Origin of the sequence: Okeania hirsuta (assembly GCF_003838195.1) — a bacterium.
Classification (GTDB): Bacteria; Cyanobacteriota; Cyanobacteriia; order Cyanobacteriales; family Microcoleaceae; genus Okeania; species Okeania hirsuta.
Genome location: NZ_RCBY01000003.1, coordinates 1 through 57,227, shown reverse-complemented (window position 1 = coordinate 57,227; position 57,227 = coordinate 1). Strand labels below are relative to the sequence as shown.

Annotated in this window: 61 protein-coding genes and 7 pseudogenes (1 of these 68 running past the window's edge); 35 read left to right on the top strand and 33 right to left on the bottom strand. The window is 37.7% G+C overall.

Features of this window, described 5'->3' with window-relative positions; translation table 11 throughout:
• The 4 genes from gcvT to rimK all read left to right on the top strand — a co-directional run.
• Positions 1-1,096, top strand: the 3' portion of a protein-coding gene (gcvT, locus tag D5R40_RS01145) for a glycine cleavage system aminomethyltransferase GcvT (protein ID WP_192901068.1). Its footprint begins 50 nt before the window's first position; 1,096 of the gene's 1,146 nt are visible here — the last part of the coding sequence; its start codon lies beyond the left edge, outside the window; the stop codon is at positions 1,094-1,096.
• 307 nt (positions 1,097-1,403) lie between these two features.
• Positions 1,404-1,880: an ATP-dependent zinc protease family protein gene (locus tag D5R40_RS01140; RefSeq protein WP_124143869.1), complete on the top strand. Its 477-nt coding sequence runs from the start codon at positions 1,404-1,406 to the stop codon at positions 1,878-1,880.
• Positions 1,867-2,124, top strand: a complete 258-nt coding sequence (locus D5R40_RS43445; RefSeq protein ID WP_445974443.1) for a hypothetical protein — start codon at positions 1,867-1,869, stop codon at positions 2,122-2,124. The genes D5R40_RS01140 and D5R40_RS43445 overlap by 14 nt, the downstream gene beginning before the upstream one ends.
• Positions 2,103-2,846, top strand: coding sequence for a 30S ribosomal protein S6--L-glutamate ligase (rimK, locus tag D5R40_RS01135; protein WP_445974442.1), 744 nt, complete (start codon positions 2,103-2,105; stop codon positions 2,844-2,846). The genes D5R40_RS43445 and rimK overlap by 22 nt, the downstream gene beginning before the upstream one ends.
• A gap of 520 nt (positions 2,847-3,366) precedes the next feature.
• Here rimK and D5R40_RS01130 read toward each other — a convergent pair.
• The 11 genes from D5R40_RS01130 to D5R40_RS01085 all read right to left on the bottom strand — a co-directional run bounded on the left by D5R40_RS01130 (position 3,367) and on the right by D5R40_RS01085 (position 12,304).
• Positions 3,367-4,233 carry a NifU family protein gene (locus tag D5R40_RS01130; RefSeq protein ID WP_124143867.1) on the bottom strand — a complete coding sequence of 289 codons (867 nt, stop codon included), beginning with the start codon at positions 4,231-4,233 and terminating at the stop codon, positions 3,367-3,369.
• A 16-nt stretch (positions 4,234-4,249) separates the two neighbouring features.
• The gene (locus D5R40_RS01125; RefSeq protein WP_124143866.1) at positions 4,250-4,474 is read right to left on the bottom strand and encodes a hypothetical protein; all 225 of its coding nucleotides are present in this window, start codon (positions 4,472-4,474) and stop codon (positions 4,250-4,252) included.
• Between the two features lie 650 nt (positions 4,475-5,124).
• A complete protein-coding gene (locus D5R40_RS42330; RefSeq protein WP_124143865.1) occupies positions 5,125-5,235 on the bottom strand; it encodes a zinc ribbon domain-containing protein in 111 nt (36 codons plus the stop codon).
• On the bottom strand, positions 5,228-5,518 hold the full coding sequence (locus D5R40_RS01115) for an asr0689 family protein (RefSeq protein WP_124143864.1): 291 nt from the start codon (positions 5,516-5,518) through the stop codon (positions 5,228-5,230). Before D5R40_RS01115 ends, D5R40_RS42330 begins: the two co-directional genes overlap by 8 nt.
• 13 nt (positions 5,519-5,531) lie before the next feature.
• Complete coding sequence (locus tag D5R40_RS01110) at positions 5,532-6,524, bottom strand: tetratricopeptide repeat protein (RefSeq protein ID WP_124154131.1); 993 nt, start codon at positions 6,522-6,524, stop codon at positions 5,532-5,534.
• Between the two features lie 135 nt (positions 6,525-6,659).
• Positions 6,660-6,788, bottom strand: coding sequence for a hypothetical protein (locus tag D5R40_RS40635; RefSeq protein ID WP_282433593.1), 129 nt, complete (start codon positions 6,786-6,788; stop codon positions 6,660-6,662).
• A gap of 890 nt (positions 6,789-7,678) precedes the next feature.
• Positions 7,679-9,325 (bottom strand): hydroxylamine reductase, encoded by a 1,647-nt coding sequence (hcp, locus tag D5R40_RS01105; protein ID WP_124143896.1) that lies wholly within the window; start codon positions 9,323-9,325, stop codon positions 7,679-7,681.
• 516 nt (positions 9,326-9,841) lie between these two features.
• On the bottom strand, positions 9,842-10,168 hold the full coding sequence (locus tag D5R40_RS01100) for a hypothetical protein (RefSeq protein WP_124143862.1): 327 nt from the start codon (positions 10,166-10,168) through the stop codon (positions 9,842-9,844).
• Positions 10,169-10,458: 290 nt separating this feature from the next.
• Positions 10,459-10,722 (bottom strand): hypothetical protein, encoded by a 264-nt coding sequence (locus D5R40_RS01095; protein WP_124143861.1) that lies wholly within the window; start codon positions 10,720-10,722, stop codon positions 10,459-10,461.
• A 273-nt stretch (positions 10,723-10,995) separates the two neighbouring features.
• Positions 10,996-11,457, bottom strand: a complete 462-nt coding sequence (locus tag D5R40_RS01090) for a hydrogenase maturation protease (protein ID WP_124143860.1) — start codon at positions 11,455-11,457, stop codon at positions 10,996-10,998.
• A gap of 580 nt (positions 11,458-12,037) precedes the next feature.
• Complete coding sequence (locus D5R40_RS01085; RefSeq protein WP_282433594.1) at positions 12,038-12,304, bottom strand: helix-turn-helix domain-containing protein; 267 nt, start codon at positions 12,302-12,304, stop codon at positions 12,038-12,040.
• Here D5R40_RS01085 and D5R40_RS01080 point away from each other — a divergent pair.
• Together D5R40_RS01080 and D5R40_RS01075 are read left to right on the top strand one after the other, a co-directional pair.
• Positions 12,270-13,382 carry a hypothetical protein gene (locus tag D5R40_RS01080; protein WP_124154130.1) on the top strand — a complete coding sequence of 371 codons (1,113 nt, stop codon included), beginning with the start codon at positions 12,270-12,272 and terminating at the stop codon, positions 13,380-13,382. The genes D5R40_RS01085 and D5R40_RS01080 overlap by 35 nt on opposite strands.
• A gap of 148 nt (positions 13,383-13,530) precedes the next feature.
• Complete coding sequence (locus D5R40_RS01075) at positions 13,531-13,770, top strand: hypothetical protein (RefSeq protein WP_124143858.1); 240 nt, start codon at positions 13,531-13,533, stop codon at positions 13,768-13,770.
• Here D5R40_RS01075 and D5R40_RS01070 read toward each other — a convergent pair.
• Both D5R40_RS01070 and D5R40_RS01065 read right to left on the bottom strand, forming a co-directional pair.
• On the bottom strand, positions 13,735-13,842 hold the full coding sequence (locus D5R40_RS01070; RefSeq protein ID WP_240038826.1) for a hypothetical protein: 108 nt from the start codon (positions 13,840-13,842) through the stop codon (positions 13,735-13,737). The genes D5R40_RS01075 and D5R40_RS01070 overlap by 36 nt on opposite strands.
• Before the next feature lie 13 nt (positions 13,843-13,855).
• Positions 13,856-14,169: pseudogene (locus tag D5R40_RS01065) on the bottom strand (AAA family ATPase); the annotation flags it as partial.
• A 311-nt stretch (positions 14,170-14,480) separates the two neighbouring features.
• Between D5R40_RS01065 and D5R40_RS01060 the strand changes: the two are divergent.
• The 6 genes and pseudogenes from D5R40_RS01060 to D5R40_RS01035 all read left to right on the top strand — a co-directional run.
• On the top strand, positions 14,481-14,756 hold the full coding sequence (locus tag D5R40_RS01060; RefSeq protein WP_124143857.1) for a hypothetical protein: 276 nt from the start codon (positions 14,481-14,483) through the stop codon (positions 14,754-14,756).
• 107 nt (positions 14,757-14,863) lie between these two features.
• Positions 14,864-15,082 (top strand): hypothetical protein, encoded by a 219-nt coding sequence (locus tag D5R40_RS01055; protein ID WP_124143856.1) that lies wholly within the window; start codon positions 14,864-14,866, stop codon positions 15,080-15,082.
• 308 nt (positions 15,083-15,390) lie between these two features.
• Complete coding sequence (locus tag D5R40_RS01050) at positions 15,391-15,612, top strand: hypothetical protein (protein WP_240038825.1); 222 nt, start codon at positions 15,391-15,393, stop codon at positions 15,610-15,612.
• Positions 15,609-16,502: an SUMF1/EgtB/PvdO family nonheme iron enzyme gene (locus D5R40_RS01045; protein ID WP_124143855.1), complete on the top strand. Its 894-nt coding sequence runs from the start codon at positions 15,609-15,611 to the stop codon at positions 16,500-16,502. The genes D5R40_RS01050 and D5R40_RS01045 overlap by 4 nt, the downstream gene beginning before the upstream one ends.
• Positions 16,503-17,135: 633 nt before the next feature.
• Complete coding sequence (locus tag D5R40_RS01040) at positions 17,136-19,478, top strand: TIGR03032 family protein (protein WP_124143854.1); 2,343 nt, start codon at positions 17,136-17,138, stop codon at positions 19,476-19,478.
• Between the two features lie 168 nt (positions 19,479-19,646).
• Positions 19,647-19,841: pseudogene (locus D5R40_RS01035) on the top strand (IS1634 family transposase); the annotation flags it as partial.
• A gap of 16 nt (positions 19,842-19,857) precedes the next feature.
• On the opposite strand, the pseudogene D5R40_RS01030 reads toward D5R40_RS01035, so the two are convergent.
• The 3 genes and pseudogenes from D5R40_RS01030 to D5R40_RS01020 all read right to left on the bottom strand — a co-directional run bounded on the left by D5R40_RS01030 (position 19,858) and on the right by D5R40_RS01020 (position 22,823).
• Positions 19,858-21,196, bottom strand: a pseudogene (locus D5R40_RS01030) (IS701 family transposase).
• A 380-nt stretch (positions 21,197-21,576) separates the two neighbouring features.
• The gene (locus D5R40_RS01025; protein WP_161564386.1) at positions 21,577-22,308 is read right to left on the bottom strand and encodes a tetratricopeptide repeat protein; all 732 of its coding nucleotides are present in this window, start codon (positions 22,306-22,308) and stop codon (positions 21,577-21,579) included.
• A 41-nt stretch (positions 22,309-22,349) separates the two neighbouring features.
• Entirely contained in the window at positions 22,350-22,823 is a 474-nt protein-coding gene (locus D5R40_RS01020; protein ID WP_124143852.1) for a hypothetical protein, read from the bottom strand.
• 1,121 nt (positions 22,824-23,944) lie between these two features.
• Between D5R40_RS01020 and D5R40_RS01015 the strand changes: the two genes are divergently transcribed.
• From D5R40_RS01015 to D5R40_RS01010, 3 genes are all read left to right on the top strand, one after another.
• The gene (locus tag D5R40_RS01015) at positions 23,945-24,112 is read left to right on the top strand and encodes a hypothetical protein (RefSeq protein ID WP_205127273.1); all 168 of its coding nucleotides are present in this window, start codon (positions 23,945-23,947) and stop codon (positions 24,110-24,112) included.
• Between the two features lie 82 nt (positions 24,113-24,194).
• The gene (locus D5R40_RS34315) at positions 24,195-24,365 is read left to right on the top strand and encodes a hypothetical protein (protein WP_161564385.1); all 171 of its coding nucleotides are present in this window, start codon (positions 24,195-24,197) and stop codon (positions 24,363-24,365) included.
• 437 nt (positions 24,366-24,802) lie between these two features.
• Complete coding sequence (locus D5R40_RS01010; RefSeq protein ID WP_124143851.1) at positions 24,803-24,997, top strand: hypothetical protein; 195 nt, start codon at positions 24,803-24,805, stop codon at positions 24,995-24,997.
• A 456-nt stretch (positions 24,998-25,453) separates the two neighbouring features.
• Here D5R40_RS01010 and D5R40_RS34310 read toward each other — a convergent pair whose 3' ends face one another.
• Positions 25,454-25,627, bottom strand: coding sequence for a hypothetical protein (locus tag D5R40_RS34310; protein ID WP_161564384.1), 174 nt, complete (start codon positions 25,625-25,627; stop codon positions 25,454-25,456).
• A 110-nt stretch (positions 25,628-25,737) separates the two neighbouring features.
• Between D5R40_RS34310 and D5R40_RS01005 the strand changes: the two genes are divergently transcribed.
• On the top strand, positions 25,738-27,138 hold the full coding sequence (locus D5R40_RS01005) for a serine/threonine-protein kinase (RefSeq protein WP_240041522.1): 1,401 nt from the start codon (positions 25,738-25,740) through the stop codon (positions 27,136-27,138).
• Positions 27,139-27,325: 187 nt separating this feature from the next.
• The gene (locus D5R40_RS01000) at positions 27,326-28,000 is read left to right on the top strand and encodes a methyltransferase family protein (protein ID WP_124154129.1); all 675 of its coding nucleotides are present in this window, start codon (positions 27,326-27,328) and stop codon (positions 27,998-28,000) included.
• Positions 28,001-28,037: 37 nt separating this feature from the next.
• Here the strand turns inward: D5R40_RS01000 and D5R40_RS00995 are convergent.
• A pseudogene (locus D5R40_RS00995) lies at positions 28,038-28,394 on the bottom strand (hypothetical protein); the annotation flags it as partial.
• A gap of 71 nt (positions 28,395-28,465) precedes the next feature.
• On the opposite strand from D5R40_RS00995, the gene D5R40_RS36905 reads away from it, so the two are divergent.
• Entirely contained in the window at positions 28,466-28,609 is a 144-nt protein-coding gene (locus D5R40_RS36905) for a hypothetical protein (RefSeq protein ID WP_192901066.1), read from the top strand.
• A gap of 70 nt (positions 28,610-28,679) precedes the next feature.
• On the opposite strand, the gene D5R40_RS00990 is transcribed toward D5R40_RS36905, so the two are convergent.
• From D5R40_RS00990 to D5R40_RS43440, 3 genes are all read right to left on the bottom strand, one after another.
• Positions 28,680-29,591, bottom strand: a complete 912-nt coding sequence (locus D5R40_RS00990; RefSeq protein ID WP_124143849.1) for a spondin domain-containing protein — start codon at positions 29,589-29,591, stop codon at positions 28,680-28,682.
• A gap of 396 nt (positions 29,592-29,987) precedes the next feature.
• Positions 29,988-30,161 (bottom strand): hypothetical protein, encoded by a 174-nt coding sequence (locus tag D5R40_RS34305; protein WP_161564383.1) that lies wholly within the window; start codon positions 30,159-30,161, stop codon positions 29,988-29,990.
• A 510-nt stretch (positions 30,162-30,671) separates the two neighbouring features.
• Entirely contained in the window at positions 30,672-31,151 is a 480-nt protein-coding gene (locus D5R40_RS43440; RefSeq protein ID WP_445974408.1) for a transposase, read from the bottom strand.
• Positions 31,152-31,524: 373 nt separating this feature from the next.
• On the opposite strand from D5R40_RS43440, the gene D5R40_RS40630 reads away from it, so the two are divergent.
• Complete coding sequence (locus D5R40_RS40630; RefSeq protein ID WP_282433592.1) at positions 31,525-31,653, top strand: hypothetical protein; 129 nt, start codon at positions 31,525-31,527, stop codon at positions 31,651-31,653.
• A gap of 76 nt (positions 31,654-31,729) precedes the next feature.
• Here D5R40_RS40630 and ureC read toward each other — a convergent pair whose 3' ends face one another.
• The 3 genes from ureC to D5R40_RS37275 form a co-directional block, all read right to left on the bottom strand.
• Complete coding sequence (gene ureC / locus D5R40_RS00980) at positions 31,730-33,439, bottom strand: urease subunit alpha (protein WP_124143848.1); 1,710 nt, start codon at positions 33,437-33,439, stop codon at positions 31,730-31,732.
• A gap of 305 nt (positions 33,440-33,744) precedes the next feature.
• A complete protein-coding gene (locus D5R40_RS37280) occupies positions 33,745-34,035 on the bottom strand; it encodes a hypothetical protein (RefSeq protein WP_205127272.1) in 291 nt (96 codons plus the stop codon).
• A 35-nt stretch (positions 34,036-34,070) separates the two neighbouring features.
• Positions 34,071-34,397, bottom strand: coding sequence for a lysozyme (locus D5R40_RS37275; RefSeq protein WP_205127271.1), 327 nt, complete (start codon positions 34,395-34,397; stop codon positions 34,071-34,073).
• 716 nt (positions 34,398-35,113) lie between these two features.
• Between D5R40_RS37275 and D5R40_RS00970 the strand changes: the two genes are divergently transcribed.
• The 3 genes from D5R40_RS00970 to D5R40_RS00960 all read left to right on the top strand — a co-directional run bounded on the left by D5R40_RS00970 (position 35,114) and on the right by D5R40_RS00960 (position 37,290).
• Complete coding sequence (locus D5R40_RS00970; protein WP_124143847.1) at positions 35,114-35,836, top strand: pyridoxine 5'-phosphate synthase; 723 nt, start codon at positions 35,114-35,116, stop codon at positions 35,834-35,836.
• A gap of 195 nt (positions 35,837-36,031) precedes the next feature.
• The gene (locus tag D5R40_RS00965; protein ID WP_124143846.1) at positions 36,032-36,373 is read left to right on the top strand and encodes an MgPME-cyclase complex family protein; all 342 of its coding nucleotides are present in this window, start codon (positions 36,032-36,034) and stop codon (positions 36,371-36,373) included.
• 293 nt (positions 36,374-36,666) lie between these two features.
• Positions 36,667-37,290 carry a hypothetical protein gene (locus tag D5R40_RS00960; RefSeq protein ID WP_192901065.1) on the top strand — a complete coding sequence of 208 codons (624 nt, stop codon included), beginning with the start codon at positions 36,667-36,669 and terminating at the stop codon, positions 37,288-37,290.
• Here the strand turns inward: D5R40_RS00960 and D5R40_RS00955 are convergent.
• The 3 genes from D5R40_RS00955 to folD form a co-directional block, all read right to left on the bottom strand.
• Positions 37,280-37,735: a divergent PAP2 family protein gene (locus D5R40_RS00955; protein ID WP_124143844.1), complete on the bottom strand. Its 456-nt coding sequence runs from the start codon at positions 37,733-37,735 to the stop codon at positions 37,280-37,282. The genes D5R40_RS00960 and D5R40_RS00955 overlap by 11 nt on opposite strands.
• Positions 37,736-37,744: 9 nt before the next feature.
• Entirely contained in the window at positions 37,745-38,695 is a 951-nt protein-coding gene (crtE, locus tag D5R40_RS00950) for a geranylgeranyl diphosphate synthase CrtE (protein ID WP_192901064.1), read from the bottom strand.
• A gap of 766 nt (positions 38,696-39,461) precedes the next feature.
• On the bottom strand, positions 39,462-40,325 hold the full coding sequence (folD, locus tag D5R40_RS00945; protein WP_124143843.1) for a bifunctional methylenetetrahydrofolate dehydrogenase/methenyltetrahydrofolate cyclohydrolase FolD: 864 nt from the start codon (positions 40,323-40,325) through the stop codon (positions 39,462-39,464).
• 1,150 nt (positions 40,326-41,475) lie between these two features.
• Between folD and D5R40_RS00940 the strand changes: the two genes are divergently transcribed.
• The 5 genes and pseudogenes from D5R40_RS00940 to D5R40_RS00925 all read left to right on the top strand — a co-directional run bounded on the left by D5R40_RS00940 (position 41,476) and on the right by D5R40_RS00925 (position 43,499).
• The gene (locus D5R40_RS00940) at positions 41,476-41,961 is read left to right on the top strand and encodes a DNA-binding protein (protein ID WP_124143842.1); all 486 of its coding nucleotides are present in this window, start codon (positions 41,476-41,478) and stop codon (positions 41,959-41,961) included.
• Positions 41,948-42,388: an NUDIX hydrolase gene (locus tag D5R40_RS00935; RefSeq protein ID WP_124143841.1), complete on the top strand. Its 441-nt coding sequence runs from the start codon at positions 41,948-41,950 to the stop codon at positions 42,386-42,388. Before D5R40_RS00940 ends, D5R40_RS00935 begins: the two co-directional genes overlap by 14 nt.
• Positions 42,389-42,628: 240 nt before the next feature.
• Positions 42,629-42,781: a hypothetical protein gene (locus tag D5R40_RS37270; RefSeq protein ID WP_205127270.1), complete on the top strand. Its 153-nt coding sequence runs from the start codon at positions 42,629-42,631 to the stop codon at positions 42,779-42,781.
• A 152-nt stretch (positions 42,782-42,933) separates the two neighbouring features.
• Positions 42,934-43,113 (top strand): annotated as a pseudogene (locus D5R40_RS42325) (DUF4351 domain-containing protein); the annotation flags it as partial.
• A gap of 98 nt (positions 43,114-43,211) precedes the next feature.
• Positions 43,212-43,499, top strand: coding sequence for a DUF4351 domain-containing protein (locus D5R40_RS00925; RefSeq protein ID WP_124143840.1), 288 nt, complete (start codon positions 43,212-43,214; stop codon positions 43,497-43,499).
• Between the two features lie 67 nt (positions 43,500-43,566).
• Here the strand turns inward: D5R40_RS00925 and D5R40_RS00920 are convergent, their stop codons facing one another.
• On the bottom strand, positions 43,567-47,079 hold the full coding sequence (locus tag D5R40_RS00920) for a WD40 domain-containing protein (RefSeq protein ID WP_124154128.1): 3,513 nt from the start codon (positions 47,077-47,079) through the stop codon (positions 43,567-43,569).
• A gap of 119 nt (positions 47,080-47,198) precedes the next feature.
• On the bottom strand, positions 47,199-48,794 hold the full coding sequence (locus D5R40_RS00915; RefSeq protein ID WP_240038822.1) for an AAA-like domain-containing protein: 1,596 nt from the start codon (positions 48,792-48,794) through the stop codon (positions 47,199-47,201).
• 224 nt (positions 48,795-49,018) lie between these two features.
• On the opposite strand from D5R40_RS00915, the gene D5R40_RS00910 reads away from it, so the two are divergent.
• The 3 genes and pseudogenes from D5R40_RS00910 to D5R40_RS38930 all read left to right on the top strand — a co-directional run bounded on the left by D5R40_RS00910 (position 49,019) and on the right by D5R40_RS38930 (position 50,715).
• Entirely contained in the window at positions 49,019-49,318 is a 300-nt protein-coding gene (locus D5R40_RS00910) for a TRADD-N-associated membrane domain-containing protein (RefSeq protein WP_240038821.1), read from the top strand.
• Positions 49,319-49,630: 312 nt separating this feature from the next.
• Positions 49,631-49,858 (top strand): transposase family protein, encoded by a 228-nt coding sequence (locus tag D5R40_RS00905; protein WP_124143838.1) that lies wholly within the window; start codon positions 49,631-49,633, stop codon positions 49,856-49,858.
• Positions 49,855-50,715: pseudogene (locus D5R40_RS38930) on the top strand (ISAs1 family transposase). The gene D5R40_RS00905 and the pseudogene D5R40_RS38930 overlap by 4 nt, the downstream one beginning before the upstream one ends.
• 59 nt (positions 50,716-50,774) lie before the next feature.
• On the opposite strand, the gene D5R40_RS00890 reads toward D5R40_RS38930, so the two are convergent.
• The 3 genes and pseudogenes from D5R40_RS00890 to D5R40_RS42315 form a co-directional block, all read right to left on the bottom strand.
• The gene (locus D5R40_RS00890) at positions 50,775-50,993 is read right to left on the bottom strand and encodes a hypothetical protein (protein WP_153183448.1); all 219 of its coding nucleotides are present in this window, start codon (positions 50,991-50,993) and stop codon (positions 50,775-50,777) included.
• A 55-nt stretch (positions 50,994-51,048) separates the two neighbouring features.
• Positions 51,049-51,295, bottom strand: a pseudogene (gene tnpA / locus D5R40_RS42320) (IS200/IS605 family transposase); the annotation flags it as partial.
• An 18-nt stretch (positions 51,296-51,313) separates the two neighbouring features.
• Positions 51,314-51,448: a hypothetical protein gene (locus tag D5R40_RS42315; RefSeq protein WP_375339358.1), complete on the bottom strand. Its 135-nt coding sequence runs from the start codon at positions 51,446-51,448 to the stop codon at positions 51,314-51,316.
• A gap of 66 nt (positions 51,449-51,514) precedes the next feature.
• On the opposite strand from D5R40_RS42315, the gene D5R40_RS00880 reads away from it, so the two are divergent.
• The 5 genes from D5R40_RS00880 (at position 51,515) to D5R40_RS00860 (ending at position 56,100) form a co-directional block, all read left to right on the top strand.
• Positions 51,515-51,772 carry a hypothetical protein gene (locus D5R40_RS00880; RefSeq protein ID WP_124143834.1) on the top strand — a complete coding sequence of 86 codons (258 nt, stop codon included), beginning with the start codon at positions 51,515-51,517 and terminating at the stop codon, positions 51,770-51,772.
• A gap of 499 nt (positions 51,773-52,271) precedes the next feature.
• Positions 52,272-52,424, top strand: a complete 153-nt coding sequence (locus D5R40_RS37260) for a hypothetical protein (RefSeq protein WP_205127269.1) — start codon at positions 52,272-52,274, stop codon at positions 52,422-52,424.
• A 1,092-nt stretch (positions 52,425-53,516) separates the two neighbouring features.
• Positions 53,517-54,239, top strand: a complete 723-nt coding sequence (locus D5R40_RS00870; RefSeq protein ID WP_124143833.1) for an aldehyde oxygenase (deformylating) — start codon at positions 53,517-53,519, stop codon at positions 54,237-54,239.
• Between the two features lie 171 nt (positions 54,240-54,410).
• Complete coding sequence (locus D5R40_RS00865; protein ID WP_124143832.1) at positions 54,411-55,430, top strand: long-chain acyl-[acyl-carrier-protein] reductase; 1,020 nt, start codon at positions 54,411-54,413, stop codon at positions 55,428-55,430.
• Between the two features lie 373 nt (positions 55,431-55,803).
• Positions 55,804-56,100, top strand: a complete 297-nt coding sequence (locus tag D5R40_RS00860) for a hypothetical protein (RefSeq protein WP_124143831.1) — start codon at positions 55,804-55,806, stop codon at positions 56,098-56,100.
• 367 nt (positions 56,101-56,467) lie between these two features.
• Here the strand turns inward: D5R40_RS00860 and D5R40_RS00855 are convergent, their stop codons facing one another.
• Entirely contained in the window at positions 56,468-57,166 is a 699-nt protein-coding gene (locus D5R40_RS00855; RefSeq protein WP_124143830.1) for a sensor histidine kinase, read from the bottom strand.
• Positions 57,167-57,227 lie beyond the last annotated feature (61 nt).

Below are 57,227 nucleotides of genomic sequence, written 5' to 3'. Positions count from 1 at the left end.
ATATGACCTATGCAGCGAACTCAAGGCCAGAATGGTAGAATTTTCTGGGTGGGAAATGCCAGTACAATACACTAGCATCAGCACTGAACATGAGGCAGTACGCACAAAAGCAGGAATGTTCGATATTTCCCACATGGGCAAGTTTATCGCTCAAGGTCACGATCTAATTAAGAAAATCCAATATTTAGTACCTTCCGACTTAAGCAGTTTAGAACCTGGTAGAGCGCAATATACTGTCTTATTAAACTCTGAGGGAGGCATTATTGATGACTTTATTTTCTATCGTCAAAGTGATGACCCCCTTACCAACGAAGCACGGGGTTTTATGATTGTGAATGCTGCCACTAAAGCTAATGATAAAGCATGGATATTAAGTCATTTAGAAGCTAGTGGTGTTAAATTTCAAGATGTCTCTGAGGAAAAAGTGTTATTAGCTGTACAAGGTCCGGAAGCAGAATCTTATGTGCAACAATTTGTCAAGGAAAATTTGGCAGCAATTGGATTTTTCGGACATTCAGATATTACTGTATTGGAGCAACCTGGTTTTATTGCTAGAACTGGTTACACTGGGGAAGATGGGTTTGAAATTATGGTAGATTCCTCCGTGGGTGTGGAGTTATGGCGCAGTTTGTTGAGTGCTGGCGTTACTCCCTGCGGTTTGGGAGCAAGAGATACTCTACGTTTAGAAGCAGCAATGGCACTTTACGGTCAAGATATTGATACTGAGACTACTCCTCTGGAAGCGGGTTTAAGTTGGTTAGTTCATCTGGATAAAAAGGGTGAATTTATTGGTCGTCAAGTATTGGAAACACAAAAAGCAGAAGGAGTCTCAAAACGTTTGGTGGGTTTGGAAATGCTCGATCGCTCTATTGCTCGTCATGGTTATCCTGTTTTGAGTGATGGCAAAGTGGTAGGGGAAGTTACCAGCGGTACTAAGTCTCCAAGTTTAGGAAAGGCGATCGCTCTAGCTTATTTACCTAAAAAATTAGCTAAGGTAGGTCAAAAATTGGAGGTAGAAGTTAGGGGTAAAAATTATGCAGCTATTGTTGTTAAGCGACCCTTTTATAAAAGTCAAAAGTCAAAAGTTAAAAGTTAAAAGTAGTGGGAGCATCTTGCTCCCTAAATTTTTGGGTACTGTAGTGTAGATAGTGTGTAGGGTGCGTTAGGCGCAACCGTGTAAATGTGGTTGTACCTCAAAACTTAAAATTGCGCCGTAACGCACCATTTTAAAAGTCAAAAATCAAAAGTTAAAAGCTGGAAATGGGGGAAAATTTACAACCTTCTTACTTACAGTAGATTCGGTGATTAATGTGGTACAACTAACAAGGTAAATATTTTTTGCTTATTCCCTATCTTGCTCCCCATCTTCCCTACTCCCTACTCCCTACTCCCTAAAACTAAAAATGAAACATCAAGAATTACCAATTATTGGCTGGCGGGAATGGATAGCATTACCCGAAATTGGCATTACTAAAATCAAGGCAAAAATCGATACTGGCGCTCGTACCTCTAGTTTACACGCTTTTGATATTGAGACTTTTGAAATTGATGGTAAACCAAGAGTAAAATTTAAAATTAATCCCCAACAACGAGATACGAATCAAACAGTAATTGCTGAAGCAGAATTAATAGATGAACGTAATGTTCGTAGTTCTAGCGGGCAAGCAGAATTACGCCCTGTGATTCTGACAGAAGTAAATTTAATGCAAAAAAAATGGCAAGTTGAGTTAACATTAACTAATCGGGAATTAATGGGATTTAGAATGTTATTGGGACGACAAGCTGTGCGGGGAATTTTCTTAATTAACCCAGGCAAATCTTATTTAGATAAAAAGGCAAAAATTAGTCAAAAAAAGGACAAAAAAAATGTTGGAAAATAATAAAATGAAAATCGCTATTTTATCAACTGAACCAAGTCTTTATTCAACTAGAAAATTGGTAGAAGCAGGGGAAAAACAAGGTCACGAAGTGCAAGTTATTGATTACTTGCGCTGTTATATGAATATTACTTCGATGAAGCCTCAAGTTATTTATAAAGGTGAACCTTTGGAAGGACTTGATGCTATAATTCCTCGCATCAAGTTATTTATAAAGGTGAACCTTTGGAAGGACTTGATGCTATAATTCCTCGCATTGGTGCTTCTAAAACATTTTATGGTACCGCTGTAGTTAGACAGTTTGAAATGATGGGAGTTTTTACCCCAAATCCTTCTCAAGCCATTTCTCGGTCTCGCGATAAATTACATTGTTTGCAATTATTAGCTAGAGATGGAATTGGATTGCCTGTAACTGGGTTTGCTAATTCTACTAAAGATATTGATGGTTTAATTAATACCGTGGGAGGTGCTCCTTTGGTCATTAAATTATTAGAAGGAACTCAAGGAATCGGAGTAGTTTTAACCGAAACTTATCAAGCGGCTAAGTCAGTTATTGAAGCTTTTCGTGGCTTGGATGCTAATATTTTAGTTCAAGAATTTATTAAAGAAGCAGGTGGTGCAGACTTGCGATGTTTTGTAGTAGGAGATAAAGTAATAGCATCTATGAAAAGACAGGGAGCTGAGGGTGAGTTTCGCTCCAACTTGCACCGGGGTGGTAAAGCAGAAAAAATTAAATTAACTCCTGAAGAACGTTCAACTGCTACCCGTTCAGCTAAAGCAATGGGGTTGAGAGTTGCTGGGGTAGATTTATTACGCTCTAATCATGGCCCTGTGGTGATGGAGGTGAATTCTTCTCCCGGTTTAGAAGGAATAGAAGCAGCTACAGGAGTAGATGTTTCTGGCAAGATAATTGAGTTTTTAGAGAAGAATGCAGAAAAAGGTCAAGTGCGCGATCGCATTGAAGATTGACAAGTTGTAGTTATATTATGTCCGGATAATTAGCGACCGTAAAGTTATTAGGTGGTAGGTTTCAACAATTAATAATTAATAATTAATAATTAATAATTAGGGTTTGCTGAAAAAGTCTTTTGGCAGGGGTAGGAGTCAGAGTAGATATTCACCCTTAGGTTTACACAAACGATACCAACGGACTCGATCTCCCCATCTCCCCATCTCCTCACACTCCCCATCTCTCCATCTCCCCACCCACTACCCGCTTTTAAAATTAGATAACCAACTTTTAACTACTCTAGAAAATACTTTAGCTAGTCCAGAGCAGATCGCAAGTCGGTTAACTAATATCAGTGATTCTTCTCTCATCTAATTGCTAGATCAAGTGGTTTTCTAGGAGACATAATCTATAAAAATAGGGCACATAAATATTATTGTGCCCCAGCATTTCCTAAAATAATTGTAGGGACGCTCCTTGGAATGTCCTTACATTCTTTTTCACAGATATCTAATTTCAAAACTTGAAACTTTTCTCTACCTAAAACTTAATCAAAATTCGACCGCTTCTTATAGTTACCGGATACTGTTGCAAGGTCATTTCTGGAGCAGTCAAACATTGTCCGGTTGCTAAGTTATATTTAAAGTTATGAAATGGGCAAGTGAGAATACCTTCTATTACTTCTCCTTCATCTAAAGGTTTGGCTAAATGACTACAACTATTACGATAGGCAATAACATCATTACCCACACGAGTCAAAATTAATTTCAACCCATCCATATCAACAGCTAAAATACCACCTTTCGGTATCTGGTCAATATTTGCTAAAGCAACCCAACCTGTTTCCTCTTGTGCAGCAAAGGGACTGGCAATAGTATTGCTTGTTTTTCCACTAACTGGAGTATTGACCGAAACCACATTTTTGATTTCCGGACAGTGGGTTTTAATTGCCTGCTCGACTCCATCTTTCATGGTTAAGGTTGAAGCAGGACAATTACTACAGTTTCCCACTAATTTTACTTCCACGGTATCCGGTAGTTTTATGGCAAGTAATTCCACATTGCCATTATGACTTTGCAAACCTGGACGCACTCTATCTAATGCCTGTTGAACCCTGATTTCTAGAGAAGGCGTAGGTGGTTTAATCAATTCGTGGTAGCGCAGTAGACTATAAACTACTTCATCTTGCACTGCCTGACGCAATGCTGGCATAGATTCCTGTTTAACACTACGAATTAATCGGGTTAAAGCTTCTTTGTGTAATGCTTCTATGGCATTTTTCAACCCTTCAACCACTACTTTTTGATTTTCATCCCAATGAGCGATCACCTGCTCAAAATGATTAATATCAGATACTAGAGATTCTAGACTCACAGACTCTTGCAAGGGAAGTTTGGCTTGAGTCATTTTTATTATTTTCTTCCTATTGCAACTTCAAATCTTTCAGCAAAAATGGCATAGAGATTCCAGTTGCCAAACTAGAAATAATAATTGGAAACAATAGTGTTGTTCCCATTTGTGCCATTACTATTAGTAATAGAGCACCAAAAGAAGTACCTATGGCTACTTGTTTGAAAAAATAAAATGGATTTCGTAGTAGTTTTCCTTTGAATAATAATTTGGTACTAAACCAACCGACTTCTAGCATAATTGTTTATCCTTTTTTCAACTGTTAGTTATTGTAGGGTTGCACGAATATATTCATTTATGTTCATTGCATGGTTTGAAGTTTGTAACAAATACTCAAACATTTAGGTAGTGATGCATTGTAATGGTGGTCTATTTTAATTATTTTGGTCAAGGACAAAAGCAGTGGAAGCATCTTGCTTCCTTGCTCGTATCTTGCTCCCATGAAGCACCATTGTTCATCCCCATCTACCATTACACAAGTAGGACTACCTGATTGTCAAACCTGTCGTTGCCAACCACTAAAATCTTTTCAAAGATTTACAAATATGATGCAGCAGATTTGATATACGAATCCATCAGCGAGGGAGACGCTCAACATCTGTGCATCTTACCTAAATCAATGTCTTGCTGCTTCATAAAACCGATATAAAACGTCTCTCTTGGTGCGCGTTCCCTCTCTTGGTCAGCATTCCCTCTCTTGGTCGGCATTCCCTTGCGTCTGATGCCGACGCGGGTTCCGACCGCAAGCGAGCTGGCATCGTCGCGGGGTCTGACCACTTGCGTCTTGCGCCGACGCGGGGTCGCACCGCATAATTAGTGACATTTTAATGTTTACTTCCTGCTTTCCTACGGAATGCTATGCAAACAACTGAGACCGTTGGCGGTTACTCATACACAGGCATTGACGGTCAAGCGGACCGCATTTTTTAAATTAATACTCGCATTCAGATCGCGGTCTATAGATATCCCACACTCAGGGCAGTCAAAGCTCCTAAACAAATTTTAAAATTGCCAAGCCAACAATAACTGCCGGAATCACACCAGCAGGGCCAAACAATCCACCAATCATGGCAGCTAGACTATAACCTAAATCTTTTCCTGCCAACCATATTCCACCAATAGCACCAGCAATAATCGAAATTCCGCTAGCAACTCCTAGCCAGAATATGGCTGTTAGTATTGTAATCTCTCCAGTAACTAAGTTACTGATAAAAATTTGAAAGCTGGGTATAGCTTCCAAGTTTGTAATCAGAGTATTGACAACGGTAATTAGACCGCTCATTTTGTTTATTCTCCTATCTAGTAGTAACTGCTGAGTCAAAATCAAAAAGTGATAGTTCGCTTTCTACTGCTGCTAATGCTTCGGAAACTATTGTTGCTCTTTCTACTTGGCTATACTGACAAAAAATTGCTTGAGCTTCTTCATAGAGCATTTTTGCCTGGAGTAGATTTTGCTGATTTCCTGTTTCTGGATGTTTTGGATTATCTGGTAAGTTGTATAGCAGGTTGGCTTTATTAGAGATAGTGGCTGCATACTCTAATGGTGTATCTTTTGCTGTACGGACTTTCAAGGCTTCATTGTATGCAGTCAATGCCCGCAAATTATTGTCTATCGGATGCAGACTGGGGAGGTATTGTAAGGCATTGGCCAGATTGTTCTGCAACATCGCGTATTCGTTGGGATGTTCGATGAGGTTAACTACCTTTAATGCTTCCTCAAATGATTGTACTGCCATTGCTTGTCGCATACCCTCTCTTTCTGGAGATAGGGTCATCGAGAGATAAGCGATCGCGATGTTATTCTGCAATATGGCATATTCTTGTGGGTGTTTATCTGCGGTAAATATTAGTAACCCCCGCTGATATGCTTCTATTACCTGTTTCATTGTTGCCAAGTTAAAACTAACTAATGCTTGTAATACCAAGCCTAAATTCATTTCTGCTTCTGCAACTTCTTCAGGTATTCCTTCTTCCCTTAATATTTCTAGGGCAGTTTCATAAGCTTCTCTTGCCTCTAGCAATAGATCGGGTCCTTCTCCTGGCATAGCTCTTAAGGCTGTTGCCATTCCTACCAATGCTCTTGCTTGCAGCAGAGGATAATCGTTGCTGGATAATTCTATCGCTTGTTGATATAGGCCAATAGCATTATCCAGTTGTTTAGGGTCTTTTGGTTTTTGTTGCAACCCATTTGCCATTTCTATCAGCATCTGAATTTTTTCTGAAACATTTGCTGATTCAGATTCAATGGCATTCAGTGCTGCTCTAACGGAGGTATCACTGAATGCCATTGAATCTGAATTTTTTCTGAAACATTTGCTGATTCAGATTCAATGGCATTCAGTGCTGCTCTAACGGAGGTATCACTGAATGCCATTGAATCTGAATTTTTTCTGAAACATTTGCTGATTCAGATTCAATGGCATTCAGTGCTGCTCTAACGGAGGTATCACTGAATGCCATTGAATCTGAATTTTTTCTGAAACATTTGCTGATTCAGATTCAATGGCATTCAGTGCTGCTCTAACGGAGGTATCACTAATAGTTTGAAGCACAATTTTTAATAAATTAGTATTTTTAACAAAAATATGTTGTTTTTTTTATGATTATCCAAGTTTAACTTTCAAGTTATTTTTATTTTATCAATATTCTTAATTCCCCTCTTATTGTTTATACTCTTTTTATATTTTTGCCGAATTTGAGTAATATTATCGATCGCATACTACGCTAAATCCGGCGTTCGACATAACCAATATTGATGAAGGTAAAGAAGAAGGCAGAGGGATTAGAGAGGAAGCAGAGCAGACTAATTTTTTGATGAAAACGATACTTTAAATACCATTTACTACTAAAAAAAACTGTTATCTTGGTTACTTATAGCAATGTGCGCTGGCATATTTACAAATGACAAGAGGTGTCCAATAGCTAAAAGCCTTATATTATCAGTTTTTTATTCCCCCTTCCGGAGCTGTTGCCTTCCGGAGCTGTTGCCTGCGCACAGCGCTATATTTAGATGAAAATAAAATTGGTATTAATAACCGTAGGTTGGGTAGAACGAAGTGTTAGCGGAGCTTATCCGTTAGGATAAACCCAACCTACATTTTTAGGTGTCTCGGTCCACTACCAATAGCTAACTCCTGACTCCTGATCTCTGACTCCTGATCTTAATACAGATATTCTATTAGACATCTCCAGAAAAGAGGCAACAGGCAACAGCCCCGGAAAGCAACAGGGAACCCACCCCGATCCCCTCCTGGGAGGGGAATAATTGATAATTTATGGATAAGAATTGATTTTATTTCTGATTTTTACCAGATGTCTATTTGAATACAAATTTAAAAATTCATGCTATTCAAATCCTTTCTTTACTTCTAACTACTAAATCCTGAATTCTGACTCCTGAGTTCTGACTCCTGACTCCTTAGCTATACGATAAACATCCCAGTCAACCTAAACAAGCAGCTAAATCTTCATCCGGAGTAGCGATCGCCTGTAAATTATACTTTTGGCTTAACAACTGGAACACATTGGGCGAAATAAACGCTGGTAAAGTTGGCCCCAACCGAATATCCTGAATTCCCAAATATAACAAAGTCAACAATACAGCTACCGCCTTCTGCTCATACCAAGACAAAATCATCGACAACGGCAACTCGTTCACACCCATATTAAACGCTTTTGCCAAACCTACAGCAATTTGAATAGCTGAATAAGCATCATTACATTGACCAACATCCATCAACCGAGGAATTTCCCCAATCATACCCATTTCTCGATCGAAAAAGCGGAACTTACCACAAGCAAGGGTCAAAACCACACAATCTTCTGGAACCTTTTCCACAAACTCCGTATAATAATTGCGGTCAGGTTTTGCTCCATCGCAACCACCTACTAAAAAGAAATGACGAATTTTTCCTTGCTTGACCGCCTCTACTACAGTATCAGCAACATTCAACACTGTATTCCGAGCAAAACCAACCATTACCTGTTTTGGTTCTCCATCTTCAGTAAACCCAGGCATCGACAACGCCTTTTGAATTACAGAAGTAAAATCAGGCATACCATCTGTTGTCGCATCTAAATGAGTCATTCCGGGATATCCCACCGGACCAATACTAAACAACTTATCCTCATAATTTTCATGGGGAGGCATCAAACAATTAGTTGTCACAATAACTGGGCCAGGGAATTTAGCAAAATCCTTAGTTTGATTCTGCCAAGCGGTGCCATAATGACCGTAGAAGTGAGAATATTGTTGCTTCAAAAGCGGATAACCGTGGGCAGGTAAAAGTTCTCCATGAGTGTAGACGGTAATGCCAGTATTCGCAGTTTGTTTTAAGATTTCTGCGAGTTGTCTAATATCATGACCGGAAACTAAAATTGCTTTTCCTGTCCGGGGGTTCAACGGTACGGTAGTGGGAACAGGATGACCATAGGTTTTGGTATGACCTGCATCTAAAAGTTCCATTGTTTTGAGATTAATTTCTCCCACTTTCAATGCTAGGTTTACCCAGTCATTAAGGGTAAGGTCTTGGTTATCCAAGGCAACTAATGCTTCGGCGATGAAGTCATAATTTTTTTCATCTTCTTCTCCCAACTCCTGAGCGTGGAAATTGTAAGAGGCAACTCCTTTGATGCCATAAATAACGGTGAGTTTGAGAGAGAAGATATCAACATTACTGCCAGACTGAGTAATAAATTTCAGGGAAGCATTTTCGCCTTGGAGAGATAAGCTTTCTGTATAGTCTGGTTGGTAGTTAGCTAAAGCAGACCATTGAATAGATGTATTAGTTTCTTGAATTTTGGTTTTCAGGTTTTCCCGGTGAGCGATCGCCTGCTTGATATATTCAGCAAAACTTTTTTTGTTAAAGTTAACATTTGTCATTGTGGCAAATATTGACTCACAGATGAAAACGTCTATTTCTCTAGTGGGAATATTTAATTCTTTTGCTCGGAGTCTGACTTCTGCCAACCCACGCAAGCAGTAAACCAATAAATCTTGTATGGCGTTGATTTCTGGACTTTTGCCACAAGCTCCCCATTGATGACATCCTTGGCCACTGGCAGTTTGTTCGCATTGTTCGCAAAACATAGACATAATTTTTTTCTCCTATTTGGTGTTCTTTACTGTAGTTTCGTTTCGGTGCGTTACGCTACCGCTAACACACCCTACTGGACTACTGGACTGACACACTTTAAATGTTGCATTAGATGGGAGATGGGGGGATGGGGGATGAGGGGATCAAGACACCTAGAAACAAAAATCTATTGCACAGTTTTAGCTGTGTCAGTCTACTACTGACTAGCTGTATTGACTAGCTATAAACTATTATATTTCTTCAAAGGACTTAATTTCATTAAAACTTAATATTTCTATATACAACAAAATCAAGTTCGATGGATGTATTTTAATAGTAAAAAAATCAGAATAAATAACCGATTTCAACTATTAATATTCCCCAAGATATCGAACTTGATTTAGTATTTTACAGCAGTTTCCGAAGCTATGATGTACAGTTTTTTTATTCTTTTCTGTTCCCTGTTCCCTGTTCCCTGTTCCCTTAAACCTAAAATTTTGTACCTCATAACAACGGGAAACGCTGTATATTCAAACTTTTGCTGTTGCAGACATTTGTGAATTACGCTCAAAGCTAATCATATTAGCAATAGATTCTGGTAATTCCTGCAAATCATCTGTATCTTGAGAACCACTTAAAGGAGAGACAAAAGTATAACAAGGGTCACATTCACCCGTATCATAAACCTGAAGAATCCAATAATCAGGATATCCTTCTATTGCTACTTCCACAATATACCAATTAGGCTCTTGTTTCGTATTTCTAATAGTAAACCATTCTTGTTCTGTCTGGGGAATTTCCCAATCATTCCCCAAAAAATCAATGGCTAATTTTTCTGCTTCTGTCTGAGAAAACATAACATTAACTATCTACATGATCTTTATCAAAATAATATGGGTCGCGCAACCCCGCTTTTTAAGGCGAAATATTTTTGGAGCGAAGCTCAAATTCCCTACTTCCCCTCCTGGATCCCCTCCTGGGAGGGGCGGGGGTGGGTTGGGTTAGGGGGTGGGTTAACTTTTGACTTCATTAACCCTTATGGGTTTAATACCCCACCGTCACCAGGGGTGCAAATGCGGTTGGTGGGGTGAGAATACCCATCAACTCCATTCTCCTGACTCTTGACTCCTGAGGACTGACTCCTTCTTCAATGGGCAGGTGTTGTAGCAGCTTCAGGGTCAGGATATAATCCTAATTGTTTAGCTAATTCACGAGCAAGATGGAATAAAAATTTAGCACCATCTTGATTACCATGATGAATTTGTGCTTGACCAACTTGCATTAAAACTGACACAAAACCAGCATCAACTAATTCAATATTTTCATCTAAAACATCAGGTTCTTTTCCATTAGGACATTTCACTAATTTATCAATTAATTCATAATATTGTTCTGTTCTTTGTTCGTTCATGATAATTTCCTTGTGTTAAAGTAGTGGTCAGCAATTAGCCATCAGCTATCAGCTTTTTCTTTGGCTTTACTTGACTTTCAGAAAAACTGATAGATGGCTAAATTTAAGGAAGAAGAAATAAGCTAAAAAGACAAATTTTCCACTCCTAATTCTCAATTTCCAGTAATTGATAACTAAGTAAATAAGAACAATATTTGTATATTTACTACTCAGTTATATTTCCTGTTCTCTGTTCCCTCATGCCAAAATTTTAAATTAATTTTGCACGGGTACTTAATCAATTAAAGTTGATATAAGTTCTTGAAAAACCTTCTCAGCAGAATGCTGAACTACAGAAGAAAGTTCTAGACCAAAATCCAAATTTTCAGCTTCTATTAAATAGACAATTACATCTTGAGGAAAATCCTCTCGAAATATTTTTCGACCCACCGCCAAAGCATTATCCCAACGAAAATCATGCAAACTATAACTAGGTTCTGGCAGTGCTTCCAACTCCGAACTAGGAACTTTAAATATTGCACCTGGTTCAGAACCTGTAGCACTAGCATCCAGAATAATTAATTGCTGAGTTCCCCGTGCCTGAAACATCACTTCCATTCCCGCAGTACCGCAGTCATAAACCCGGACATTCGGATGAGGATGTTCAGTCAAATATTGCTGCAAGCGTTGAGCAATAATTACTCCTACCCCATCATCACTACGGTTAAGATTACCGCAACCAATAATTGTCAACATTATTTATTTGTTAGTAAGCATTTCCTCCGGAATGCTGCGCAAACAGCCGTCAGCACTTCCCTACGGGATGCTACGCAAACAGCCATCAGCTATTGCTTTGAGTTTGAGATCAAAGCTTGACTAATTGTCAGAATTTATACTTACTATAAAAACTGGCTGAAACAGTCTATATTCATTAAAGCCTCCTCATGAGAGCTGATAGCTGACCGCTGAGCGCTGACTGCTATTTCAAGTGGGGTATTAGATGTGCTGAAAAGTAGATTTTATCTAGATTTATTAACTTTACGTCCTCAACACTAACCCATTTTTTAAACTGTTTTTGTAATCTGGTAACATATATTTGAAGTCAGAATTGGTAGGGGCGTTAGCGGCAGCTCTGCGTCAGTAAATGGCCATTCGCCCGTACAGAAGTCAGAAGTTAATTTATTGCTGTGACTGAAGCAGGAAAATTTGAGAATATTCACGATCGCTCTGTCTACTGAATATATTGGGAAGCAAGCTATAGCATTAAATTGTTAAAAATATAATAATTATAAGAAAAACTTTAGATTTCGAATATATTTATCGCTCAATACTCAAGCTAACTTTTGCAGTGTTTTGCTAAAGTCTCTGAAGGCAACTCCCCAAACATGGCTTTGTAATCTCTAGTAAAATGACTCGGACAGTAGAACCCAAATTCATTAGCAAGGAAGACGATGGAACAATTTTCTGGTTCGCTTGCTTTCAGGCGTTGTCGCACTGCATTAAGTCGTCGTATCTTGAGATAGCGCATCGGACTCACGCCAAATAAGTCTTTAAAACCAGGGGAAAAGTTGCAACAGATCCCCGAAAATTCTCCAGACTTCAAAGAGGCACTTGTTAAAGTCTTACCCAAGTTGGTTGAAAAATTGCCCAAGATTCCCGAGGATCTTCCTGAATTTGAAGAATTATTTAGCGATGCTTTCCCCGAGGCAGCAGAACAATTGAAGCTCGAACCCAATACTTTATACCTTGGGGAGAAAGAGTTCCCCAATATTGGGTATATCGTAGTAATGCGACTCTATGTCCCCGATAAGGGAACAAACCTGCTGGGGGATACGGAATTACCCGAGGCGAAAATTATCAGGGAAAATGGTAGGGTCATTGAGGGCGATGCACTCTGCAGAAACAAATACTCCAAGTTCAAAGGCAGTATGGGTAGTGTTTATCCAAGTCCAGCATTCGATCCAGTTGCTTATAAAGCAGAGCGCGATCGCACGGAGTGGTACAACCAAGACAGACCTGATACTTGGCCTGCCCAAGATCCTCCCTACATCATCCGCGAGTGGACTGCAAAGTATAATTTCTGTGCTAACTTTGAGCAAGGCCCCGATAACGCAGATCAGTGCCCTCAACCTACAGATCCGAATGTTGGTTCCGGCGGATTTATCAATTCGACAACGGTTTATCTGACGACGTGGATGGATCGCAATTTTGGGGAAATCTTGGTCTTGCGAGGCAAAAAACCTAAGACTCCCAAGACCTATTTTGGTAATAAAATCTTCAATCGCACGAGGGATGCTGAAATGCGCTATTTTTCTTGGTCTACAGACGAGCCTCTGTCTCGATCACGAGTTATTGATAGCGTCTTTGACGAAGAGATTCCAGTGGATGAAAACGGTTATTACACCGTAGTTGTCAGTCGGCCATCCTATCGTCCGAAGAATGCAAATTATGAATGTGGTTATGCCTGGTTAGAGTTTCCAGCCGCCGGTGATGGGTTTGGGGATATGTACCTAGGCGAGCTCCGGAACCGTTGGCAAATGCAGATGAATGAGTTTGAATACGCACCCCAAAATACCAAAATCCCTGGTGACGAACCGGAGGTTATGGGTGAGTATTTCCCCCAGGGTACATATTATAAGACTCCTGAACAGTTTGACAATGATTTTCCGTGTAAGTCATAACCAGTTCCATTACCTGTTAACTAGCGCGATCCTCTATCGCAATTGCTTGAACTAGCTTTGAGGGTGGGTATTGCCCACTCTCTTTACCAAGACAACATACTTTACAAAAACCGATCTTCAAACAATTTAGTTTTAGGACTTAAAAAGTATGACACAAACAACACAAAAGCTACAAAGTGCAGAAGTTGATTTTGCAACGGTTGCAAATGTCGTTGATTTAGATGTTCTAGTTAAAAATACTCATGAGGGAAAAGGGGTATTTGCAGCTCGAAATTTTCAGAAAGCAGAAGTTGTTGTGATTGGCAAACCTGTTAAGTTTGTTCCTGAAAGAACATGGTTGCAGGACTGCCACTTATTTTTTCCTTTGATCGATCGGTTTAGAAGTTAAAACTAAGTGTAAACGAGCATGAATCAAACTTAACTCCGCCAAACCTAAATCTAGACTGCCATCCAAAACCACCCCAGTATTAATGATAATGATGTTTCAGTTCATCCTCAACTTTTAATACGGTATGGATATAATTATCCACAACTTTTTTCCTAGTATATCCAGATTGATTACCTATTAAATCTGAGGTTTTAAATTCGTCATCCCCAAACATTAAAACAATGGGTTGACGACGTAGATGAGCAAGGTGTAATGCAAGGGTTGTTTTGCCTACTCCTGCGGGACCCCGTAAATGAACTGAATAGCCAGATTTTAAATAACGCAAAGCACGTTGAGCTACACGTTCAACACCGGGGGTGCTGACAAATTGTTGGGTGAGACATTAAGTACAGTAGTCATTTTCAGTTATCAGTTATAACAGGGAATAGAGAATAGGGAATAGGGAATAGTTATGAGATATAGGTTGGGTTGAGCGTTAGCGTTTCGCTGCGCGACATGAAAAGCGCAGCTTATCCGGAGGATAAACCCAACAAAATGTTAGTGGTGTTGGGTTTCATTCTTCAACCCAACCTACGTCTTCTAACAAAACCCCTATAATACCAACAATCAAGGATGAAAAACAACAAGTAATTATCAATTATCCATTATCAATTATCAATTATTTAGACGTAGTCTATAAAAATACTAAAGGATTAATCTATATTCAAGATTTGTACTCTAAAGGCAAAGCAAGTAATCTCTATACCCTAGATATAGAATCAGGAAAAACAGTCTTAATTGGTTCTATAGGTATGCATATAGTTGATATTGCTTTTTGTGTAAATATACTCTATGGTATTCGGTGGCGTGACCAAAAAACAACAGATTTAGTCAGAATAAATCCCACTACTGCCAAAACTACAATTATTGGTAAATTAGGTAATAGTAAAGTAGCTAGTTTAGCTTTTTCTAAACATAGAAAAACTCTCTATGCAATGGGCTATTAAATATTATTAATAGTAAATGTAAAGACTGGTGCAAGAAGAGTTATTAGGTCTGATAAATCTTATTCTCCTTATCTTGGTTACGTTGGTGGGACAAAGATGGTAATTTGTTGTTAACAGGAGCAGAAAGGGCAGAACTAGAAAAAGCTCGTGCTGAACAAGCTGAACAACAGGCTCAACAGGAACGTCAACGAGCTGAACAAGCTGAACAAGCACGAATAAATGCTGTTTCTCAACTATTAGCAACAGGAATGGATGTGGCACAAGTTGCACAAATTCTTAATTTCGCTGTTGAGGAAGTGAGAGAAATTTCTGACAGTTATAGCTGAAGTCAGAAACCAGAAGTCAGAAGTTAAGTTCTTTAGTTTAATAATCAGAACTTGGGCGATCGCTCTATTTTGAGGGTGAGTTGCCACCAAGTTAAATTTTCCTGTACCTAGAAATTATCCTGAAAATTAGAGTAATATAGAATCCTGCTGAAAAGTTGTCATTGTGATGATAGGAAGCAATCTCGCACAACCCCTGAGATTGCTTCCTTCCACGGAGTAACCGTCGCAATGACTTGGAATAACAAATCATCCGGATTTAATATGATGTCCTGGAATGGAATAGCAGTTAAATTTACCAAGAATTATATATGGCCACCAGATTAATTGAATTAGAAGATGGTATTTTAGTTGAGGCAGAAGTCCCAGACAATGAAGCCAAACCTATTTCTACTAATCTTATTAAAGAAGTTAAGTCTAGTTTTGCTAAAGTTAAACCTATATTAATTAGTATTAGTCGTCCTATTGCTGAAGCTTGGCAAGAAATTAATAAAGATATGGAAATTGAACAAGCTGAAAAAGTCAGAGAATGAGTAATTTAGAAGAATTTATTGTTTTAATTACCAGTGCTAGTGACAACTCTTTCAAAGCAGATGTTATTGGCACTGGATTTGCTTTTTATCGAGAGGATAATTATACTTATTTGCTAACCTGCGCTCATGTTATTGAGGATGTGGGTGGTGAGGAAAATGTTTTGGTTAATAATATTCCAGCAAAAGTTTTAGCAATAGGAGATATTACGGGTTTTGATTTAGCAGTGTTGGGAGTTGAAAAGCTGAATGTGCCACTTTTCCATTTAATAAGTTTATCTGAAGCAAAAAATCGAAACTTTCGGACAGCAGGTCATTATCTCTATGGTGAAGAGAAAAAAATCTTGCTGGAAACTGTTGATGGAACTTTTGGGAAAAAGCGTTTCGTTCGTCAAAATGATGAAAGAGTGGCAGTTTGGAATTTGTTAGTTGATGAAGGCGATCGCCTCCGTAGAGGTTATAGTGGCGCACCTGTTGTTGACTGGGGAACTGGTCATGTGTTGGGTATAGCTACCAATATGAAGAAAGATGGAGCGGAGGGGTTAGCTATTTCTATAGAAGCTTTGAAGAAAATTTGGCCTCAAATGCCTCCTGCTATTTCTTATTTTTACCAAGAAAAATTTGATGTGATAACGGTAAATAACAAAGGTGAAGAAATTGAGCGTCGTTCCAATGAAGCAGTATTTTTTACTGAAGATTTGGGTAATGGTATGGTGTTGGAAATGGTGGCTATTCCTGGTGGTACTTTTCTTATGGGTTCGCCGAAAAATGAAGTCGGAATATATGGCGAAAGTCCTCAACATAAAGTTACTCTGCAACCTTTTTATATAAGTAAATACCCTGTTACTCAAAACCAATATCAAGCCATTATGTTTGAAAATCCCTCTCACTAAATAGAAAACTGTTCCGGAACATATTTTGAAGTTGAGACAGCTATAGCTAATCTGCGATAGTAACCTGTTGCGATAAATAACCAAAAATAGAAAACTGTTCCGGAACATATTTTGAAGTTGAGACAGCTATAGCTAATCTGCGATAGTAACCTGTTGCGATAAATAACCAAAAATAGAAAACTGTTCCGGAACATATTTTGAAGTTGAGACAGCTATAGCTAATCTGCGATAGTAACCTGTTGCGATAAATAACCAAAAATAGAAAACTGTTCCGGAACACATTTTGAAATTGAACCAACTATAGTGGATGAGCTATAGTACCCTGTTCCAACAGAGATATTGCTTTGAATTTCAGCACAAATAAAGGAAGAAGTAATAAACAAATCGAGAAAAAAAGGAAAAACAATCGAAATTGGTATTATTAGGATTGGAGAAGTTATTTTTAGATATAATTTGCAGCCTTTTTTTGTAGCATTATTTTTTCACGCTTGGTATTAAGTGTTCTAGAAATTAAAAATCACCAAATTTTATATAGGAATTCGTCTGGAGTTTGGTAATAGTCCGGATTCAGAGTTATTTTTATTGTTTAATATAGTTATACCTATTTTGACCCTAACTTTAGATCACCTGACAATGAATAATCAAACTAATGCTCCTGTTAATACCGACAATTATTTATTAAGAAGCGTACACACAAATAACTTCCCCAAAATTTTAGACCAGTTAGGCATTTCTTTAGTTGTCTCCACTTATCAAGCAGGTAAATTAATCGTATTGCGTGCCGATAATGGGGTAATTAATACTCATTTTCGCACCTTTAATAAACCCATGGGATTAGCAGCAACTCACGAAAAAATTGCCTTGGGAACTGCTTATCAAATTTGGGATTTTCGCAACGTTCCAGCAGTAGGAGAAAAATTAGAACCTGCTGGTAAACATGATGCTTGTTATTTACCTAGAAATATTCATGTGACTGGGGATATTGATGTTCACGAAATGGCTTGGGTAAAGGATGAATTATGGTTTATTAATACTCGTTTTTCTTGTCTCTGTACTCTTGGTCATCCTAATAGTTTTGTACCTAGATGGAGACCTCCTTTTATTAGTGGATATGACTTAACAGACCGCTGTCATTTGAATGGATTATGTTTAAAAAATGACCTACCAAAATATGCTACAGCTTTAGGAGAAACTGATATTGCTGCTGGTTGGAGAAATAATAAAGCTAATGGTGGGATATTAATGGATATAGAAACAAATGAAATATTGATGCGGGGTTTATCTATGCCTCATTCTCCTAGATGGTATCAGGAACAATTATGGTTATTAGAATCAGGAAATGGGAGTTTGGCAAAAGTTAATTTAAACGAGAGAAAATTAGAAACTATTGCTAAGTTGCCTGGGTTTACTCGTGGTATAGATTTTTGGGGAAATTTAGCATTTATTGGTTTATCACAAGTTAGAGAAACTGCTGTTTTTACTGGGATGCCAATTACTCAACTTCAGGAAAGAATATGTGGGGTATGGGTAGTAAATATTTTAACTGGAGAAACTATTGCTTTTTTAAGATTTGAAGAAGGAGTTCAAGAAATATTTTCTGTGGCAGTTTTGCCGAATATTCGCTTTCCTGAAATTATTGAATGGGATGAAAATTTACTTGCTAGTTCTTATGTTTTACCGGATGAAGCTTTAGCAGAAACAGTACAACCAGCTTCAGAAATAGCCAAATCGGAAACTCATTTAATCAAAGGAAATCAGTTCTATCAAGAAGGTAAATTAGTAGAAGCGATCGCTGAGTATCAAGAATGTTTGAAGTTACAACCGGATTTGACGAGAGCTAAATATAATTTGGGGGTAGCTTTAGGAGATAATCAACAGTATGAAGCAGCAATTAATGTTTTACAACAGGTAATTAGGACAGAGCCAGATAATGCGGATGCTCATAACAGTCTTGCTTATGCTTATAGTCAAAAAGGTGAATTAGCAGCAGCAATTAAACATTATGAAGAGGCAATTAATCTTAATGGTAGTTTTGCCAAAGCTCATTTTAATTTAGGCATGACATTGTTGAAAAATGGAGATTTTAAACGGGGATTTGCTGAATGTGAATGGCGTTGGAAAACTTCAGAATTTACTCCCTTTCAATGTCCTCATCCCCGATGGAAAGGGGAAGATATTATGGATAAAACTTTGCTAATTCATACCGAACAAGGAGTAGGAGATGCTATTCAATTTATTCGCTATATTCCTCTAGTGGCAAAACGCTGTCAACAGATTATTTTAGTATGTACGCCAGAGTTAATTCCTATTTTTAAAAGTGTTCCAGGAATTGATAAATTAATGCCACCAGGAGAACTAAAATTATCAGAATTTGATGTTTATGTACCCTTGATGAGTTTACCTTATATTTTTGACACAACTTTAGAAACAATTCCTGTTGAAATTCCTTATTTAAGATACCCCAATACTAACTCTATTAACCTTCCCGACGCGCTATATAAAGTAGGTATTGTTTGGGCAGGGAGTCCTACTCATAAAAATGACCATAATCGTTCCTGTAAATTAACTGACTTTTTACCAATTTTGCAAGTACCTGGAGTAAAATTTCATAGTCTGCAAAAAGGAGAAAGAACTCAAGAATTAACTAAAATATCTGCCAATATTCAGATAGAAGATATGAGTTCTCAGTTAAATAATTATGCTGATACAGCAGCAGTAATAGATCGACTAGATTTGGTAATTACTGTTGATACTTCTGTGGCACATTTAGCAGGAGCATTAGGTAAACCTGTATGGACTTTATTATGTTTTAATGCTGATTGGCGTTGGTTACAGGAAGGAGAAAATACTCCTTGGTATCCAACAATGAAATTATTCCGTCAGTCTCAGTCAAGGGAGTGGCAAGAAGTAGTTGAACAGGTACAAGTAGAGTTATGGGAAATTATGGGAAAAAAAATGATTATAAGTGTGAAGTAGAACCTTAAATTAAGAGATGGGGAGATGGGGAGATGGGGAGATGGGGAGATGGGAGCATTTTTCTACCTGCTTGGTGCGCTACTAGGTGCGCCGTGCGACATCGCGGGACTGCATCCCCTTTTTCCCCTATTCTCGTTCTTGAATTTCCGAAACTTGTGAGGACTGAGGACCCCTGGATATTCAAGAGATAAACGACCCGATTTAAAGCAATTTATCATGGATTTAATTTGCGCAAACGATGGAGATGTACCATTGTGGATGAGAATTGGGTCGGGAAATGAATCTGACCAAAAACAGTTTGTACTAGCCATGAAAGAGTTTAAAAATCAGTTAAATTTTGACAGTTTAATGGTGGCAGATAGCGGGACTTTAGCAAATTTCAAACCCAAACAAACCCCAACCTCTCTTTATGAGCGGTAAATACGTCGATGTTTTCATCTAACCACTTGATAAAACGGTAAGATATCGCTGTATGAAATGCTTCTAAAGTATCAGTAAAGGTCTCTAAAGTTTTGTTAGCCCAACGCCTTCTTATGCCTCCTGTTAACTGATGCCAGATAATAAATGTATAAGCACAAAATACTAAAGTAAAATGCCTTTTCAAGCTTCTTTGATCTCTGACTTGATATTCTCTTAGCCCTAGCCATCCTTTGGCTTCTAATCACGAAAACTTCCACCCAATTTCTCTGAGAGTAAGTAGAAAATATCCAATCTGAAGTTACACATTTGTGTTCTATATTAGTAATATAATAGTTAATATTAGTGGCATCAGAAAAACTTTTGACATTCATAACGATAGCTATAGTTTTTTGACCTGACATCCGAGACAGTTCTACTTTTAATGTGGCCACCAAAACTTCTGTAGTATGATTTGTACTTAGTTGAACTAAGTGAAAAGCTTTTTGAGGTATACTTTATGCTAGCTTGTCTAATCTAATTTCTTCTTTAATGTTATCCTGTTTTTTGATGATTACTTTTCTATTTTTAGCTAATCCTCCTATATAAGTTAAATTTCTTTTCTCTAGTTGATTTAAGAATGATGTATTGTTATAATAGCCTCCATCAATTAACACAATTTCTGGTTGGTTTCCTCTAGACAAAAATTGATCTACTAGAGACATTGCTAAGTCTGGTTTCTTGACAAATTCTGGGTCTTTTTTCCCTTTGGAAAAGAATCAGCTTTCTGATACAAAGCTATGTCTAAAGGTAGACTTTTAACTCCATCATAAAGATGAGTTGTCACCACGACTATACTATTATCTGTTTTTCCTATTTCTCCTATATATTGTCGCCCTACTCCTGCAGTTAAATTACCACTTCTTGCTCCGTCTTTACGCCGAGGTTTCCTCGGCGCAGGCGGTGCGCTTTTTCTGTGGCCTGAATCGTCTATAATTAAAGCAAATGAACGAGAAGGTTTTGTTTGGCGACATTCCCACATCACTTGAAGACGACGCTCCCATACCAGCATCTACTGACCAGTTGGCTCGAACTAGGAAATGTCGTAATTTGTGGTATGACAGACCTATCGTGTTGTTTGATATCTGAGACAAGTTTTTTCTCTGGCTTTCTCCTAATAATCCTCCTATATAGTTTCTAAACCCTGTTTTTTGAGCTTTTGTCTTAAATACATTGTTAAAGTGATTTGCTTACGCAACGCTACCGCGAACGCACCATCCATGGAAACAAGAGGGCATGGCCACTGAAGTTGTTTCTTTCATTGGACTTTCCCCAGGGAGTAATTAACGTAAAAGACTTGTCAGGTATATATTATCACCTTTTTTTTACCTTTTTTTCACTAAAGTCCCGGCTTCTTACCCTATACTATAAGTCTAAATACTTACTCAAGTTTCCCTCTCTTTATGTACTACATTTTGTCGTGGGGAATGTGGGTTTTAGATTTAATCAGCAAGCCCTAAATATAAATACTGAGAAGTCTGACATTTTTGACTCTGTCAGAACTTCAAAATAAGATGCGTTTACCCTGGTCTAAACTCCAGCTTAGAACTGCCAAGGGTTCCAGGGGTCAAATTCGGTATAGACGATCATCCCCCAAGCGATAGCACTTGTAATGGGTGAAAAAACTAATAGCCAGCGCACATCAAACAGATTCAGAAAATCGAATATCATTATCCTCTCCTTGTTCTTGAGTAATTTTTTGTAACTGGTGTAAAACAACTGCTCGATTCCGTTGGGCACCTGCATAATTATGACTAATTGCCAACGCGCGATCAAACGAACTTAACGATTCCTGATAACGTTTCAGGTTAAATAAAACGTCTCCTTTGTTATTCCAAGCTAAAGCAGCTCCTCGTATTCCCCAACGACCATCCCCCTTAAGGGCTAATTCACAAGAGACAAGAGCTTGATTATATTCCCCTAAACGACTTAATACACCACACCGATTAGCTAATCCAAGGGAATATTCTGGATTAATTAACAGTGAATGATCGTAAGCCATAAGAGCTGCCTTATCACGTCCTCGAACAAACAATTTTTGCCCTAAATTATTCCAAGCCACAAAATCAAATGAATGGGCAATCACTGCACAATAATTGTCTTCAATTTCTGTCAGATCGGATGATTCCAAACAATCGCTTCTTAGAGTATTAACAAAATCAAACCGATCTTCTATAAATGACTCTTTTAATTGAGACAAATTTTCTTCAGATAGGCGAGAAATAACTACCTCTGAATTTAAGTCATTTGAGAAGAAGTGATGAAAGACTTGAGCATTAATAACTTGAGCATTGATGGCTTGAACGTGTGAAGTGAAAAATAACCATAAACTTACTGTGAGTGGCACTATCCATGTTCCTGCAATAGTTCTCATCAGAAACCCCATAATTATTACATAAAAAATACAAACAGGTTCTAAGGTTTCAACACAAACTTTATCGGTCGAACCCTTTTATAGAGTACATAACCCATCTCATCTTTATCATATACATTCAGCTTACCAAATAGAGAATCTACTGTGCTAGAAAAAACTCTGGAATCAACTGACGAAATCTTAGATGAAACACTACTCAACTTTTCAATGCACGAACTAAAATCAACAAATTCTGGCTGACCTCCAGACAGCGCTAGCGTTGGTTCACCTCCCCCAGTCAAAGGTATATCTTGAAATTCACTGATATCGTAAACTTTCTTATCGCACAGTGTTTCCTCAGTATGTTCAGCTCCAGAATAGGGAGAAACATACTTAAATGTGAACTTAGCTCCTTCAATCCTACTCAAGGGAATAGGCTCTCCTAACCCTTGCTGATCCGACATCTCACGCAATGCTTCCTGTAAAGCTGTATCACTGAATATAAGTTGACCTGTTAGGAGGCCGTCTCGCTTCATATTCCCTTCTGTTTTAAATGACAGGGTTTTTGCAGATGCAGATGTAATATCCAGTGTCAGACACAATACTAAAGAAATGGCAATCGCAAGCAATCTCCTAAAGCATCGACTAAACATACTTTAAAAGTCTCCACAACTCATTATTTCAATTTCCTCAAGTGTTTCCTCGACAAAACTAGGTTTGACGAATTCAACGATCGTTCCCCTGCTGACAAAGATAGATTCTAAAGGTTAGGCTGAACCCATCAAACCAAATATTTACCGAAACTTCGGATATTAAGTTATCTTTCAGGAGGCACAAGTTACCAATCCCCGCGACGACGCCAGCTCGCTTGCGGAATGCTGACCAAGAGAGGGAATGCGCACCAAGAGAGGCAACAGGCAACAGGGGGAATAAATTGCCGTTTGCGCAGCATTCCGAAGGAATAATATAAAACTTTTAGCTATTTAACCCCTCCTGCAATTTGTAAATATACCAGCGCTCATTGCTATAAATTTGAATAAAAAGGGAGCAGGGAGTAGAAACATAGAGGAATGTCTGCTTCCTGATTACTATAATTTTAGAACAGTAATGTCAGCAGATTATTTTGGTATGTACGAATGCTGATTGGCGTTGGTTACAAGAAGTAGAAAATATCTCTTGGTATCCCACAATGAAATTATTCCGTCAATCTCAGTCAAGGGAGTAGCAAGAAGTAGTTGAAAAGGTACAAGCAGAGTTATGGAAAATTATGGAAAAAAAAATGATTATAAGTGTGAAGTAGAACTTTAAATTAAGTATTAATTTTAAGTTTTATAGCAATTCCTATACTGGTGAGGTACAAAATTTTAGGTTTGAGGGAACAGGGAATAAAAAGATAAAAAGATAACCGTATCTCACTAATTTGAGAAACGCTATATATTATGTCCGCTTAACTAATGAGAATAAAGTTCTAAAGTTCTGAGGTATTATACCAAAGTGTAGATATCCCTACCTTTTGAACGGCTATACCGACCTTGGCAATAACCAAAAACTTTAATTAATATTTTGTTATCAAGATTTACAGCTTATAGCTGAGTAAAACTGTGTACCAAAATATTACTTCTAAAAATTTTCATCTCAGGACTTAGGAGATTTTTATATGCGGATTTCTCAAGTTACTCCTTTATGGGAAAAAATTTTTCCCGTTGGCTATAGTGGCATTGAATTAATAGTAGCTTCCTTGACAGATGAATTAGTTTGCTGTGGGCATGAAGTTACTCTATTTTCCCCTGTTCAAAAATTAATAAAAAAGAAGGGGATTTACTAAAAATAAAATTTTTTCTTCTTTCATTTTTTAAGCTCTATCTTTAAATTAAACTTCATATTTGATATCTAAAGGAGTCTTTATTATGTCAGCAGAACATGATTGGAAGATACTTTATCAAAAAACACAAGAGCAGATTAAACAGCAAGAATTATTACTCTATGCACTGTATCAACAACGTACTTTTATCCGGTCACAAATTTTAGAACAAGCACTAAACAAAAGTAATGAAACAAATAATTCTTTTAAGTGTTAAGTAAAAGCTTAAGTCAAGTATTAAGTATTAGGTAGTGAGCAGGGATATTTCATAGAACATCCCTACATTATACTAACGTAAGCATTCAGCTATTAGCTGTCAGCTAGCCTCCTCCGGAGGAACTGCGGACTTCAGCAACAAGACTCTCTCATATAGGACAGTGTTTAAATTAATATAGACTTTAAGGATAAGGAAGGCAACTTTTGTAGTAAGACAATGAATAAAGCTTTGATCCTAAACTAAAAGCAATAGCTAATAGCTGATGGCTGACCGCTGAATGCTTACATACTAACTTTTACAGAGAGAAAGTTTAGGGTAGATGAGAAAAGGTTGAATCTTGCATCCTCATAAAGTATCTTTGATAACCGAATCTGGTATGACCACTCAGCTTCTCTACTGAGTCTAAATTCCTCAATACAAAGAGATAAATATTAAGTATGAAGAAAATTAAAGCCAAGAAAAATCAAAAAATTAATCAAGTAGAGAATGGTTTAGTGGCATTACAAGAATATGAACTAGAAAGTGTGGTCGGAGGATTTCTTCCTCCAGATTTAGAAGATTTAATGAATAAAAGTAAGGAGAATCCAACTTCCCCTAGTATTGAAAGTAATAGGTGGCGGAATTTAGCTTAATATTTACCGAATAATTAAAGTTTAATATAAAATCCGGATAATTAAATTTACTTCCCAAAAACAGAAATAATGCTATTAACTGAACTGTATTATTTACCGAATAATTAATAATTAATAATTAAATAATTATGGTTTAAAGCCTCCCCTTTTAAGGGGAAAAAAGCGGTTGAGGGATGGCGAGGTCCCCTCACCATATCCAATCACGGTCGTTAGCGTAGCTTCCCGTAGGGTGGGATGGCGATCTTCGGAGCGGATCTGTCAAGAGCGGGTCTCGGAGCCATATCCAATCGAATCAAGAGAAGAAAAAATTTTCCCTACTGCGTCAATCATCTTCTTTTCAAGGAGAGGTAATTATTAATTATTAACTGTTAATTATTAATTTTTGAATGTTGCCCACCACGAAGCATAAGTAATTTTTTGTCGTAGCAAAAACCATTGTAAAGCAGTTAAAATTACTCAAGTTATCAAAATTTTCAAGAAATAACCTAATGGTAATGGGTATGGAGGCCAGTCATTTTCTTGTAAAGGCACTTCAAAAATAATCACAAATGCAGCAAAAGTAACGACCCCCAAAATAGATAAACCTATAGGCAAAGCTATAATATTGGTAATTACCCATTGCCATACCAAGGGATATCAATATCTCATAAACCATGCTTGTATTCAGATGTTGGCCAAGCATAAAGTTAATATTGGGATTATTAGTTACCCTTCTTCCTTATTCCTTCGAGTTAATAAATATGACTACTTGTACAAACTGTGGACATAACAATACTATTGCCTCTCGCTTTTGCTCTAACTGTGGTGCTTTTCTAGAGGAAATAAAACCCTTTCAAACAGCATCTACGGAATTAAAACCAGGAAGTAAATTAAGAAACCGCTACATAATTATTCGTCAAATAGGTCAAGGTGGATTTGGCAAAACTTACTTAGCAGAAGACACAGGTAGATTTAAGCAAGCAGTAGTTTTAAAACAATTAACACCAGGAAACCAAGGCACTGAATTTATACAAAAAGCGGAGGAACTTTTTCACCGAGAAGCAATGATATTACATCAAATTAATCATCCTCAAATCCCCCGTTTTTGGGAATTTATTCGGGAAAATAAATGTTTGTTTTTGGTGCAAGATTTTATTGAAGGGCAAACTTATGAATCTCTGCTTAGTCAACGTCGGCGACAAGGTAAATTTTTTAGCGAAGTTGAAATAATTGACTTTATTCGTCAAATATTACCAGTTTTAAATTATCTACATAGTCGAGGAATTATTCATCGAGATATTGCTCCTGATAATATTATTTGTCGGGCAGAAGATGGGTTACCAATTTTAATTGATTTGGGTGGAGTAAAACAAATTGCTGCCGAAGTTTCTCACAAAGCTGATAGTTCCGAAAATGTTGTTTATTCTGGCACTAAATTAGGTAAATTTGGTTATGCTCCTGACGAACAAATGCGGTTAGGAATAGTTGCTCCACATAGTGATTTGTATGCTTTAGGAGTGACTTGTTTAGTATTAATGACTGGTAAACTTCCCTCAGAGTTAATTAATACAAAAACAATGCAGTGGCAATGGAGTAAAGAACTAAAATTAAGTCCGAAGTTTGATGGTATTTTAAATAGAATGTTAGCTTTTATTCCTGGCGATCGCTTCCAATCAGCGGAGGAAATATTAGTACAGCTACAACCTCCAGAACCGGAAATTATTGCACTAACTCAAATCAGTAAAACTGAGTCAAAGAATCAAAAAATAGAGACAAAAACAGCCATAGCTTCTATTCCAAAACTCGGAAATATTATTCATAGTTCAAATGACGTACCAGCAGAAATTATTGGTTGGAATTGGGGGGCATTTTTCTTGCCTGGTTTGTGGTGTTTAACTAATCATGTTTGGATAGGATTAATTGCCTGGATTGATTTAAGTTTTGTTACCTTAGGTATGGGATGGTTGCTGACAGGAATAATTTTAGGTCTTAAAGGAAATGAGTGGGCTTGGAAAAGCCGCAAATGGAAAAATGTTGCTGAATTTAGAAAGCATCAGAGAATATGGTCGATTATCTCTTTATTATTAATTTCAAGTGCCGTAATTATTGGGATTTTAGTAATTTTATTTCTGTTTGTTATTGCTGCTTTTATTGCTGGTTAGAAAGGTTGGTTTTCTCTAATAGAATTTGACTTTTAAATTAATCCTATGTATTATATAGTAGGGAATAAGGAATAGTGGGAAAAACATTTCCACTGATTCGGATAGTCATCACTCTATGTCGGTGCTCTACCTCTCTATTCCTATATAAGCTATAAGCAGTTTTTTAAAAAGACAAATAGCACTAATTATGAAAGTAAAACATCCAATTAATCTATCTAAAGCGACAACTTTTATATTTATATTGACGCTGATGATAGCCTATCAAAATTTTTCTTTAGTTGCGTGGGTATATCTATCCCTACATGGTACTTATGGAATTTTATGGTTACTGAAAGACCGTATTTATCCAGATAAGCAATGGGAACAAGAAGTTCCTTTTCTACAAGGTATTATAATTTTTGGAATAGTCTGCTTATATTGGATAGCTCCCTACATTTTAATTAGTAGTGGAAGTGAACCTCCAATATCATTAGTAGCTGCTGCAATTTCTCTAAATATTTTTGGCATTTTCTTCCACTACACTAGCGATGCTCAAAAATATTATACCCTCAAATATAAACCAGGATTAATCACAGAAGGATTCTTTGCTCGCTGTCGAAATACTAACTATTTAGGAGAAATATTTATCTATCTTTCTTTTGCAATGTTAGTGCAACATTGGTTGCCTTATTTAATTCTAGGAGCATTTTTTGCTGGAATATTTATCCCTAATATGCTGAAAAAAGATAAGTCTCTATCTCGCTATCCAGAATTTGCAGAATATCAAGCTAATTCTGGATTAATTATCCCTCAACTATTTAGCAAAAATTCTCTGACTTCGGAAGCCAAAAAATTTGCAGAAAAAAATGGCTTTGTTGCATGAAAGTAGCGTTCGTAGAAACTCCCTTAGTGGAAGTTAACTAGCTCTCAACTTTGTAGCTTTTGGGTTTGCCAGTTTGAATCATACGCTTGGGCATGGCACATTGTATGAATAACTCTACTGCCTGACTATCAAATTTTCGTCGTCGCAATTGTCCTCCAAATATCACTTTGAGCCTAAACATAGTAGTTTTCCTACGGAATGCTTCCCTACGGGATGCTACGCAAACGCAAACAGATAGGGAACGTCGATGGTAGCCACTTTCACGCTTCCATTTCTTGCGGCCACAGATGCGAATGCACCTCAAGTTTTCATCTCTGGGATGGGGAGTCCCTTTACAGTTGCCATGTTGCCAAATCACCGCATTTTTTCGCGGTGGAATTGTCGTTTTTGCCGACTATGGTGAGGAGACGCAATATCAGTTATGGAACTCAGACGATTGAAGGGACGAGAGCTTGGGATACTTTTATGTCCCTTGTTACTACGACTCGTAAACTGGGATTGAGCTTTTTTGAATATGTACGCGATCGCATTTTGAGGAGAGGGAATATTCCCTCTCTGGCAACTATTATTTATGATCGCTCTTCTGTTAATTCTCTTGGTTGGTCTTAGCAGCTATCATAATTGCCTACCCCATCATATTGAGTGGATACCATAAAGATATGTTATGTGTCGAGAAAAATTAGTTAAAGTGATGATTGCGACGACGTAAACCACCAAAGACGAATAATCCGACCATGGCCATTAAGCCCACAGTGGTAGATGATTCGGGAACGGATTGAGACTCCACACTAATGGTGATACTAGCAATCCCATTGGGATAAAGAGTTGTATCATTGAAATCGAGGTCAGCAAAAGCCGTATCAAAATTAGTTGGTCTATTGAGGAAATTAGCATAAGGATCGGCAACATTGGCATTAACTCCATTTTCATCAGCCCCCTGATTTTGTCCGCCTTGTCCGGCAGGTAATTCTGGAAACAAACCGTTACCGGCAGAAGTAGAAAAATTATTGACTTCTGTTCCAGCATCATTAACGGTTCCGGGGAGTCCAATGTTAAAGGAAATTTGGCTTTGATTTCCTGTAAATAAATCCATTAAATCCCAAGCAAAGGGATTACCATTGGCAACATAATAATCATTAGAAGGAAGAACCATCGATACATAAGAGAACCATCGATTAGATTCATCGGGGGTTACGTCAAATGTACTCATAGCCATAGTTTCTGCGGTGATAGGACCACCACCAATGGCACCATCAACACGGGTTCCCACTTGAGTTGAGTCGAACACTCCACTCATACCACCTTGAACATAGGTTTTATTGGCGAGAAAGTCTATGGAGATGGGCATAGTATTGCCATCCTCAGCAATTCTCTCTAACCCTTTCTCGGAGGGAAGTCCCCCGTTATAACTATCAAAGCTACCGTCATGAAATCCCACCCAAACAGGGGTCAAGGCCACACCACCATCGAGACCGAGATTTTCTACTTCTACTTTTAAGGTTAATGCTTGCGCAACAGATGCTGTAGTGATAACAGAACTAACGCTTACAAGTGTTAATAATGCTTTACTATTTTTGAATAAGTTGGTCATGGCAGAATTAATTCACAATCTAATCAATTATCTCGTCATCAGTCTAATGAGACTATCTGAGAATTCTCTGAGAGATTTATAAAGTTTTTCTCAGTTCTCCGCTGCTTATAATACAATTAAACTTTTAAGAAGGTCACCCCTGTTAATAAATTCTTAATATGTTTCATATGTTTCATTAGCAAAAGCAACCCCACATTTAAAATCTTTACTGAATCTTCATAAAACTCTAGTTTTTTATATTTTCTCTGTGATTACAACGAGTTTTACTCATCTTTAAAAAATTAATATGTATAGATTATATAAAGTATTATTTTTTTTATCCTCTCATTATAATTCCAAAAAATAGATAGGTTAGTGGTAAGCATTCAGGTGTAGGGGTTGACAAAATTATCCCAATTACTCAGAGATAGGAATGAGAGATAATTCGTGAGAACGCGATCGCATTGCCAAAGAAAGTGATCGCCTCAATAAATCAAGAACAGAGCGACCCTGAGCGCGACAAGACTGTATGACGCTCAACAATGTTGCCGAACGACGAAACCCAGGCCAAAAGCGAGAACCACCAGCCACTTTACGCTTAGTGACGGCTTTGTTGCATGAATGTTGCGATCGCAGATAACTCCCTGGGGAGATGCAGTTCTAGATGTGTACTTGATAACTTTCGGGTTTACCATTCTGTATCATGCGGTTGCTGGCTAGCGCATTGAATGAATAACTCCACTGCTTGATTATCAAATGATCGTCTTCGTAACTTCCCACAAAATAAAACTTTGAGCCTAAACATAGTGGTTTTCCTACGGAATGCTTTCCTACGGGATGCTACGCAAACGCAAACAGATAGAGAGCGTCTATGGTATCCACTTTCATGCTTCCATTTCTGGCGTCCTATTTTACGAATTCGTCTGAGGTTCTCATCTCTGGGAGCAGGTAGGGCTTTACAGTTGCCATGCTGCCTAATCACAGCATTTTTACGCGGTGGAATGGTCGTTTTTATCCCTCGTTGGTGAGCTGTCTCATAGCACTTGTATTTGTCATCAGCCCCATCACCTGAAACTTGGGCTATTTCACCTTCTACTCCATCTAATAGGTCAGAAAATACTTGGTCTCACTCACATCATTGGTTGTGACAACTGCTGTGACAATCTCTCCGGTCGCCTCATTCACACCTAGATGTACTGGTATTGCAATATTTAGTTTTCTGACCCTACGGCATACAGTGTTATGGTCTGGTACTGGTAAATCTAGTCCCATCAAGTCAAATATAGATTCCACAAATCCCTCTGTCTGTCGTCCTGCTAATCCAAATAAGCTGCTGAGAGCCACCATTAATTCAATAGCCACATCACTATAGGTTTTCGATGCTCCCCTACGTCCGGTCTTCTTGTGGTTGACCCACTGCTCTATTACCTCGTCAGTGAGCCAAAATGTCAGACTCCCTCTTTGCTTTAAGGAAGCATCATACTCAGACCAGTTACTGACTCGGTACTTAGACTTGGACCTAGACTTAGACTTAGATTGGGACTTACTCATGTCTACGTTGATATAGGTTTGTTGTGCCACGCACTGTTATTTTTACCCTCTAAGCTCTCTTTGTGCAACAAAGCCCCTTCTACTGGGGGTTTCTTATTCTTTCTTCCCTTCTGACTCGGTCTGACTGACTTCCCCTCCTGGGAGGGGCGTGCGGGTGGGTTGACTCCTAAGTAATTAGGATTAATATCATACACGCACTTCAGCAACGCCTAAATATCTAGTATCTGAACTCAAATAAAATATACTACAATTAAAATGATAGTCGTTTAAGTTTTTATGAATAGGAATAGAATCAGCAAAGCTGGGCGATCGCTATAATCTTGTAAGCGATCGCGATCATTTAGCATACGCTATATATAGTGTCTTTGCGTAATATTATGTCCGGTTGAATACTTATAAATAAATGACGGAGTCCTCAGGAGTCAGGAGTCAGGTAGGGGAGCTGTCGGATTGGCGACGTACAGGAGTTAGGAGGGAACAAAGAAGAAGGAAGAGGAAGAGGAAGAAAAAGAGAAAGTTTTTTTATCACTAATTATCCGGACATGATATAAGTCCTGATAATAAGTATTCAACCGGATTTGATATAACAGCCTTTTTGAGCGAACCTCCTAAAACAGAAAATATCGCTGTGCCATGGGTAAAACTGTTGCAGGTTCACAAGTCAACAACTCCCCATCAGCTCTAACTTCATAAGTTTCCGGGTCAACTTCTATTTCTGGCAAAGCATCATTTAATTTCATCTCTTGTTTGCTAATTTGCCGAGTATTTACCACTGCAACTGCTGACTTTTTCAACTGTAGTTGAGCCACAATATCAGTTTCCAGAGCAGCTTGAGAAACAAAAGTCAAAGAAGTAGCAGCGATCGCTCCCCCAAAACTACCAAACATTGGCTGCATAACCACAGGTTGTGGAGTAGGAATACTTGCATTCGCATCTCCCATCTGAGCATAAGCAATAGCTCCTCCCTTAATCACAATTTCCGGTTTCACCCCAAACATAGCAGGTCGCCACAAACATAAATCTGCCAACTTTCCCACTTCCACCGAACCCACATACTCAGCAATACCATGAGCGATCGCCGGATTAATCGTGTATTTTGCCACATAACGTTTAGCACGCAAATTATCATTTTCCCCAGACTCTCCATTCAAAGGTCCGCGCTGAATTTTCATTTTGTGAGCTGTTTGCCAAGTTCTAATAATAACCTCTCCCACACGTCCCATGGCCTGAGAATCAGAAGCAATCATACTAAACGCTCCCAGATCGTGCAGTATATCCTCAGCAGCAATAGTTTCTCGACGAATGCGAGACTCTGCAAAAGCCACATCCTCTGGAATATTTCGGTCTAGATGATGACACACCATCAACATATCCAAATGTTCTTCCAAAGTATTGAGAGTATAAGGACGAGTGGGGTTAGTAGAAGAAGGTAAAACATTTGCTTGACCGCAGACTTTGATAATATCTGGAGCGTGACCGCCTCCCGCACCTTCAGTGTGATAAGTATGAATTGTCCGGTTTTTAAAAGCCTTTATGGTGGTTTCTACAAACCCTGCTTCATTGAGAGTATCGGTGTGGATAGCAACTTGCACATCGTACTCGTCCGCAACATTTAAGCAGGTGTCGATCGCCGCCGGGGTAGTTCCCCAATCTTCATGTAATTTTAATCCCATCGCCCCTGCTAATACTTGTTCGACTAGAGCTTGGGGTTGACTGCTGTTACCTTTGCCCATGAAACCTAAATTTACCGGGAAAGCTTCAGCAGCTTGCAACATTCGGTGAATATTCCAAGGACCGGGAGTACAGGTAGTCGCATTAGTACCTGTGGCAGGACCTGTTCCTCCACCTAATATAGTTGTGATACCAGAAGCGATCGCTGTTTCGATTTGTTGAGGACAAATAAAATGAATGTGAGCATCAATGCCACCTGCTGTTAAAATCATGCCTTCACCCGCTACAGCTTCAGTTCCCGGACCGATGATAATATCTACATTATCTTGGATGTAGGGGTTGCCTGCTTTACCAATTTTGCAGATTTTACCATCTTTGATGCCGATGTCTGCTTTGACAATACCCCACCAGTCGAGAATGAGAGCGTTGGTAATAACTAGATCCACTGCGCCGTCAGCATTGGCAATGGGAGATTGCCCCATACCGTCACGGATGACTTTGCCTCCACCAAATTTTACTTCATCGCCGTAGGTGGTATAGTCTTGCTCGACTTCTATGAATAATTCTGTGTCAGCTAAACGGACGCGATCGCCTATTGTTGGCCCATAAGTTTCAGCATAGGCACGACGGTTGATTCTATAAGCCATATTTATTCTTTACTAAATTGAACAACCTACACTCATAGATTAGTTGTTCTCCGTAGAAATAACTACGCTAACAGTGTAGGTAGATGATGCCTGTTGAAAATACAGAAAATTGAGAAAAGGAAAATTAACTAGCTATTAGCTATTAGCATTTCCGTTTTTAGCAGCTCTGGGTTTAAATCCCCGGTTTCTATAAACCGGAAGGTTGAGGAAGGGTTGAAATCTCCTTCTAAACATTTACTGCTGAGTGCTGAGTGCTGATTGCTGATTGCTTATTTAATCTAAGGTTTAGGGCAAGTCCCTAATTTTCAGTCAACATAAAGACCGCGAGGGTCTGTGTCCCTGAGCCAAGTAATGAAACTTTTATAGTCATCTATATTGTAGGTCGCGATACAACCCACAGTGCCAGGCGAGCCATAATTGCGATTCCAGTCAATATGAATTTCGATTGCACTTCTTTCTGTAGTACCAGGTTCTAAATAATCTAACGGAACAGTTACTGGACCTATACCACTCTGAAAAATATTACCATAATAATTATCTCTCCCATCAGCCCAGATAATATCGTTAACGTACCATTTACTGCTCCATTTACCCAACGTGGAAATTTATTTGCTGCTCCTTGATAGTCTCCTTAGTTGAGCTTTCTTAACATGGTACTACTTTCAAAAGCACCAGTTCCAACGTTATAACAGAAGCATACAAGAGCATCAAACTGATTTTGATTCAGAGGAACTTGAACCAGCCTCAAAACTACTTCTGCTGCTTTGTCGCATTCATACTTTAAATAGAATTCTGCATTTCTTTCTGTAATTCTTTCTCCTAGCTGAACTTTTTTTCCATTGGGGTAACGAATGGTTCCATACCCAATGGTTGGTATTCCTACTGGGTCTAGATCAGCATTCAGAAAAAGTCCTTCCCATTTTTTGACTAAGTTTAGACTATTTTGTAATATTTCCATGCTACAGCTCCAATTTACAACTAAACAGTCATATTTTATGTTAGTTATAGCTGTTTGCAATTTTAATTAAGTACCAAATTATTGAGTTTATAACTAATACATTGATTCCAAACTAATATATTAGTTTCTATAGAATATAAGCTTTCAATTTACAGTTTTTGAATCTTTATTTATATAGTCATAAAAAATCTAAATTTTCATCAATGCTTAAATTGATTTAGCTAGCCATAAATTAACTGATATGCAAACAGCAATCACATTTTTTAGTCTATAGTTGATTTAAAGACTAATCATTGACTGCTCTGTGAATTAAATTTACAGGGATTCTAATAAGTAGGCATAAATCAATATAAAACTAAGATATAGGTGTGAAGTGGGAGAAAAATTTAAGCCTCATCACAATTATTTTATTTATATATTAGTTTGACCAAAAAAATAAGGTCTTAAGCCTCCTCTTTGAAAAGGATAAAAAGCGGTCGTTAGCGTAGCTTCCCGTAGGGTGGGATGGCGAGGAAACCTCGCCATATCCAATCAACCAAGAGAAAAAAAAATCTGTATCTTCTCGCATCCCTATTGCCGGAGGTAATGAATTGACTTACCTATGTAAAATTTTTAAGTGCCTGGACAGCAAGATTCCTGAGAAACAGTTGCTCAAGTGAACATTTCCAACTAAACTAATATGGCAAATTGACTTACATAATCAGGAGAATCAAAAATTGCCCACTCTAGGTGTCAACATTGACCACGTTGCCACAATTAGACAAGCGCGACGAACTGTAGAACCAGATCCAGTAGCAGCAGCAATTTTAGCTGAACTTTCTGGTGCTGATGGTATTACTGTTCATCTGCGGGAAGACCGTCGCCATATTCATGAACGAGATGTCCATATTCTGCGACAAACGGTGCGGACTCATTTGAATTTGGAGATGGCACCTACTACAGAAATGGTGGCGATCGCTCTGGATATTAAGCCTGATTATATTACTCTTGTACCAGAACGTCGCGAAGAAGTAACAACTGAAGGTGGTTTGGATGTTGCTAGTAATATCCCTCGTATGAGAGAGGTAGTAGCTCAGTTGCAAGGAGCAAATATTCCTGTCAGTATGTTTATTGATGCAGAAAAAGCCCAGATTGAAGCTTCCGCAGAAATTCAGGCTAAGTTTATAGAACTCCACACAGGATGTTATGCAGAAGCTACTGATGAGGCCACTCGCCATCAAGAATTGACGATTTTGGCAGATGGCTGCAAAATAGCGATCGCTGCTGGACTCCGAGTTAATGCTGGACATGGCCTCACTTATGGGAATGTTTATCCAGTTGCTTGTCTAGAAGGTATGGAAGAACTCAACATTGGTCATACAATAATTTCTAGGGCGGTACTTGTGGGTATGGAGCGAGCTGTCCGCGAGATGAAACAAGCCATTAATGGTTTTCATTAATGGATAATGGATAATGGATAATGGATAATGGATAATGGATAATGGATAATTACCTCTCCTTAAAAGTCAGAAGATTGACCAATAAGGAAAAAGTTTATTTTTTCCCCCTTGAAAGGGGAGGCAGAGTAAGCTGAATTGTTTAATTATTTAATTATTAATTATTCGGTAATTACTAATTTTTGTTTATTGATTGAAATGCAAACCTATTATTATGTTTTAGCTAGTAAAAAATTTTTACTAGAGGAAGAACCCCTGGAAGAGGTTTTTAGAGAACGCACCAGAGATTATCACGAAAAGGAAAAAGAAATAGATTTTTGGTTGGTTCCTCAACCTGTTTTTTTAGAAGCTCCAGAAATGGCTAATATTAAGGCTAAATGTCCTCAACCTGCTGCAGCGATTATTTCTACTAACCCTAAATTTATTACTTGGTTAAAGTTACGTTTGGAATCTGTAATTACAGGTGAATTTCAAGCACCTTCAGATTCTATCCCAGAACCTTTAGCTTCTGTTGAGGATGCTTCTGTGAAAGATTCTTGAAGAGAGAGTTAGGAGTCGGGGAGTCGGGGAGTCGGGGAGTCGGGGAGTCGGGGAGTCGGGGAGTCGGGGAGGTTGAATATTGAAGTAATTATAGAATGATCAACACATACGATATAACCGGATTATATAAAAATGATCTTCATCTATCTTGAGAATATATCAAATTATTCCCTCCTCTGTAGGGACATTGCATCCAACGTCTTTACTATTCCCTACTCCCTAATTTGTTTTTGGCCATGAATCAGACTCAAATGCAACTCAATAAATTCTGCTTGGGGGGCTTGAAAACTTTTATGGCCTCAGCTTTTTTATTTTTGTCATCCTTGACAATTGATGCTAACTATGCTTTTGGTGTAGAAACTTGTCAACCCCCTGCTAATGACGAATACTTACTGGTAATAATTACAGAGACATCAGCAGCTCAAGATATAGTTAGACGGAGTTTACCGCCAGATATTATCATCGAAGTCTGTCGCTACATCGACCAGACTGTTAGTAGTATCCGAGGTTTTGATGACAAAGATGTGGCTAGTGATTGGGCGCGTTATATTCAGGACATTGTAGGGTTGTCTGCTTATGTGGTGAGACCTAGTGAAGAAACAACTCTATCAGATACTTCATTGCCAGCGCCTCCAGAAATAGGATTTAATCCTCAACCCCTGGGTACGGGTTTTGCAGTTTTAGTCGATTATAATAATCAACCAGAAATTGCTCTACAGTTAGAAAGAAGTTTAGGGCGTAATGTAGGTTTAGTTGCCTATGGACAAAAACCTTTCTTATTGGTTACATATACTAAGAATAGGAGAGCTGCTACAAACAGTTTGTTCAACTTAAGCGATCGCGGATTTTTAGCTTTTGTTGTGGATAGTAGTCGGGTAACATTAATTAGTCCTAGAATTAAATCAATCAATAACTAAAACTAGCAATCCAAGATACAGCTACTCCTAGAACAAAACCTGCTATTACCTGTACGGGAGTATGGCCTAATAACTCTTTGAGACGGTCTTGACTGAGATGGTGGTCTTCTTGGAAAAATTCATCGATAATTTGATTGAGAATTCGTGCTTGTAGTCCGGCGGCTTGACGAACTCCTGCTGCATCATACATGACTATGATGGCAAAAACTAAAGCCAGTGCAAACTCTGGACTCCCCCAACCTTTGGCTTGACCCACTCCTACTGCCAGTGCAGCTACAAATGCAGAATGAGAGCTGGGCATTCCTCCTGCTGTGACTAAAGCCTGTAAATTAATCTTACCATTTTGAACTAACTCCACCACTACCTTGACGACTTGGGCTATTCCACAAGCTAGGAGAGCAACCCATAGAACATGGTTATCCATGATTTCGCCAATATTTTGCATATTGTACTCCTAGTTACTGCGACTGACAATAAAATCTGCTAAGGCTATTAATGGCATGGCCTTTTCTCCAAAAACTTCTAACTCTGCCTTGGCATTCTCAATTAGTCTTTGAGCTTGACACCTAGATTCTTCTAATCCCCAAATAGCAGGATAGGTAGCTTTTTGAGCTTCTATATCCTTTCTGGCGGTTTTCCCTAGCTCTTCTGTAGTGGCAGTAATATCGAGAATATCATCAACTATTTGAAAAGCTAGACCAATATTTTGAGCATAACGGGAAAGTCTTTGTAGATTAGCTTGGGAAGCATTGGCAAGTATTGCTCCACAGACTACGCAAGCTTCTAAAAGAGCACCTGTTTTGTGAGTGTGGATAAAATGTAGTGTTTCTTCAGATACCTCTGAAAGTCCCTCTGAAGCCAAATCTACTACTTGGCCTCCGACTAACCCTGCTGCTCCCACAGCTTTTCCGAGACGAGCTATTACTTGTAGCACTTGCTGGGGTAGGACGTTCTTAGTTTGAGTAGCTACAAACTCAAAAGCGTAACTTAACAGACCATCCCCTGCCAGAATAGCAATATCCTCACCATAAACTTTATGATTTGTTAATTTACCTCGGCGATAGTCGTCGTTATCCATTGCGGGTAAGTCATCGTGGATCAATGACATAGTATGGATCATTTCTAATGCACAGGCAGTGGGCATTGCCATCTCTATATTTCCGCCTGATAACTCACAACTAGCCAAACAAAGAATTGGACGTAACCGCTTACCACCTGCTAATAGGGAATAGCGCATTGCCTCATAAATTTTGTCTGGATAGACTACGGTAATAGAATTGTCCAGAGCTTTTTCAACCAGAGCTTTTCGCTTTGCTAGATAGGTAGATAAGTCAAAAGTTGTATCTATTTGAAATTGAGGGAGCATGGGATTAATATTATGGCCACTATTTGGCATTAGCACCATAGATTATACACTTTATTGGTGGAAATCCTGAAAATTTATTTGAAGAAGGTTTTAGGTAGTAGTAGACTGACACAGCTAAGATGGGGAGATGGGGAGATGGGAAGATGGGGGGATAAAGATACCTAGAAACAAAAATCTATTGCAAAGTTTTAGGTGTACCACTCCAGTAGGTGGGTGTTATACAGAATCCGGTTATACAGTATATGTTGATAGTTCTATCCACACTCCCCTACTCTCCCAACTATATGACAAATTCTATAGTAACTGCCTGGTTGGTGTTTGATAATTAGGGCTTACCGTTCAAAGATAAAAGCATTGATATATAAAGGTTTTAGCTGTTTTTGCTTGAAAAAAGTGCGCCTGTTTTCGCTCAAGAAAGCTCAAAAAACTAGCATTTTGTGCAAGAGTTGGGCAGAAAAATTAAGGGACAAAACTTAGCTCCTACCTCCTCGCTCATTCCCATTTCTCCCCTCCACGGTCGGGGGAGGGGCGAGGGGTGGGTTGTCTCCTGTCTTCCCCTCCACGGTCGGGGGAGGGGCGAGGGGTGGGTTGTCTCCTCCCCTCACCCATAAGACTTTTTCAGCAAACCCTAATTACCCGATGTCCTAACTATAGTGGTGAATGCTATAAATAGCAGGATTCAATAGCGTTAAGAGCGATTATTCGCCAGTGAATGTATATTATTCTTATGTTTACTACTCCCCTGCTCCTCTACTCCTCTACTCCTCTACTCCCCACTCCTCTACTCCCCCACTCCCTTACTCCCCTACTCGAGTAAACTACTCCAGCGTTCTACTGTATTTTGTAATAATATTGCTACAGTCATCGGGCCTACTCCACCAGGCACGGGAGTAATAAATTCTGCTACCTCCGCTACGGAGTCAAATTGAACATCTCCTACTAACCGACTATTACCTGCCTCATCTGTGACTCGATTAATTCCTACATCTATTACTGTTGCTCCTGGTTTGACCATCTCCGCCGTAATCATTTCTGGCCTACCAACTGCTGCTATCAGAATATCTGCATTTCTGGTTATGGCCTCCAAATTCTGAGACCGAGAATGGGCAATAGTTACTGTACTATTAGCTTCTAATAACATTAATGCCATTGGTTTGCCGACTAAAATACTACGTCCTAATATCACTGCTTGTTTTCCCTGTAATTCTATTTTGTATTCTTGCAACAAGCGCATCACTCCCGCAGGAGTACAACTGCGTAAACCTTTTTCACCTCGAAGCAGTTGACCTAAATTCATGGGATGAAGTCCATCTACGTCTTTACTGGGGTCTGTTTGGTAGAGTAAAGAGGTAGAGTCTAAGTGTTCTGGTAGAGGTAGTTGGACGAGAATACCGTCTACTTCTGGATTTTGGTTTAATTGTTGAATAACTTGTGTTAATTCAGCTTGAGATGTTTGGGCCGGAAAATGTTTGCCAAAGGAGGATATCCCTACTTGACTACAGGCTTTTTCTTTGTTGCGGACATATACTGCACTGGCGGGGTTGTCTCCTACCATTAATACTGCTAACCCTGGAGGACGACCAATTTTGCTTTGCAAGGTCTGAACTTTTTGTTGGAGTTCTGCTTTGATTTTTTTGGCCAGTGCTTTACCGTCTAATTTTTTTACCATTTTTATTTCTTGTTTGAGCTTTGCTTTTAAATTTCTGTATCGGAATAGATTTCTTTATTTTTATTTTTGATTTTTAAAGTATATTTTCTTGTCAACATAAAAATAATAGTATGGTTATTAGTATCTAAAAGTAGATTTTGTGATGTTTTAAGTAAATAAAAATATTGTTGAATTTTGGGCGCTAAAAAATTCAATATAGAGTTAAATATTTTATTGGTATTATGGAACTATAAAGTATTTTTATTTGAAGACTAATATTTTAGTGGAATCTAGGGTAATTTCAGTTAAAATTTAACAGTTATCAGTATCTCAGGTTTAAGCTTGAGGCTTGAAATACTGAATTTTCTTTTTTTATCTTCTTGAAAGGACAGGTTTGATACCTTATTTCTTTAGTCAGGATGAAAGAATTCAACAATTAATAATTAACAATTACCGAAAATTTGTGGGTATGCGCCTCTCTTTTTAAAGGGATAAAAAAAAGAGACTATTCCTTATATCAAGCCTCTTTATTGCTGAAGGGCGCAGTTCCTCCGGAGGAGGCTAACTGATAACTGATCACTGATAACTGAAATTACTTCTCCTTCAAAAAAGATGTTTTTTTCTTTTTTATCTTTGATGGGTAGAGGCTTTAAAGCTTAATTTTTCGGCGATATTAAAAAAAATTTTTTTTCTTTTTTATCTTTGATGGGTAGAGGCTTTAAAGCTTAATTTTTCGGCGATATTAAAAAAAATTTTTTTTCTTTTTTATCTTTGATGGGTAGAGGCTTTAAAGCTTAATTTTTCGGCGATATTAAAAAAAATTATAGCAGTCAAAGCAAAGGTTAGGATAGAACTAAAGCTGAAAACTCAGACAACGCCAGATTTCTTATTCTTACTTCTTCCTTCTTTCTTCTGCTATAACTCTAAATTTTAAGTATGATGAAAGTGATGGAAATAAATTTTATTTTTTTTAGTAATAATTATAAAACAATAGTTGAAATAAGGAAAAAAAGTTTTGATGAGAACCAGGGAAGCCATTAAGGAAGTCAGAAGTCAGAAGTCAGCAGTTAGAAGTTATTTTTGTAACGGGAATTTGAGCCCCCTTCCAAAAAGATTTCGCCTTAAAAGGCGGGGTTTTAGACCCAATTATTTTGATAAAAATATATTGAGAATGAATTTATTAAGAATATTGCAGAAGTTTCCATTTAGCTTTCTGTTTATTCGTTATTTCTGCTTAAATCCATTTTTTAATAAATTCAAAACTATTCTAATTCTGCTGTTAGTAACAAGTTTAATTAGTTGCGGAAAAATTACAGAAACAGCGATTAAATTAAGTCTAAATGTGAGTCGAATTAGCAAAATTCAAACAAAGGGTAAAATCGATCGCCAAGTATATTTGAAAGGAACTGTAGAAAGTAAAGCTCCTTTCTTAGAAACTGGTGCTTATGAATTAACAGATGATACTGGCAGTATTTGGATATTTACTAAAGCAGAATTACCAGAGGTGGGAACGGAAATAACAATTAAAGGGAGAATAAGTTATCAAAGTATTGTGGTTCCTGAATTAGGTAACCAGGATGTGGGAGATTTCTATGTAGAAGAAATAGAACGAGTAGAAGTTGAAAATCAAAATCAAGAAGAAAATGAACAACAATAATTTACCTCATGTAGCGATCGCTATTCTTTACCGAGAAGGAAAATTTCTGATGCAACTCCGGGATAATATTCCGACTATTTTTTATCCTGGTGTTTGGGCTTTTTTTGGAGGTCATATCGAACCTGGAGAAACAGCAGAAGTGGCTCTGAAACGAGAATTAGCAGAAGAAATAAGTTATATTCCTGAGACAGTTTCGGAATTTGGTGTTTACTCTGATGTTAAAGTTGTTCGTCATGTATTTCATGCTCCTTTAACTGTGGAATTAAAAGATTTGGTTTTGGGAGAAGGTTGGGATATGGGGTTATTAACTCCAGCAGAAATTAAGGCAGGTAAAGCTTATTCTGAGAATGCTGGAATGGAGCGATCGCTTGGTGAATTTCATCAAAAAATTCTCTTAGATTTTATGAATAAATATGGCATTAAATAATAGGAGTCAGGAGTCAGAATGAATGGCTTTAATAGCAGTTTTTCTGATCCACCAATTCCCTATAGAATGCTCAAATATTGGACGTTGCTTTATGGGAAATATTGGTGTGATATTGAGCAAGTGGTTATCTTGTTAAAAGAGATTGATTCAGAATTGGCTTTTCAAAATAAATTTTAAAGGCAAAATACTCGGCATTCTTATCGAGTAATTCGACTTTGGGAGGAGGAGTCGGCACCTTTTTTGGCTGATAATGCTTTATTACCATTAGCAACTTTAACTCGTAGTGAAAGTCCGACAGCTTTATTGTCACAGGTAGCAGAAAGAATTGGTAGAATAGAAGAGTCAAATCAACAAAAAAATATTTCTGCTGCTGCGGAAATACTAGGGGTTTAAGGTTTGATAAAAATTTAATTCGTCAACTTTTGAGGGAGGAGATAATGAAAGAGTCTGTAATATATCAGGATATTCTTCACAAAGGAGAAAAAATTGGTGAACAACGTGGCGAACAACGTGGTTTGTAAACAGGTTTAAACCGAGGTAAACAACAGGGAGAAGCTGAAATTATTATCACATTAATAACTCACAGATTCGGAGATATTTATGAGGAAATAGAAGCTAAAATTCGGAGTTTATCTATTTCTCAGTTGAATGAGTTAGCGATCGCCCAATTGAATTTTACTTCTATGGATGATTTGGTTAATTGGTTAAATGAATCTGAGAATTAATTAGTAGTTTTGTCAATCTGGATTTTGAGGAATTTGATGACTGGAGAGTTTAATGTTCTGATTCAAATTCCTTTTTTATTTGAATAGAAGGGTAACAAATGCAAGAATCTGTAATTTATCAGGATATTTTCCAGACAGGTTTTGAACGAGGTTTCCAAAGAGGTTTTGAGCGGGGTTTCCAAAGAGGTTTTGAACGGGGTTTAAAGCAGGGAATAGCTAAAATAATTATCCGTTTTCTAACTCGTAATTTGGGAATTATTTCTGAAGAAATGGAAGCTAAAATTTGGAGTTTATCTATTTCTGAGTTGGATGAACTTGTGGATGCTCAGTTCAATTTTACTTCTATGGATGATTTGATGAATTGGTTAAGTCAATCTCAGAATTAAAAAGCTGGTAGGGGTGGTTTTGAGGAATAAATGACCAATTTTTCAAGAATTTTAGTTAAACCTGTCCTTACTTACTTTTGACTTCTGACTTCCCGTCGCCAACACCATCACATAAATGTTTATCGCTTTCACTCACATCAGGGTTATTTTCTAGGTAGTCGCGCATCCAGTTGCAAGCCCACTCATGGAAGCTAAACTTCCAACCATTCCACAATTTTACTGTTTTATCATAACCAGCGGAAGCAATAGTCTCTCCATCAGGACTAAATGCTACACCATGGACCCAACTCTGATGATCCTCCAGAGTCCTCAATAATTGTCCTTTCTGGTTCCATAACTTTACTGTTTTGTCAGCACTTGCAGTAGCTATAGTCTCTCCATCAGGACTGAATGCTACATCATTGACCCAATCCTCATGACCGATGAGAGTATGCAGTAATTTCCCCTGACGATTCCACAATTTCACTGTTTTATCATAACCAGCAGAAGCAATAGTCTCTCCATCAGGACTAAATGCTACACCACGGACCCAATCCTCATGGCCGGTGAGAGTCTGCAATAATTTCCCCTGACGGTTCCACAATTTCACTGTTTTGTCACCACTGGCAGAAGCAATAGTCTCTCCATCGGGACTAAATGCTACACCATAGACCGAACTCTCATGGCCGGTGAGAGTCTGCAATAATTTCCCTTGACGGTTCCACAATTTCACTGTCTTGTCAGCACTTGCAGAAGCAATAGTCTCTCCATCAGGACTAAATGTTACACCATAGACCGAATTCTCATGACCAGTGAGAGTCTGCAATAATTTCCCTTGACGGTTCCACAATTTCACTGTATATTCATAACTTACAGTTGCTATAATCTCTCCATCAGGGCTAAAGGCTACATCCCAGACGAAATCCTTATGCTTGGTGAAAGTTTGCAATAATTTCCCTTGACGGTTCCACAATTTTACTGTATAGTCACGACTTGCAGTTGCTATAGTCTCTCCATCAGGACTAAATTCTATATCATTGACCACATGCTTATGACCAGTGAGAGTCTGCAATAATTTCCCCTGACGATTCCACAATTTCACTGTCTTGTCAGCACTTGCAGTTGCGATAGTCTCTCCATCAGGACTAAATTCTACATCATTGACCCAACTCTGATGACCAGTGAGAGTCTGCAATAATTTCCTCTGACGGTTCCACAATTTCACTGTCTTGTCAGCACTTGCAGTTGCTATAGTCTCTCCATCAGGACTAAATGCTACACCATTGACATAATCTTTATGGTCACTGAGAGTACCCAAGACTTTATCCTGACGCTCCCACAATTTCACTGTATTGTCGGTACTTGCAGTTGCAATAGTCTCTCCATCAGGACTAAATGTTACACCATTGACATAATCTTTATGGTCACTGAGAGTATGTAATAATTTCCCCTGACGGTTCCACAATTTTACTGTATAGTCACGACTTGCAGAAGCAATAGTCTCTCCATCAGGACTAAATGCTACACCATTGACCCAACTCTGATGACCAGTGAGAGTCTGCAATAATTGCCCCTGACGGTTCCACAACTTCACTGTATTGTCACGACTTGCAGAAGCAATAGTCTCTCCATCAGGACTAAATGCTACACCATTGACCCAACTCTGATGACCAGTGAGAGTCTGCAATAATTTCCCTTGACGGTTCCACAATTTCACTGTTTTGTCACCACTGCTAGAAGCAATAGTCTCTCCATCGGGACTAAATGCTACACCATTGACCCTACTCTCATGGCCGGTGAGAGTCTGCAATAATTTCCCCTGACGGTTCCACAACTTCACTGTATAGTCATCACTTGCAGAAGCAATAGTCTCTCCATCGGGACTAAATGCTACACCATTGACCGAATCCTCATGCCCCCTCAGAAGATTACGCTCTCGGTATCTTTGAGGATAGATAGATATTATGACTTGCCTTAAAGCACCTTTTATCTGCTTCCTGTTATTAGCCTGGGGTTGGAATATGATATTAGGACTCGGTAGTTGTTTTGCTGCTCTTAAAGCTTGCAGGATTGCTTCCCTATACTGATTTGAATTAAAAAATAATTGAGAAGTAATACTTTTACGCACTGCTTCCACTTCCGCAACCTCGAGACTTGCTCGCAAAAAAATCACTCCAGTAAAAGCTGCTGTCATAAAGGATAGTGCCAATAGTCCAAAACTTATCCACAGCCACTTTTCTACTTTCCGCTTTGCCTCATCTAGTATCTGATTTACCTTCGACTGAGCATCCAACTTTACCTGCATTTCCAACTTTTCTCCTTCAATAGCCTGTTTCTCCAAATCCTGAGAAGCAGCCAAAAAGCGATAGTCGAGAACACTCAAACTTTTATCCCCCGCCCACACTAAAGCATCAGCTAAAGTTTTACCTCCCAACAGTCGCGACTCATCTTGACATCCCGACTTTTGCCAAGCAGTAAACGCCTCAGAGTAAGGTCGTAACTTGGCTAACTCCTGTTCTACCCACTGAAGATTAAATACTTGTTGATAGATATAATTAGTGACCTGTAACTTGCCTTGACATTTGACAACCAAACCTGTGAGGCGGAGTTCCATTTGTTCAGAACTGTCATTTGCTCTTATTCCCTTATAAGACGAGATTAAAACCTGCTGATACAAACCCAACAACCGACTTGCTCGTTTTTCATTTACCAAGACGCGATCGCGAATTGTCCGTAAGTGTTCTGGGTTATCGTGAGATTCCCAATTATTAATAATATAAGTCCGAACTAACTCTCCCACATCGGGAGTACTACTATTATTATTTTGAACAATTATTTGACACAACTTTTGAGTTAAAAAAGGTTGCCCACCAGTCCATTCTAAAACTTCAGCTAATACCTGTTCTGCATTTTCTACCCTATTTTTTAAGCCAGGAGTTAGGAAATCTTTGGCTTCTGCGAAACTAAAACCTGTTAACTCTATCGCCCTACCAATATTAAAAGGAGTCCGAGTTTTATCAGCTATTAAATTAGAAGGAGTTGCCACCCCAAATAAAGCAAAAGATAATCGTTGATATTCTGGATTTTCTGCCCGTTTATTATGGCAAGCTCGAATCAGAGCAAAAAAATCATCGGTGGGAAAATCTAGACTAATTAAACTGTCTATCTCATCAACAAAAATGACAGTATTTTTCCCAACTTCTCGCAGCAAAACTTCTCTTAAAAAATCTCTAAATTGTTGTACAGGGGATAAATCTTCTCTTTCTTTTAACCACGTTCGCCGATTAATACTCAAGTCAAAAGTGCTAACCAACTCTTGAATAATACCCCGATACCATTGCTTGACATTAATTTCTTGACTACCCACATCAGTTAAGTCAATTACAGCACAGGCAAACCCTTCTTTTTCTAATCTGGCCTTAGTACGTAACATTAAACTTGACTTTCCCATTTGTCGGCAGTTCAACACATAACAAAATGCTCCTAATTTGAGGGCATGATAAAGATTTTCATCTGCTTCTCGTTTCACATAACTAGGTGCATCAGCAGGTAAACTTCCTCCTACTTGATATTGATAATTTTGGTTTTGTTTTGTGTTCATGGATAGACCGTTTCACGGAAGTCAAAAGTCAAAAGTAATTTATGATTGAGTTTTCGTTGTGGAAATCCTCCGAACAGGATTTACTAATTTCCGCGCCCTCAATGGATAGTCCTATATCATTATAAGCGTTCATAAAAATATTGCCGATATAATTCACATCTAGGAATAACATTATTACCCACTAATTTTACTAATCCTAAACTATACAATTTATAAGTCAACATGGACTCTAAATTTACACATTCTGTTGCCATAACAACTTTATGAAAAGCTGCTTTTAGTTCGGGATTAGTTTCTAAAATTGATAATAATTCTTGCAGATGACTGCGATAAATTCCCTCATTAGTTGGTGCTTTTTCTAGTAATTCCGACAAGGTTAAATTCTGACGAATTGCTAAATAAGACAAAGCCCGGTCTAATAAAAAAGGATGCCCTCCCATAACGTCAGTTAACTGCTTCACTTTTTCAGCCTGCCAATTTAATTGATAATTTTCAGTAAGTTTCCTTACTTGCTCCAAATTAAACTCTGGTAACTCAATAGGTTCGCCCACATTAAAAGGAGATTGATTAATATCTAAAGTAATATAAACTTCTGTGGAATGAACTACTACTAAGCGTAACTTTTTCCAGAGATTTTTTCGTTTTGCTGTCTCATGCCAAGAACGTAATAATCCCAAAAAATCCTCAGCAATTGGATGTGGAAAAATCAAGTCTATATTATCTATACATAAAACCAATGCTTCTGTTACTTTTGGCAATAAGCATTCTTCAAAATAAATCTTACAATTAACCTTACTACTATCTTCCTCATCCCAAGATTCATTTAAAATTTCTTTTGGCACATTTAATTCACGACCTAAACCACGACAAAACCAGCGCAAAAATTTATCTAAATCTTGAAAATCAGTAGTATCAGCATCTAATAAGTTAATAGATGCCGCTTGGTAGTTATGTTTTTTCCCTTGTTCTAAAATTCTATTAGTGAGAAAAGTTTTTCCCATTTGTTTAGGAGCTTTAATTCTGATTAAAGAACCTGGTTGTAATAAAGTTTCATAACAAATAGATTCAATAGGTGGTCGTTCAATATAAATGGCATTTTCTATTTTTCTTTCCCTTTCTGGTGTTTGAGCTATCGCTTGCCAATCAAGACCTAATTTCTCACATATTTCGGTAAAATGTAAGAAATATACAGGTCTACAATTAAGGAAATTAGAGACAGTTGAAAGAGCAATACCTAACTCAATAGCTAGATTTTTTTGACTAGGAAAATTATTACTCTTAACAGCCGATTTAACTTTTTCCAGATATTCTGGTGCGACTCTAATAGAGCTAATGGGTTGTCGTTCTATATAAATAGTCTTTTCTACTTCTGTTTCTTTTTTCGGTATAGGAATATTAACTGAAAAATTGTTTTGTATTGTTGATAATTCTTGTTCATCCCATTTCCGCTTCAAAGCCTCTCTAAAATTTTTCTTAGACACCTCCTCTCCTAATGCTTCTGAAAGTTTATCCCATAACTTTTTGCCATAATCCTTACTCAAAGTATTTGGAGCATAATTACAAGATTTTGCCATTTTCTCGTAAGTATAATTATCCCAAGCACCTTTAATAATTATTTTTTCAACATCACTGAGGTATTTTCCTGTCTTTTCAAATACAGCTTTATCTGCAAGTTTTTCTGCTATATCCCAAGTAAATTCAACTTTTAAGTTCATGGATAGTTTAGAAATCTAGACTTTTTACCAAAACTATCATATAAATTTATTTACTATCCAAAACACATAAATCCATACTTTTCCATACTTTTCCATACATTTTTGTGAAACTGCATAAATTTACCATATTTTATACATCAATTATTTCCTTACCTTTTCCCATTGTTAGTCTCATTATCAAATGTCAATATAGGAGACAACAAAGTAATAAAGGAATTTCAAAGATGACTACATTTAATAATAATCAAAACCCTACCCCTACCACAATGGAACAACTCGTAATTAAAGAACGCCTGCGTCAAGCAAAATTAAGCTTTAATATTGCTCTAACTTTAACTGTAATTAGTGCCATTATCAGCGTAACAGGTGCGGGACTTTTACTATCAGGAAAAACTTCTGAAGGAACAGCCACAACAGCAGGCGGACTTGCTTCACAAATTGTCAGTATCGGTTTACTAAAAATGACTAAAGATACTAATGAAAGACTCGATAAAATAGCAACTGAATTCCAAGACGAAGATTAGAAGAAAGCAAACATTGAGTGGGCAAATATTCTCTTACTCTACTAAAATTATCTGATACCAAATTTTGATGAAGCTGCATATAACTAGAGCTTATAAAAACATTGCCTTGCTTAAGTTTATTCTGTGCAACTTCACATTAAATTGGTATATAGCGTTTCTCAAATTGGTGAGATACAGTTTTAGATCCCCCCTAACCCCCCTTAATCAGGCAGGGCTAATTCATTGTCGCCAGAGAAAAATATTGAGGAGTACAATGATTGGTGTCAAGTATTGAGTGAAGCCAAATATTCTCTATTTAGGGCTTAGATAGAAATGAACTTGTTACAAATCTTGGCCCAGTTACCAGATTTTCGAGCTGCCAGAGGGAGACGTTATCCATTATGGTTAGTATTACTGTTAGTAATTATGGGTACAATGAGCGGTTGTTTCTCCTATTGTGCCCTAGAAGATTTTGCTCGTCGTCATCACCTGGCCTTACACCAACAACTAGAGCTATCACCTTTGAGTTTTCACTCCAGAAGTCTACATTTCGGCGAATGATGACCAGAATTGATTTTGCTCAGTTGGCTCAAGTATTCAATCAATGGGCTAAACAGCAAATCACAATTCAAGAGGCCGAATGGTTAGCAGTAGATGGTAAGAGTATTAGGTCTACTGTGAGTGATTGTAATAGTTCTTACCAAAACTTTGTCAATGTTGTTTCTGTGTTCAGTAATTGTCAAGGAGTACCTGTACCTGTAGAGCAATTTCACAATCAAGAAAGTAGTGAAATTGCTGTTGTCCAAAGCATATTGACTAGCTTAAACCTCAAAGGAGTGGTTTTTACTTGTGATGCCTTACATGGTCAAAAAAAACAGTCAAGTTAATCATTGACAGTGACAATCATTACAAGGGTAGCACTCAAAGGTAATCAAAAAAAATTGTACCAACAGGTACAACTAACGACTAAACAAACACAACCAAGTAGTATTGATATATCAGAAGACAAATGCAGAAATCCTTTGGTTTGTAGAACAGTATCTGTGTTTAATCATCTGTTGGGAATTAGCTCTGAGTGGGAGGGAATTAAGTCTTTGATTAAAGTAGAGCGTCAGGGTAAACGAGCAGGTGTTGATTATGATCAAACAGCTTACTACATTAGTAGTCTAGAGTTGAGTGCTGCAGAATTTGCAGTAGGAATTCAGGGACATTGGGGAATTGAGAATCGACTACATTGGGTTAAAGATGTAGTGTTTGGAGAGGACAAGAGTCTAATTCGGCACTCTCAAGCTGCAGCTAATTTTTCTGTGATTCGTCAGTTGGCGATCGCTATCTGTCGCCTTCATGGCTATTCTTCCCTCACTACTGCTATTCGTACCATTGCTCACGATTTGGAGCAGATTTTTCTGCTGTTGTAAATCCAGAACTGAAGTCGCCCTCGAATTGAAATGGGTTCAGACAAGACCCTTGCTCTGAGCTAGTTTTCCATTTCAATCGTTCTGGTGTTTGTGATCGCTACTTTCATGCAACAAAGCCGTTTAAGAGTGATAATTTCGGGAAAAAACCATGAAATACTTGATAACATGGCCAAACTTGTACTCCTCCTGGTTGTTTGCGATCGCGACTGACTCCGTAACAATTTTTTCTGTTTAAGAGTGATAATTTCGGGAAAAAACCATGAAATACTTGATAACATGGCCAAACTTGTACTCCTCAATATTTTTCTCTGGCGACAATGAATTAGCCCTGCCCTAATGAGGGTCGTTGATGTATTCCAAAATCAAGGGCGGTGCTGACTTTTCCAGTAGTATAATAAAAATAACTGTGAGTTCATAAACTAGGCAGCTTGCATAATTCAGAAGACTCTTGTCGCAACAATCGAGAAGACCTGCCTTTTAAAGCTTTGACTATTTTGTGGATTGCCACATCACAGCCATGCTCTACCAATACATGAACATGGTCTGGAGCTATTTCTAATCCTTTGATTAACCAACCTTTTTCTGTGGTCACTTCCCATCAAATTTTGCCTAACCTGGTTTTAACTTCACCCGCTAAAAGCTTTTTGCGTCCTTGAGGTATCCAGACTAAATGGACATGAGCCAAACCGACAGAATGGTTGTTATGACGATATTCTTTTGAAAGATTTTTCATATTGATAAGTTGACATTTATCGGCATCTTGATGATCATAAAAATATGAGCAAAAAAAACAAAAAACATGGGATGTCAACAAGCTTTACTGCATCCCGTTCAAAACCTATTAGCCATATTAGAATACTTGTGTGGCGAGGCCAATAAGGTATTCAATTGTTCTGTTTATTATGGCCGACTAGTCTGGTTTAAAGAGAATAGATTTGTCACTCAAGGCGAAGTTTGTGGGCAGATGAAATGGAAGGTACATTTTAATGATATCTATGGTTCTAGTTCCCAACAAATATGCAACGGTGTTGTTGAATCTTTGAGAAGTTTTAAATAGCTACTTAAGCTGTTTGGAAAAGATGAATTAGCAAATAAACCCAAGGCTGCTAACTATTGAAAACCTGGTTTATTTACTGTTTATTATTCTAAAAAATCCCTCAAACTTACTGATCAAGAAATTAAAGTTCCATTAGGACGCAAAGTTAAAGCATGGTTTGGATTGGACGCTGTTTAGATTCCGATGTCGAGTAACTTAGACTGGGACTTAATTAAAGAGATTAGGATTTGACCTCGTCATGGTTGTTTCTATACTGAGTTTATCATTTTCTTTGTGGGTTTAATACCCCACCGTCAACAGGGGTGTTCACGCATTACTTGGGGGAGCGAATCCCCATGTAATTTTCCTCCTGTCTCCTGTCTCCTGTCTCCTGTCTCCTGTCTCCTTCTTCAATTATGAAATTAAAACTCAACCAGTTAAACTAGATTTCCATCAAGCACTTTCCATTGACCACGGTTTAAACAATTGCTTAACCTGTGTAGAGACTCAGGGCCATAGCTTGATTATTGATGGTAAACATCTCAAGTTCAAAAATCAACGTAATCGTCAGATGGGTGATGGTGTTAACAAAACAGCAAAATTGGTTATTAATCATTGTCTTAAACATGAAATTGGTACAGTCGTTTTTGGTTGGAATAAAGAGCAAAAATAGTCAATTGAATTGGGAACTAAAACCAATCAAAAGTTTGTACAAGTTCCTAATGCTAGATTCAAAGAAAGAATCGAGGAACTTTGTAACTTATATGGGTTGCAATTTGTAGAACAATCAGGAGTCCTATACCTGGCAATCATCGTTTTTAGGCAATGATGCTCTGCCAAAATACGGTGAAAAACCCGATCACTGGGAACCATCAGGAAAGCGTATTAGGGGAGATTTATATCAATCTGCTTTGGGTTTTTTGATTAATTCCGACTGCAATGGTGCTGCAAACATTCTGACAAAAGTATCTCGAAGGCTTAAGCTCAACTTAAGTCAACTAAGTAGAGGCGCATTGACAACGTCTTTAAGAGTTCGATTTTGGGCTACTTAAGAATCTGCGTCTCTTTACAGCGCTTTTCAAATTGATGAACCACATCTTCACAAACAAAACTTTGTAGGGACGTTCCATCGAAAGTTCCTACTGTGGTCTACCCAAATGAAAACCGCTGTAGAGCGCAGAGTGTCAAGGGCCGTTGTAACCAAGATAGTATTAAAGAAATATTGGCCATTATAAAATACGACAACATATAACAGCGGTCAACGTAAATAATAGCCATAAATAACAAAGTGTAATCTAAAATATCAATAGGTAAGCCAAGTAAATATTCACTGTACTTATGAGGTTGACATATTTCCCCGCTTGCCCATAGCACAACATCGAGGGATGCTTCAACTTTCACAGGTAATCCTTGTTCATACACTAGGTGATGTCGCTCCCCTGTATTTTGATAATAATATTGGTCTCTATCTCGTACAACTTTCTCTGACTAAAGTTTGCGGGACTTCTCATTGTTTCTGTTAAAATGGTCAGTGGATTAATGTATAATTTAATTTTGAGTAAGTATTTATACTAAAAACTCAACTAGAATTGACATAAATGGAGGTTCTTACCAAGATTAAGGCCAAATTCACCGAATAAATTACAGTTATACTAGGCAATTATTCTAGAAAGTAGGTACAGTAAACTATAAGCTAAGTTAAGATAAACCAAATATTTTTCTTTGCCCTGATAAAGCAATTTTTTGATGAGGAGATAACTAACTGATGACAAAGCTTGAAGCAATTTCTACCATAGATTCTCAAAGTGAAACTGACAAAACAATATTTGTAAGTTTCACTTACAAAGATGCCTACAGCCGAATCAATGCAATTGTCATTGAAGGAGAGCAAGAGGCATACGAAAATTATATAAGTCTGGTTGAAATGCTACCAGACCACGAAGAGGAACTCAAGAACCTCTCCAAAATGGAAAATCGTCACAAAAAAGGCTTTCAAGCTTGTGGCCGAAATCTGAAGGTGACACCAGATATGGAATTTGCCAAAAGTTTTTTTGAGCCACTACATACAAACTTCCAAGAAGCAGCAAAAACAGGTAATTTAGTTACTTGTTTGCTAATTCAATCTCTAATTATTGAATGCTTTGCGATCGCAGCCTACAATATCTATATACCAGTTGCCGACCCCTTTGCTCGGAAAATTACTGAAGGTGTAGTCAAAGATGAATATACCCACCTCAACTTTGGCGAAGTATGGCTAAAAGAGCATTTTCAAGACTCCAAAGCTGAACTACAGAAAGCAAACCGCCAAAACTTACCCGTAGTATGGAAAATGTTGAACCAGGTGGAAAAAGATGCGAAGACCCTGGGAATGGAAAAAGATGCTTTGGTTGAAGACTTTATGATTGCTTATGGCGAAGCTTTGGACAATATTGGCTTTAAAACTGGAGAAATCATGCGTATGTCAGCTTATGGTCTAGCTGCCGTATAGTTAATTTCAATCAAAATGGAAATTAGGACGAGCAATGAGTAATGGCGTAGCATTTAACAAAAAACTTTTTCATAGTGAAAATATATAGTTGCCAACTGCCATATACCAATTTCTCTCTGATTTCCACACACCATCAACAATAACTAACTTACTAATAATACTTACAATTTAATGTTTGGTCTAATTGGTCATCTAACTAGCTTAGAACACGCCCAATCAGTAGCAAGGGATCTAGGGTATCCAGAATATGCAGATCAAGGTCTTGATTTCTGGTGTAGCGCTCCGCCTCAAATAGTCGATACAATTAAAGTAACAAGTATCACAGGTCAAAAAATTGAAGGCAAGTATGTAGAATCTTGTTTTCTACCGGAAATGCTAGCAGCTCGCCGAATCAAAGCAGCAACTCGCAAAATAATGAATGCTATGGCTCATGCTCAGAAGCATGGTATTGATATAACTGCTTTAGGGGGTTTCTCATCAATTATTTTTGAGAATTTTAATTTGCAAAAGTTTCAGCAAATCCGCAATATTACATTAGAATTTAAACGTTTTACTACTGGTAATACTCATACAGCCTATATTATCTGTAAGCAAGTAGAACAAGCTGCCCAAAAGTTAGGAATCGAATTGTCAAAAGCAACAGTTGCAGTATGCGGGGCAACTGGTGATATTGGTAGTGGAGTCTGTCGTTGGTTGAATACTCAAATAGAAGTGGCAGAATTATTATTGATAGCTCGCGAGCAAGAGCGGCTAAAAAATCTACAAGCGGAATTAGGACGAGGTAAAATTTTAGAATTAAATGCAGCTTTGCCTCTGGCGGATATTATAGTTTGGGTAGCTAGTATGCCAAAGGGTGTAGCAATTGATCCAAATGTTTTGAAGAAACCTTGTTTATTAATTGACGGTGGTTATCCAAAAAACATGGCGACTAAAGTTCAGCAAGAAGGAATCTATGTTCTTAATGGTGGAATAGTAGAACACTCTCTTGATATTGACTGGAAAATTATGAATATTGTCAATATGGATGTGCCTGGTCGTCAGTTGTTTGCCTGTTTTGCAGAGTCAATGCTATTGGAGTTTGAAAAGTTATATACTAATTTTTCTTGGGGGCGTAATTTAATTACTGTAGAAAAAATGGAACTAATTGGTCAGTTATCTGTCAAACATGGATTTAGCCCTCTAATGCTTTGAAGAATGCAGAAGAAATATTTAATTTATTAATTTAGGAACATTTGATTTTCTTCTAGTTCAAAAGTAAAAGAACATGGATAATTGATGTTTTGTGAACAATTAAATGAAGGGCGTTGCTAAATGAATGTATAATTTTTCTAGATTTTGAATTAAGTTTATAGCTTTCAGCGATCTATTCTTATCATACCCATAATCAAAAACGCCCTTTTTTAGTTTTACTTCCTCTCTCCAATACTATAATTAATCCCGAATTAATACAACGCCAAATTTTCACTGGAGCGATCACTACTATATTTCCGGAATTTCCTGATGGCATGAAGGATCTAACTAGAAGAACCTAGATAAGTTTATCCAATGTTTGGAGTGGGAAGATATGTCTAATAATTCTACATCAAAATTTCGTCCAAGAAAACATATTATTTCTCTTGGTTGGTTTAGCTTTATAATGATTAGTAGTTTTACTGGTTTAATTAGAGATGGAAATTTTGGGAGCTTACCAATAAATTTTTTAATTGGTAGTATTCCAGTGGCTATTGGTCATAATCTTGATATTCAGAATCAGAAAAAAGAGCAGAAATTGCTTTTAGCAGAACAGGAAAAACGTAAATTAAAACTAATGGTAGATTTAGCTGTGAGTCAAACCTTGCTGGAAAGAGCGGAAAATTTATAATATAGCAGAAGAAAGAATAAAGAAGGAAGAATAAAGAATAAAGAAGGAAGAGGGAAGAGGGAGGAAAGCTATTTATTGAGCAAGAAAAAAAACTGAAATTTCCTGTAGATATTCACCCTTGGGTTTACACAAACGATTGCCCTCAGACATGATATGACTTGAGAAAGGATAGGAGTTCCTCAAAGATAGTTAGTGAAGGTTTTCCATTTCCCTTACAGCGCTTTTCAGATAGATAAACTACATCGTCATAACCAAAATCCTGTAGGGGCTTTTTGGCCATTTACTAACGTAGAGCTGCCACTTTATATGTTGCGGAGCAAAACGCCCCTACTGTGGTTTATTGAAATGAAATGAAAAGCGCTGTAATTTAAAATCTGGATTTATAGTTGAGAGGATAAAATCTTAAATTAACTACTGTACCCTTACAACTATCAAAATTAATTTCAGCTTTCAATTGTTTAGAAATAATTTGTACTAATTTTAACCCTAAAGAAGAACTATTTTGCCAATCAAAACCAGGAGGAATACCAATACCATTATCTTTTATTGTAAAATAAACTTTTTCTTGTTGATCTTGATATAATTCAATACATATTTCTCCAGATTTATTATTAGGGAAAGCGTGTTTAAGTGAATTAGTCACCAATTCATTAATTAACAAACCACAAGGAATTGCAGTTTCTAAATTAAGAGCGATCGCTTCTACATGAATTATAGGTTTAATTTGACTTTCTCTGTCCCCGTAAGAACAAAACAAATTATCTATCAAAGCATGAATATATTCACTACCGACTAAACCAATTAATTCATCTCCAGAAACCATAGGAATGCACAACAAAGATTGAATTGATTGTGCTGACAATATTCGTTTTTCTCTGCTTGCTTCCAGAGGTAAATTGGAGACTAATGGTATATGTACGACCTCAAATTTATTCAGCTTTTCCATTATCCATGGTAAATAATCTATAAGAAAATTCTGTTGAACTTCAATTTTAGCTTCTGTTTTTGTAGCTCTCCATTGGTGAGTATTACTAACTTGAAGTCGATCGCTACTTATTAAAAACATATAATATCAAATCCGGTAGCATCGGAGTAATTAAACCTGAATTTTCGGCCACCAATGGTAC

Excerpts from the sequence above, each read along its gene's own strand:
- D5R40_RS00965 (WP_124143846.1), top strand. The coding sequence starts at position 36,032 with ATGCAAACCTATTATTATGTTTTAGCTAGTAAAAAATTTTTACTAGAG.
- D5R40_RS00870 (WP_124143833.1), top strand. The coding sequence starts at position 53,517 with ATGACAAAGCTTGAAGCAATTTCTACCATAGATTCTCAAAGTGAAACT.
- D5R40_RS00890 (WP_153183448.1), bottom strand. The coding sequence starts at position 50,993 with ATGTTATCAAGTATTTCATGGTTTTTTCCCGAAATTATCACTCTTAAA.
- D5R40_RS01075 (WP_124143858.1), top strand. The coding sequence starts at position 13,531 with ATGACACAAACAACACAAAAGCTACAAAGTGCAGAAGTTGATTTTGCA.
- D5R40_RS00920 (WP_124154128.1), bottom strand. The coding sequence starts at position 47,079 with ATGAACACAAAACAAAACCAAAATTATCAATATCAAGTAGGAGGAAGT.
- D5R40_RS00905 (WP_124143838.1), top strand. The coding sequence starts at position 49,631 with ATGAACTTGTTACAAATCTTGGCCCAGTTACCAGATTTTCGAGCTGCC.
- D5R40_RS00910 (WP_240038821.1), top strand. The coding sequence starts at position 49,019 with ATGACTACATTTAATAATAATCAAAACCCTACCCCTACCACAATGGAA.
- D5R40_RS01040 (WP_124143854.1), top strand. The coding sequence starts at position 17,136 with ATGAATAATCAAACTAATGCTCCTGTTAATACCGACAATTATTTATTA.
- D5R40_RS01000 (WP_124154129.1), top strand. The coding sequence starts at position 27,326 with ATGAAAGTAAAACATCCAATTAATCTATCTAAAGCGACAACTTTTATA.
- D5R40_RS01045 (WP_124143855.1), top strand. The coding sequence starts at position 15,609 with ATGAGTAATTTAGAAGAATTTATTGTTTTAATTACCAGTGCTAGTGAC.
- D5R40_RS00855 (WP_124143830.1), bottom strand. The coding sequence starts at position 57,166 with ATGTTTTTAATAAGTAGCGATCGACTTCAAGTTAGTAATACTCACCAA.
- D5R40_RS34315 (WP_161564385.1), top strand. The coding sequence starts at position 24,195 with ATGTCAGCAGAACATGATTGGAAGATACTTTATCAAAAAACACAAGAG.
- D5R40_RS00990 (WP_124143849.1), bottom strand. The coding sequence starts at position 29,591 with ATGACCAACTTATTCAAAAATAGTAAAGCATTATTAACACTTGTAAGC.
- D5R40_RS01115 (WP_124143864.1), bottom strand. The coding sequence starts at position 5,518 with ATGAGCGGTCTAATTACCGTTGTCAATACTCTGATTACAAACTTGGAA.
- D5R40_RS01020 (WP_124143852.1), bottom strand. The coding sequence starts at position 22,823 with ATGAAGCGAGACGGCCTCCTAACAGGTCAACTTATATTCAGTGATACA.
- D5R40_RS00935 (WP_124143841.1), top strand. The coding sequence starts at position 41,948 with ATGAACAACAATAATTTACCTCATGTAGCGATCGCTATTCTTTACCGA.
- D5R40_RS00925 (WP_124143840.1), top strand. The coding sequence starts at position 43,212 with ATGCAAGAATCTGTAATTTATCAGGATATTTTCCAGACAGGTTTTGAA.
- D5R40_RS00940 (WP_124143842.1), top strand. The coding sequence starts at position 41,476 with ATGAATTTATTAAGAATATTGCAGAAGTTTCCATTTAGCTTTCTGTTT.
- D5R40_RS43445 (WP_445974443.1), top strand. The coding sequence starts at position 1,867 with ATGTTGGAAAATAATAAAATGAAAATCGCTATTTTATCAACTGAACCA.
- D5R40_RS01110 (WP_124154131.1), bottom strand. The coding sequence starts at position 6,524 with ATGGCATTCAGTGATACCTCCGTTAGAGCAGCACTGAATGCCATTGAA.
- D5R40_RS01015 (WP_205127273.1), top strand. The coding sequence starts at position 23,945 with ATGCGGATTTCTCAAGTTACTCCTTTATGGGAAAAAATTTTTCCCGTT.
- D5R40_RS00960 (WP_192901065.1), top strand. The coding sequence starts at position 36,667 with ATGGCCTCAGCTTTTTTATTTTTGTCATCCTTGACAATTGATGCTAAC.
- D5R40_RS01050 (WP_240038825.1), top strand. The coding sequence starts at position 15,391 with ATGGCCACCAGATTAATTGAATTAGAAGATGGTATTTTAGTTGAGGCA.
- D5R40_RS01100 (WP_124143862.1), bottom strand. The coding sequence starts at position 10,168 with ATGTTTTCTCAGACAGAAGCAGAAAAATTAGCCATTGATTTTTTGGGG.
- D5R40_RS00915 (WP_240038822.1), bottom strand. The coding sequence starts at position 48,794 with ATGAACTTAAAAGTTGAATTTACTTGGGATATAGCAGAAAAACTTGCA.
- D5R40_RS36905 (WP_192901066.1), top strand. The coding sequence starts at position 28,466 with ATGTCCCTTGTTACTACGACTCGTAAACTGGGATTGAGCTTTTTTGAA.
- D5R40_RS01130 (WP_124143867.1), bottom strand. The coding sequence starts at position 4,233 with ATGACTCAAGCCAAACTTCCCTTGCAAGAGTCTGTGAGTCTAGAATCT.
- D5R40_RS00955 (WP_124143844.1), bottom strand. The coding sequence starts at position 37,735 with ATGCAAAATATTGGCGAAATCATGGATAACCATGTTCTATGGGTTGCT.
- D5R40_RS00880 (WP_124143834.1), top strand. The coding sequence starts at position 51,515 with ATGGGATGTCAACAAGCTTTACTGCATCCCGTTCAAAACCTATTAGCC.
- D5R40_RS01090 (WP_124143860.1), bottom strand. The coding sequence starts at position 11,457 with ATGTTGACAATTATTGGTTGCGGTAATCTTAACCGTAGTGATGATGGG.
- D5R40_RS01095 (WP_124143861.1), bottom strand. The coding sequence starts at position 10,722 with ATGAACGAACAAAGAACAGAACAATATTATGAATTAATTGATAAATTA.
- D5R40_RS01010 (WP_124143851.1), top strand. The coding sequence starts at position 24,803 with ATGAAGAAAATTAAAGCCAAGAAAAATCAAAAAATTAATCAAGTAGAG.
- D5R40_RS40630 (WP_282433592.1), top strand. The coding sequence starts at position 31,525 with ATGACGGAGTCCTCAGGAGTCAGGAGTCAGGTAGGGGAGCTGTCGGAT.
- D5R40_RS00860 (WP_124143831.1), top strand. The coding sequence starts at position 55,804 with ATGTCTAATAATTCTACATCAAAATTTCGTCCAAGAAAACATATTATT.
- D5R40_RS00865 (WP_124143832.1), top strand. The coding sequence starts at position 54,411 with ATGTTTGGTCTAATTGGTCATCTAACTAGCTTAGAACACGCCCAATCA.
- ureC (WP_124143848.1), bottom strand. The coding sequence starts at position 33,439 with ATGGCTTATAGAATCAACCGTCGTGCCTATGCTGAAACTTATGGGCCA.
- D5R40_RS01140 (WP_124143869.1), top strand. The coding sequence starts at position 1,404 with ATGAAACATCAAGAATTACCAATTATTGGCTGGCGGGAATGGATAGCA.
- D5R40_RS01005 (WP_240041522.1), top strand. The coding sequence starts at position 25,738 with ATGACTACTTGTACAAACTGTGGACATAACAATACTATTGCCTCTCGC.
- folD (WP_124143843.1), bottom strand. The coding sequence starts at position 40,325 with ATGGTAAAAAAATTAGACGGTAAAGCACTGGCCAAAAAAATCAAAGCA.
- D5R40_RS01125 (WP_124143866.1), bottom strand. The coding sequence starts at position 4,474 with ATGCTAGAAGTCGGTTGGTTTAGTACCAAATTATTATTCAAAGGAAAA.
- D5R40_RS37275 (WP_205127271.1), bottom strand. The coding sequence starts at position 34,397 with ATGGAAATATTACAAAATAGTCTAAACTTAGTCAAAAAATGGGAAGGA.
- crtE (WP_192901064.1), bottom strand. The coding sequence starts at position 38,695 with ATGGTGCTAATGCCAAATAGTGGCCATAATATTAATCCCATGCTCCCT.
- hcp (WP_124143896.1), bottom strand. The coding sequence starts at position 9,325 with ATGTTTTGCGAACAATGCGAACAAACTGCCAGTGGCCAAGGATGTCAT.
- D5R40_RS42315 (WP_375339358.1), bottom strand. The coding sequence starts at position 51,448 with ATGAAAAATCTTTCAAAAGAATATCGTCATAACAACCATTCTGTCGGT.
- D5R40_RS01025 (WP_161564386.1), bottom strand. The coding sequence starts at position 22,308 with ATGAGAACTATTGCAGGAACATGGATAGTGCCACTCACAGTAAGTTTA.